The following is a 54693-nucleotide window of genomic DNA, read 5'->3' as shown; positions in this document are numbered from 1 at the left end:
CCATCCCACGTCCCTGCTAAATTGCCTGCTGCCAATTCACCATTGTCAGGGAAGCACCATGGGACACACGCTGAAAATCTTGGGTCGCACTTCGTCCATCAACGTACGAAAAGTCCTGTGGACCTGCCAGGAACTGGACATCACCTACGAGCGTGAGGACTGGGGCATCGGTTTCTCCCCAACCCAGTCGCCCGAATTCCTGGCCCTGAACCCCAATGCCCAGGTCCCGGTGATCCTCGATGAAAACGGCGTGCTGTGGGAGTCCAACACCATCTGCCGCTACCTGGTGGGTCTGCACCAACGCCATGACCTGCTGGCGACCGAACCGGCTGCGCGGGCACGCGTCGAGCAGTGGATGGACTGGCAAGCCACCGAACTCAACCCCTCCTGGGGCTATGCCTTCCACGCCCTGGTGCGCAACAACCCCGACTTCCAGGACCCGCAACGCATCGCCGCCGGTGTACGTGGCTGGAACGACAAGATGGGCTTGTTGGAACAACAGCTGATTCGAACCGGGGCTTACGTGGCCGGTGAAGACTTCACCCTCGCTGACATCCTGATCGGACTATCAGTGCATCGCTGGCGGATGACGCCCATGGCGCGTCCGTTCTACCCTGCTGTCAGCGCTTACTACGAAAAGCTCAGCCAACGCCCTGGCTTCAAGACCTTCGCCCTCGACGGTCACAACTAAGCACAAGGACTACACGATGAAAGGACTCATCGCCTTGTGCATCAACGCCCGGCGCCTTGCCTGTCACCGGCAATGTTTGACCGTCTACAGGACAAACGTTGCCTCAACCACCGTACCCCACCCCGTAAAAACAGGCATTTGCCCCTCGGCACGCTAATTGCTCCACCTGACGCACCGCCCACACTCACAGGTGCCCGATCATGTTGGTCAATACCCAAGCTGCTTCAGTGATTCAGCAATCCAAGCGTTCCGACATGGACCCCGCCAACGCCGCCGCCAGCGCGCTGTACAGCGGTGTCATGCAAAACGTGCAGAACGCCGTCACCGCCACACAGGTACAGGCTACGCAAAAGGCCAAGGACACTACCGCCGACAACGTCGAAGCAGCCTTTGCCAAGACCCGCGTACAACTGCAAACCACGCCAGAGACCACTGCCACGCCAAAAACCGAGGCCAGCACCCAGGCCCGGGCGGACTTCAACGAGTACATGACCAAAACCCCGGCCGAGCGTATTCGCGATCAGATCCTCAAGGAAAAGGGCCTGACCGAAGAGGATGTTAAATCCATGCCGATTGAGCAACAGACCTCAATTGCCAATGAAGTGGCCGACCGCTTGAAGGCACAGACTGCGGAACAGATCGCGGCTAAAACCGCCGACCCGCAAGTGCAGGCAGTGAAAGAGACCCTGGCGGCGATTTGATCGCAGCTGAACATGTGCTGTCTCCCGTAGAGACTCTGTCGGGCCCCAGCGAGGCTGCGCTAGGGGCGCCTCGGTGGGGTCGACAACTTTATTGCAACTGCAACGTCGAGTTGAACTGACTGATGGCATCCACCACATGCCGTGAGCCTTGCTGAATTTCCAGAATCACCTGCCCCGCCTCATTGGCCAATTCCACGCCAAGCCCGGTGCGACTCAAGCTCGACTGCATGCTCGACACCGCGCTCAGCGACAGGTCGTGGTTCTTGCGCACCACATCGACAATCTCCAGGGTCGCCTGACTGGTGCGAGCCGCCAGGCTGCGCACTTCATCTGCCACCACCGCAAAACCCCGGCCATGCTCGCCGGCGCGAGCTGCTTCAATGGCGGCATTGAGTGCCAGCAAGTTGGTTTGATCGGCAATGCCGCGAATGGTCTGGACGATGCTGCCAATGATGTCCGACTGCTTACTCACCGCATCGATGCTCAGCGCCGCCTCGTTGAGGTCGCGGGAAATTTCTTCGATGATCTGCACCGTTTGCTGGACCACTTCCGAGCCTTTTCGGGCGCAGACGTCGTTTTGTACCGAGGTGCTGTGGGCCGACTCGGCGGCGGTACGCAGGGTGGTGACTTGATCGGTAATATCAGTGGCAAACTTCACCACTTTGTACAACCGCCCGCAGGCATCGAAGATCGGGTTATAGGAGGCTTCCAGGAATAACATCTGCCCGTATTTGTCCTTACGTTCAAACCGATGAGAGTGGTATTCGCCGCGATTGAGAGAAGCCCAAAACGCCTTGTATGCCGGCGAATCGGTTTCGCTGCGATGACAGAATATGCTGTGGTGCTGACCGACGATTTCGTTGAGGGAGTACTTCACCGTCTTCAGGAAGTTTTCGTTGGCATTGATGATCTGGCCCTGCGGGGTGAACTCGATCACCGCCATGGAGCGACCGATGGCGTCCATCAGGCTTTGGTTTTCATGTTCGTGATGGGCCCGTGCCGAGATGTCCGACGCCACCTTGATTACGCTCTGCACCTTGTTGTCGGCGCCGATCACCGGCATATAACTGGCTTCCAGCCACACTTCCTGGCCGTTTTTATTCAAGCGCATAAAGGTGCCACTGATCGGTTCGCCTCGGGCGAGGTCTCGCCACAACTTGGCGTAGGCGTCGCTGCGGTAGAACGACTCTTCGCAAAAAATCCGGTGATGCTTGCCACGGAGTTCTTCAGTGCTGTAGCCCATAGCCTTGCAGAAGTTCTCATTGGCATCGAGCACCATGCCGTTGCAATCGAATTCGATCATCGCCATGGATCGGCTAACGGCCGCCAGCTTGGCTTTGGCCTCGGTCAGTGCGCAGGAAAAACGCTCGATCTCCAGCAGGGCGGATTTGTGTTGGCGGTTAAACATGATCGGATCACCTTCAGCGCTGTCTTTGATTGACGGTTAGTTTTTGGATTTGACCCACTACAACTTTCCACAAAACAGGCAAACGCAGTCGTCCAGAGACAGGACAAGTGTCAGGCGATCAATAAGTGATGGTTAATCGGAGAGTCCATAAGGCAACACTCTTATCAAATCATCCTTTTCTTGATAGCGCCCCGTCTGGGGCCTACTTCAACCGACACACGCAAATCCATTTAAACCACCACTCCCTTTTTCCCGGCGCCTTGGCATGCGCACTCGTTTTATTCATATTTTCAATAGTGATGACTAACCACTATTGAAATCCATTCAAAACGCTTGATATGGCAAGCGACATAAATGGTTATGGGTGAGCATAGACAGGGCTTGGCACTATGCAAGGCCATTAATCGGCCAGCATCTGTAATAACGCATTGACTGCGGGCGAAGGCAGACGCGTTCGTGAACTGACCAAGGCAAACTCACGATGCACCGGGACGCTCAGCGACATGATGCGCAAGCCCTGGCGGACCTGGTACCGGCTGCAGGACTGAAGCGGTTACAGGAGTGGTTGAATTTTGTTTCCAGCGAAATTCACGGCGGCCTGGGCGTGTTGTTCAATACCTCGATTCCCGAAGAGGTGAAGCTGCTCTTCAAGGCCACGTTGTTCAAGCGCTTTGCAATCCTGGTGCAGACGTTGGAGCGTCAGGACTACTTGCTTGGCGAGCAGTTTTCGGTGGCCGATGCCTACCTGTTTGTGGTGCTGCGCTGGGCGGCGTTTTTTGATATCGATTTGCAGAAGTGGCCGGCGTTGGCGGCGTTTCAGCAGCGGCTCAGCGAGCGTCCCGCGGTAATTGCCGCTCTGGCCGCTGAAAATCCATGACCTGAAATGCAGTTACACGGGTTGGGTTTCATCGAGGTAATTGGACATCGGCGGGCTCAGGGCAGGCTGGGCCGACGAAAAAGTCGGCTTCATCCTGCTCTGTGCAATGAGACGGGGAGATCTTGCAGATCGTTTGGTGCTTAGCTTAGAAGCAGATGTTGCGGTGACTACCGAGAATCAATGCCCAAACAAACCCGCTTCGGATTTTTTGGTTTTCTTGTCGGCGCGTTTTTCATCGGCGGTTTTTGCCGGTTTTTTCTTCGCGGCTTTCTTTGAATCCATGCCTTTGGCCATGATGCGTGCTCCACTTACAGGGGATGTAACAAGGGGTATAACACCTATTGCCCGACAGAAGGTGCTTTGCCCGACTTATAATCCCCGGCCCACGATCACGGCTGTCAAAAAACCATGCCTGAGTTGCATATTGATCTGCTGGCAGAGCCTTTATGGCCGCTGCTGAACAAGTTTTACCGCAGCCACAATTCGCGGATGAAAGCCGTCAAGGGCGGGCAATTGTGGGTGGCCCGGCACAGCGAGATTGTCGCCGGATTGTGCTTGAGCCCTGTGGTCGGCGGGCAATGGCTGACCGGGCTGTTTGTCGAGCCGTTGTGCCGTAGGCAGGGGCTGGCGGCGCGACTGATTCGTAAGGCCGTTGCGCCGGTCGAAGGCACCGTTTGGCTATTCTGCCATCCGGAGCTTGAAGGGTTTTATCAGGGGATCGGGTTTACTCAGGAAACAGTACTACCGCAGTCTCTGGCGGAACGACTGGCGCGCTACAAACGCAACAAACCAATGATCGCCATGGGTTTAAAGCCGTTGCTGAGGTCGACCGACGATAATGTGTGATCGGCTGTTGTTAGCTGCTGCGACCGATGCGCATAGATATCTACACATCTTGAAGACAGCAACTGACGTAGCGGTTGTCGAGCCCCAGCGAGGCTACGTTGGCCGCACCATGTGAGCCGGATCACTCGTCGGCAGTAGGATCCATATCCGGAAACATCACATCAATAAATCCAAACTTGCTGAAGTCGGTGATCCGCGACGGGTACAACCGACCGATCAGGTGATCGCACTCATGCTGCACCACCCGCGCATGAAAGCCGTCGGCAATGCGCACAATCGGCTCGCCCTTGGGATCAAAGCCTTCGTAGCGAATCTGTTGATAGCGGTCCACCGCGCCGCGCAAGCCAGGCACCGACAGGCAACCTTCATAGTCCTCTTCCAGCTCCGGGCTTAGCGGCGTGATCAGCGGGTTGATCAGAATGGTCTGAGGCACCGCAGGGGCATCCGGGTAGCGTTCGCTGCTCTCGAAACCAAAGATCACCAGTTGCAGGTCTACGCCAATCTGCGGTGCGGCCAGGCCCACGCCGCCAACGTGCTCCATGGTCTGGAACATGTCGTCGATCAACTGCCACAACTCAGGGCTGTCGAACATTTCCAGCGGGACCGGTGGCGCGATACGCAGCAGGCGCTCGTCGCCCATTTTCAGAATTTCACGAATCATGTTCAGGCTTCGTTGGTAGTGGGTGCGAATGGTCCCGGCCAAGGCCCGAGACGTGCTGTTTTTCATCGTGTTCGCCGAAGTCCTTTTCACCAGGAGCCTTGCCTTCGGTGGACATGTGTTCGATCACCGCATTCATCTCTGCGCCGAGCAACAGCACGGCCGCTGAAATGTAGAAGTACAGGAGCAAGACGATGATCGCGCCGATACTGCCATACATGGCGTTGTAGTCGGCAAAGGTTTTGACGTAATAGCCAAAGCCCAGGGAAGCGATGATCCACACCACTACCGCCAGCACGGAACCTGGGGTGATAAAACGGAATTTCTGCTTCACGTCGGGCATCACGTAGTACATCAACGCCACAGCGAACATCAGCAAGATCACGATCAATGGCCAGCGCAGGATGGTCCACAAGGTGACCACGAATTCCTGCATGCCAATCTGCATCGCCAGCCATTCCATCACTTGTGGCCCGAGGACCATCAGCGCGGCTGCGGCCAGCAACATGCCGGCGATGCCCACGGTGTAGAAAATCGACAGGGGGAAACGCTTCCAGATCGGCCGGCCTTCGACCACGTCGTAGGCGGCGTTCATTGCGCTCATCATCAGACGCACGCCCGCAGAGGCCGTCCACAACGCAATGACGATACCCACCGACAGCAAGCCGCCCTTGGATTGCTGCAACTGGTCAATCACCGGATTGACCTGCTCTAGGGCCTGAGGCGGCAACACCAACTCCGACTGCAGGCGCAGCCAGGTAAAGAAGTCCGGCAGGTGCAGGAAACCGATCAGCGCAATGAGGAACAGCAAGAAGGGAAACAGCGAGAACAGCATCTGGTAGGCCAGTGCCGAGGCGTAGGTAGGCATCTCGTCATCGACGAACTCGGTGATGGTGCGCATCAGTACGCGATGCAGCGGCAGGCCTTTTAATACTGGAAAAATCATAGCGTCTCCTTTCGCCGCAAAAGGTTGAGTTCGTGGGCGACTCAGGGGCCGTTTTCTACATCAAAGTAGCCTATTTGGCGACATTGAAACAATTTCGAAACTTTAATACTGCTTGTGACACAAAAACGGCCATCCATAGATGGCCGCCTCGCTGCTCAAGTGCAGTCAACCGGGTCAGGCGTTGTCGATGGTTTTCTTTACCGCATCCTTGACCTTGCCGACGGCTTGCTGAGCTTCACCTTTCTTTTCCTGAACCTTGCCTTCGACCTGCAACTTATCGTTGTCAGTGGCTTTACCGACACCTTGCTTGATGTTGCCGATGGCTTCGTTCGCCAAACCTTTTGCCTTATCCGCTGTGCTGCCCATGGTATTACTCCTGTGAACATTCAAGGGTTTTGGTCATTACGCAAGGGTTGACCCTGGGCCTTTGTGCAGAGTTTCAATTATTTTTACCCAGGCATTTCATCGCCCTGCACAGGTTTGGCTTTATGTTTTGCGGCCAACCCACGAGAATGCCCGGCACATTCAGGCTCAACCGCTGAATAACAGATCCCGTAGGAAGGTTATGAAACTCAATAAAACACAGGCCATCGCCCGCAGAAACCTGGAACTGGGCGGTGCCGTGCTCGGCGTCAACAACTGCCACTTCACCGACCTGGACCGCAAACGCAACATCTGGTGGTTCGACCTGCCGGTGGGCCGCATTGCCGTGGGCCAGTACGAGTGGATTCATTTGTTGATGCACAACGCAGACAGCGACCAGTTGCTGCACTTGAAAGTGCCGACAGCGTTCCTGCGTGAAAAGCTTGAAGGGTTGGTGGTGCGCAATGCTGGCAAGCGCAAGCCGGAGATTACCCTGGAGCTGAGCGCCGACAAGGATTCGTTCCTGAAAGATGTACGCCCGGCAGGTGCCGGTGTGAGCTTTACGCAATTCATGTTCTGACACTGATCGTCCCCACGCAGATCAGAGCGCAGGAACGACCACCCAACAAAAAGCCCCGCATTTGCGGGGCTTTTTGTTGGGTGGCGGGTTACTTCTTCACACCCAGTTTCTTCAGTTCTTCATCGCGCAACTCACGTCGCAGGATCTTGCCAACGTTGGTGGTCGGCAATGCATCGCGGAACTCCACGGCCTTGGGCACCTTGTAGCCGGTGACGTTGGCGCGCATGTGCTCCATCACCTGTTCTTTGGTCAGGGTGGCACCCGGTTTGACCACGATGAATATCTTAATGATCTCTCCGGACTTCTCGTCCGGCACACCGATGGCCGCGCATTGCAGCACGCCCGGCAGGCCGGCCAGTACGTCTTCCAGTTCGTTGGGGTAGACGTTGAAACCAGAGACCAGAATCATGTCTTTCTTGCGGTCGACGATGCGCATGTAGCCGTCTGGCTGGATAATCGCGATGTCACCGGTCTTCAACCAGCCTTCGCTGTCGAGGACTTCGGCAGTAGCGTCCGGGCGCTGCCAGTAGCCTTTCATCACTTGCGGGCCCTTGACGCACAGCTCGCCGATTTCCCCCAGGGCCAACTCCACGCCGTCATCGGTGATGATCTTGCACAAGGTCGATGGCACCGGAATACCGATGGTGCCAATCTGGATGTGCTGGATCGGATTGACGGTGGCCACCGGGCTGGTTTCGGTCATACCGTAGCCTTCGCAGATGGAGCAGCCGGTGACCGCTTTCCAACGCTCGGCCGCCGCCAGTTGCAGGGCCATGCCTCCGGACAGGGTGACTTTCAGCGCAGAGAAGTCCAGCTTGCGGAAACCTTCGTTGTTGCACAGGGCAACAAACAGCGTGTTCAGGCCGACAAAGCCACTGAACTTCCACTTCGACAACTCCTTGACCATCGCCGGCAGGTCGCGCGGGTTGCTGATCAGGATGTTGTGGTTGCCGATCAGCATCATTGCCATGCAATGAAAGGTGAAGGCGTAGATGTGGTACAGCGGCAGCGGCGTGATCAGGATCTCGCAACCTTCGTTAAGGTTGGAACCCATCAGCGCCTTGCACTGCAGCATGTTGGACACCAGGTTGCGGTGCGTCAGCATCGCGCCCTTGGCCACGCCGGTGGTGCCGCCGGTGTATTGCAGCACCGCCACATCGTCGCTGGTGGGGCTGACTTCGGTGACCGGCTGGCCGTACCCCTTGGCCAGCACGTCGTTGAACTTGATCGCCTTGGGCAAGTGATAGGCCGGGACCATTTTCTTCACGTACTTGATGACGCTGTTGATCAGCAGCCGCTTGAGCGGCGGCAACAGGTCAGCCACTTCGGTAACGATCACATGCTTGACGGAGGTCTTGGGCACCACGTTTTCTGCCAAGTGCGCCATATTGGCCAGGCAGACCAGGGCCTTGGCCCCGGAGTCGTTGAACTGGTGTTCCATTTCCCGCGCGGTATACAGCGGGTTGGTATTGACCACGATCAGGCCGGCCCGGATAGCACCAAATACGGCAACCGGGTATTGCAAAACGTTAGGCAGTTGCACGGCGATTCGATCACCGGGCTGCAAGTCGGTATGCTGTTGCAGGTACGCGGCAAACGCTCCGGACAGCTCGTACAACTCACCGTAGGTGATTGTCTTGCCCAGGTTGCTGAAAGCCGGTTTGTTGGCGAAGCGCTGGCAGGACTGTTTCAGTACCGCCTGAATATTTGGATACTCGTCTGGATTGATCTCTGAAGCAATCCCGGCGGGGTACTTATCCTTCCAAAAGTCTTCGTTCATGGAAGCCCACTCCTCAGCGACGCGAATTCATCATCGCATTTGATGCGATTATTATTTGTTTGTATTTTTTAGGGTGAGTCTGGCTGTTTCAAGCAGGCCGAGAGGTCACAAAGCGCGCCGAGAGTAGCAGCTTTGCCAAGGGCCGCCTAGAGCCAAAAGCAGGCTCTACAGTCATAATCATGACTCAAGAATATCTAATAGTCACTTTTAGAGCAAAGATTCTATAATCCGAGAAAAGGCTCTGGAATGGGGGCTTTACCAACCTCAAGAGCTGACGCGGAGCGTCCAAAGCGGCATTCCCACGCAGAACGTGGGAATGATCTGACTTTTATCTAGGCGATATCGCGAAGTTCTCTGCGCAAGATTTTGCCTACTGGTGTCATCGGTAACGACTCACGCAACACAATCTGTTTGGGCACCTTGTAGCCAGTGAAGTTGGCCTTGCAGTAGCTCTTCAGCTCTTCAAGACTGACGCCTTGGGCGCGAGCCACCACAAACAGCTTCACCGCCTCCCCGGTGCGCTCGTCTGGCACCCCGATCACCGCACAACTGGCGACGTTTGGATGGGCCATGACCACGTCTTCGATTTCATTGGGGTAGACGTTAAAGCCCGAAACAATGATCAGGTCCTTCTTGCGATCGACGATGCGCACAAAGCCGTCGGGGTCGATCACTGCAATGTCGCCGGTCTTGAGCCAGCCTTCGGCGTCCAGGGTCTCGGCGGTGGCGGCTGGCTGCTGCCAGTAGCCCTTCATCACTTGCGGACCTTTCACACAGAGTTCTCCGCGCTCTCCTAATGGCAACTCCACGCCTTCATCATCAATGACTTTCATCGCCGTACCCGGCACGGGAATGCCGACCGTACCCAGCCGTGACTTGTTGCCATAGGGGTTGGTACTGGCCACCGGCGAGGTCTCTGTCAGCCCATAACCCTCGCCAATGGCGCAACCGGTGAGTTGCTGCCAACGTTCGGCGGTGGCCTTGACCAATGCGGTGCCGCCAGAGTTGGTGAGCTTGAGATGTGAAAAGTCCACGCTCTTGAAATCAGGGTGATCCATCAGCGCCACAAACAGCGTGTTGAGCCCCAGCAGCCCGGAGAAGCGCCACTTTTTCAGCTCCTTGATAAAGCCGCCAATGTCTCGGGGGTTGGTGATCAGTACGTTGTGGTTGCCGGAAACCATCATGCACATGCAGTTCGCGGTGAAGGCATAGATATGGTACAGCGGCAGCGGCGCGATCATCACCTCCTGCCCCTCCTTGATCAGCGGGTGGCCGTCGTCACCGATTTGCGACATGCAGGCGCGCACCTGCTGCATGTTCGCCACCAGGTTGCCGTGGGTAAGCATCGCGCCCTTGGCCAGGCCGGTGGTACCGCCGGTGTATTGCAGCACGGCGATGTCGTCGAGGGTCACGGGGTGACGGGTGATCGCCAGGCCAGCGCCCATGCGCAGCGCGCGCTTGAACGAGACGGCCTGGGGCAGGCTGTAGGCCGGGACCATTTTCTTCACTTTGTCGACCACGGTGTTGATCAGCCAGCCCTTGGCGGCGGGCATCAGGTCGCCCATTTTTGCTTCGATCAGGTATTCGATCTCGGTATCGGCGGCGACTTCCTGGACCCGCGAGCCGAACAGATTGAGGTAAACCAGGGCGCGAATGCCGGCATCCTTGAACTGATGACGCATTTCCCGTGGTGTGTACAACGGGTTGGTATTAACCACGATCAGACCGGCACGCAGGGCGCCGAACACGGCAATCGGGTATTGCAGGACGTTGGGCATCTGCACCGCAATGCGATCGCCCGGCTTGAGGTCGGTGTGCTGTTGCAGGTAACCGGCGAACGCCGCACTCTGGCGCTCAAGCTCGGCGTAAGTCAGGGTGATGCCCATGTTGCTGAACGCCGGACGATCGGCAAAGGTCTTGCAGGAACGCTCGAAAACTTCGATCACCGACTTGTAGACGCTAAGGTCGATGTCGGTGGGAACGCCCGCCGGGCGTTTGTCATTCCAGAAATCAGGTTGCATTATTCTTGTCCTTTACCTGAGTGTGCCCGACCGCTTACTGCTGATTATGGAAAGCGGAGCTTTGGGGACGTTAGCAGTTATGGCCAAACAGGCAAATACACAAAAGCATGTCATTGATTGTATGAATCTTGTTCCTGAGGCCAGGGTTGATCAAACGCCTGCCCACGGATGAGCTATACACTGCAACGACACCGAGCAAAGGAAGCGCCATGAACCACACCACTTTCTGGCTGACCGCGAATGACCGCAGCCGCCTGTACGTCAACCAGTGGCTCCCGGACGAGCCGCCCAAGGCGTTGATCATGCTGGCCCACGGCATGGCCGAGCACGGTGGTCGCTACACCCGCCTGGCCCAGGAACTGTGTGACGCCGGCTATGGGCTGTACGCCCCCGACCAGCGTGGTCATGGCCGGACCGCCGACGAAGGCACCCTCGGGCTGTTTGCCGAGAAGGATGGCTGGAACAAAGTGGTGGGCGACCTGGCCAGCCTCAACCAACACATCGGCCAGCAAGCGCCTGGGGTGCCGATCATTCTGCTGGGCCACAGCATGGGCAGCTATATCGCCCAAGCCTATCTTTTGCACCACAGCGCCAGCCTGCATGGAGCGATTCTCAGTGGCTCGAATTTCCAGCCAGTGGCGCTGTACCGCGCCGCGCGTGTGATCGCCCGCGCCGAACGCCTGCGCCAAGGCCTGAGGGGCCGTAGCGCACTGATCGAGTTTCTGTCGTTCGGCTCTTTCAACAAGGCTTTCAAGCCCAATCGCACCGCGTTCGACTGGCTCAGCCGCGCCCCGGACGAAGTCGACAAGTACGTCAACGACCCGCTTTGCGGCTTCCGATGCACCAACCAGCTATGGATCGACCTGCTGGGCGGCTTGCAGCAAATCAGCAAAGCGTCCAATCTCGCTCAAATCGATCCGGGCCTGCCGATCCTAGTGATGGGCGGTGAATGTGATCCGGTCAGTGAAGGCAAGCGTCTCAAGAACCTGGCCCACGCCCTGCGTGAAGCCGGCTGCCAGAACCTGCAGCTGAATATTTACCCGCAGGCGCGCCACGAATTATTCAACGAAACCAACCGTGACGCGGTCACAGCCGATGTGCTGGTGTGGCTGACGCAGGCCGTGAACCATCGTCGGCCTGCGCGATGCGAATAACTATTTCGTTTAAAATCAACGTATTAAGATTACTGATTAGCCACAGGATGCACCAATAGATGACCCAGGTTACCAACACTCCGTACGAAGCTCTCGAAGTCGGCCAGACCGCCAGCTACAGCAAAACCGTTGAAGAGCGCGATATCCAGCTGTTCGCGGCGATGTCTGGCGACCACAACCCGGTGCACCTGGACGCCGAATTTGCCAAGGCAACCCTATTCAAGGAGCGTATCGCCCACGGCATGTTCAGCGGTGCTCTGATCAGCGCGGCGGTGGCATGTGAGTTGCCTGGTCCCGGCACTATCTATATCGGGCAGCAAATGACCTTCCAGAAGCCGGTGAAAATCGGCGACACCCTGACCGTGCGTCTGGAAATTCTCGAAAAGCTGCCCAAGTTCCGGGTGCGCATTGCAACCCAGGTGTTTAACCAAAGGGATGAGTTGGTAGTGGATGGCGAAGCGGAGATCCTCGCACCGCGCAAGCAGCAGACGGTGACATTGACTCAGTTGCCGGCAATCAGCATCGGCTGATTATCGCCCACCCATGAAAAACCCCGCATTTGCGGGGTTTTTTTATCACTCAAACACGACTCAAGACTGAGCGCGCGCCTGGTTACGCAGGACTTTTACCTGATCGTGATTGCGTTGCACGCCATGGAACTGCCGTTCAACCAGATCACGAATGCCCAGCAAGTTATGTTTGTTGATTTTCTCGATGGCCTCTTTATAGGCCTTCAGTGCATGGTCTTCACCGCGCTCGGCTTCGTTCAACACGGCCTCTTCATCCTTGCCGGTCACCAGAGACTTCACGTCGACCCAGCCGCGATGCAAGGCACCGCTGACGCTACCGGAGTCTTGCGGATCACCACCCAAGGCACGCACGGCAGTCTGCAATTCAGTAGCCGCGGTAGCGCAATCGCTGGAGCGCGTTACAAACAGCGCCTTGAGTTCTGGATGCTTGATGTCTTCGGCACAGGTCTTGAAGCCTTCCTGGCCGTCTTTGCTGGTTTCGATCAGATCATTGAGAACGGAGATCGATTCTTTGTTGATGTCAGTCATTTTTCAATTCCTTCCCAGGTTAAGAAGCTTGTCTTAATGACTGCAGTGCCCGTGCCAGTTTCTAAAAACAAATTAATCGTTACTTTTCATATGCTTACAGATTATCAAAAAACTGTATCCGCTTTATTTGCATGATCTGTCATTTGGCCTCCATGCAGAATGCCTGTATTTTCCAAGGTATCGACCTGATTGCCTGAAGCCCCATGAATCCCGAAAAACTCGAACTGCTGATCACCCGCCAAATGCCCTTCGGCAAGTACAAGGGCCGAATCATCGCCGACTTGCCTGGCCAATATCTGAATTGGTTCGCCCGTGAAGGTTTCCCTCACGGTGAGCTGGGCGGTTTGCTGGCGCTGATGCAGGAAATCGACCACAACGGCCTGTCCGAATTGCTGGAGCCGCTACGCGCCAAACACGGCAAGCCCGCGCCTCGTCATTAAAGGAGCCCGACCATGCAACGGAACGCAGACAGCACCCGTGACGAACTTCACTGGCAGGCCATCGCTCTGCGCTATGACCTGGAGCCCGGCCCCATCAACCTGGAAAACGGTTACTTCGGGCGCATGAGCCGTGCGGTACTTGACCAGTATCAAGACAATGTTGCCTTCATCAATCGCAGCAATTCGATCTATGTGCGCCAACATTACGAGCAGGGCGAAAACGTCGAGGTTCGTGACCAGTTGGCGCACTTGTTGGGCGCTGATCCCGAAGCCATCGCCCTCACCCGCTGCGCCTCCGATGCGTTGCAATCGCTGATCCGCAATTACAACCGCTTGCAGCCGGGCGACCAGGTGCTGATCAGCGACCTGGAATACGACACCGTCAAAGGCGCCATGCGCTGGCTGGCGCGCCATCGCGGGGGGGAAGTGGTCGAGATTGCCCACGCGCATCCGGCCAGCTTCGATAGCCTGGTGCAGACCTACCGCGATGCCTTTGCACGCTACCCCCGCCTAAAATTGCTGGCCCTAACCTATGTCACCCACCGCACCGGGCTGGTGATGCCGGTCGAAGCGATTGCCACAGCCGCCAGGGAACACGGCGTTGATGTCATCCTCGACGGCGCCCACGCCCTGGGCCAGATCGAATTCAACCTGGCACAGTTGGGCATCGCCTTTGCAGGCTTCAACCTGCACAAATGGATCGGCGCGCCGTTGACCCTGGGTTTTATCTATATCGACCCGCAGCGGTTGGCGGACATTGATCCAGACATGGGCGAGTTTCACTACCCGACCACCGATGTACGCGCCCGCACGCCCTACAGCACGCCGAATATTCCAGCGCTGATGACCTTGCCACTGGTATTCGAAGAGCATCGAGCATTGGGTGGTGCCAAGGCCAAGGGCGCCCGCCTCAACTACCTGCGGGATTTGTGGGTGCGTGAGGTGCGGCCATTGCCGGGGGTTGAGGTGCTGACGCCAGATGATCCACGGCTGTATTGCGGCATCACGGCGTTCAAGTTCACCGGGCAGGTGGATCAGCAGGTGATGGTGGATCGGCTCTTGAATGAGTACAACCTGTTCACCACAACCCGCAGCGGGGCCGCATTTGGCAGTTGTATTCGGGTGACCCCGGGGTTTGTGACTTCGGCAGTGGACATCGGTGTTCTGGTTAAGGCGATTACCGAGTTGAGCCGTTGCCCGTGATTTTCACCAGACAAAAAAAAGCGGCGCACCGACCAAGTGCACCGCAAAAAACCGTAGAACACAGCAACAACGATTCGGTAAATCCAATCAGTCCAGCAGCGCCAGGGCCTCGGCGGTGCATTCCTGAATGCGGGCCCAGTCGCCGTTCTTGATCCACTCGGGGTCAAGCATCCAGCTACCACCCACGCACATCACGTTTTTCAACGCCATGTAGCTCTTGATATTGGCCGGGCCTACGCCGCCAGTCGGGCAAAATCTCACTTCACCGAACGGGCCGCCAAGGGCCTTGATGGCGGCGACGCCACCGCTCACTTCCGCCGGGAACAGCTTGAAGCGGCGATAACCCAGGCCGTAACCTTCCATGATGCCGGAGGCGTTACTGATGCCTGGCAACAGCGGAATCGGGCTGTCGACTGAAGCCTCCAGAAGGTCACGGGTAATGCCGGGGGTAACGATAAACTGCGAACCGGCAGCTTCAGCCGCCGCCAGCATGGAGCGATCCAGCACGGTGCCAGCACCGGTCATCAGCTCCGGGCGCTGCTCGCGCAGCACCTGGATGGCCTTGAGGCCAAACTGCGAACGCAGGGTCACTTCCAATGCGGTCAAGCCACCGGCCGCCAGGGCATCGGCCAACGGCAGAATGTCCTGTTCGCGGGCAATGGTGATCACCGGCAAGATCCGCGCCTTGGCGCAGAGGCTGTCGATCAGGGCAACTTTGTCCGCCATGGAAACGGTGGGTTGAGGGCTTTTCATCGCGGCTGATCCTTGGCTTATGGGCACCAGTAAATCTCTAAAGTAGGTTGCAAAAACGCGCGAACCGGCATGGCAGCGACATCGTCACTGGCCAGCGCTTCGCTCAGGGTGGTCAATTTCGAATTGCCGGAAATCGACAACACGGTGTACTTGGCAGTGGCCAGCAACGCGCGACTCATGGTCAGGCGTTGGTGAGGCACGGTAGGCGCCAGCATCGGCCAGCAACGGCGCGTGCCGTCCACTTTCAATGCTTCGGTCAGGTTCGGGCTGTTGGGGAACAGCGACGCGGTGTGACCGTCATCACCCATGCCCAGCACCAGCACATCAATCCCAGGCAGCTCTGCCAACTGGCGATCAGCCTGCTCGGCGGCGGCCTCCAGGTTAGCCGCGACACTGTATAGGCTCAGAAACTTGGCCTGGGCCGCCGGGCCTTGCAGCAAATATTTCTTCAACAGGCCGGCGTTGCTGTCGGCATGTTCCACCGGCACCCAGCGCTCGTCGGCCAGGGTAATAACCACCTTGGACCAGTCGAGGCCTTGCTTGGCCAGGTTCTGGAAAAACGCCACCGGGCTGCGGCCACCGGAAACCACCAGGGTCGCCTCGCCACGGGCACTGATGGCCGCGCGCAGTTGTTCGGCCACGTCATTGGCCAAGCCCTCAGCAAGCAGCACCGGGCTGCGGTACTCATGGGCGCTAACGCCCTGAGGCAGTTTCAATTCAGATATCGCCATACCACGACCTCCCATCCCGCGTAATCAGTGCAATGGAGCTCATCGGCCCCCAGGAACCCGCCGCATACGGCTTGGGCACGTCACCGGACTTTTTCCAGCCGGCGATCAACTGGTCACACCACTTCCACGCAGCTTCGATTTCATCTTTACGGACAAACAGGTTCTGATTGCCGCGCATCACTTCCAGCAACAACCGCTCGTAGGCATCGGGAATCCGCGCGCTGCGATAGGTGTCGGAAAAATTCAGTTGCAACGGCCCGCTGCGCAGTTGCATGCCCTTGTCCAGGCCCTGCTCTTTAGTCATCACGCGTAAGGAAATCCCTTCGTCCGGTTGCAGGCGGATGATCAACTTGTTGCTGATCTGCAGGCGCTGCTCGGGGGCGAAGATGTAGTGGGACGGTTCCTTGAAGTGGATAACGATCTGCGACAGCTTCTGCGGCATGCGCTTGCCGGTACGCAAGTAGAACGGCACCCCGGCCCAACGCCAGTTACGAATATCGGCACGCAGGGCGACGAAGGTTTCGGTGTCGCTCTGGGTGTTGGAATTCTCTTCTTCCAGATACCCCGGCACCGGCTTGCCGGCGCTGTAGCCGGCGATGTACTGGCCACGCACCACCTGGGTGGTCAGACCATCTGGGCTGATAGGCGCCAGAGCCTTGAGCACTTTGACTTTCTCGTCACGGATGCTGTCGGCGGACAGGTCGGCCGGCGGGTCCATGGCAATCAGGCAGAGCAGTTGCAACAGGTGGTTCTGGATCATGTCCCGCAGTTGCCCGGCCTTGTCGAAATAACCCCAGCGACCTTCGATACCGACCTTCTCGGCCACGGTGATCTCCACGTGGGAGATGTAGTTCTGGTTCCATTGGGTTTCGAACAGGCTGTTGGCAAAGCGCAGGGCAATGAGGTTTTGGACGGTCTCTTTGCCCAGGTAGTGGTCGATACGGTAGGTGCGATTTTCCGGAAAAAACTGCGCGACGGCGTCGTTGACCTTGCGGGACGAATCCAGGTCCGAGCCGATGGGTTTTTCCATCACCACGCGGGTGTTTTCCGAAAGGCCAACCTTGGACAGGTTTTCGCAGATCGCGCCGTACACCGCCGCCGGGGTAGCAAAGTAGGCAATCAGACGCTGCTCGTGACCGGCTTTTTCGGCCAGGGCGACGTAGTCGTCAACCTTCATGAAGTCGACGTGCAGGTAAGTCAGGCGTGCCAGGAAGCGTTGAACGATACTTTCGTCCAGTTCCTGACCCACATATTTACGTAATTCTTTCTCGATGTAGGCTAGGTGCTGTTGCTCGGAACCGGCTTCACGGGCCAAGGCCAGGATGCGAGTATCGTCGTGCAGGAGCCCGGCGCCATCAAGTTGATAGAGGGCAGGAAACAACTTGCGCAGCGCCAGATCACCCAAGGCGCCAAACAGGGCAAAGGTGCAGGGTTCTACGGTTATCGAAGGCATGATGTTTGTTCTTTTATCAAGTTAAGCTACAAATACCTTTTTTTAAGGCATCACTCAAGGAAAAATGTAGTAATAACCACAACATTTTCCCGAATTACTGATTGTAAGTGGTGGTGTTCAACTACCCTCAGTAGGATAGGCCACCGCAAAGGGCCGCTCGTCGATTGGTTGACGACTCTTATTTGCATCGTCGCCCTAAGGAAACACTGAATGGACCGCGTGCGAAATCTCCTGGAACAGATCCAGAAACGCCTCGAAGAATTGAACAAGGCTGAACGTAAAGTCGCCGAGGTCATCCTGCTCAACCCGCAGCAGGCGACCCGCTTCTCTATCGCCGCCCTCGCCCAGGCTGCTTCGGTCAGCGAACCGACGGTCAACCGCTTTTGCCGCTCGTTCGGCGTCAGTGGTTACCCTGAACTTAAATTGCAGCTGGCACAAAGTTTGGCCAGTGGCGCCGCATATGTCAGCCGCGCCGTGGAGCCCGATGATAACCCCGAGGCCTACACCCAGAAGATCTTTGGCAGCGCCATCGCGTCCCTGGACAGCGCCTGCCAGGCCCTGGACCCGAACCTGATAAGCAAAGCCGTGGACCTGCTGATCCAGGCCCGGCAGATTCACTTCTTCGGCCTCGGTGCTTCAGCACCCGTGGCCATGGATGCCCTGCACAAGTTTTTCCGCTTCAACCTGGCGGTGACGGCCCATGCCGATGTGCTGATGCAACGGATGCTCGCCTCGGTGGCCCACACCGGGGAGTTGTTCGTGATCATTTCCTACACCGGCCGCACCCGCGAACTGGTGGAAGTGGCACGCATTGCACGGGAAAACGGCGCTTCGGTGCTGGGCCTGACTGCCGAAAACTCACCACTGGCCAAGGCCAGCACCCTGAGCCTGAACATTCCGCTGCCGGAAGACACCGACATCTATATGCCGATGACTTCGCGGATCATCCAATTGACGGTGCTGGATGTGCTGGCCACCGGCATGACCTTGCGCCGCGGCGTGGATTTCCAGCCGCATTTGCGAAAGATCAAAGAGAGTTTGAATGCCAGCCGGTATCCGGTTGGGGATGAGTTCAACTAGGCCAAATCTTTATCGACAGTACGGGCCGTCATCGCGGGCAAGCCCGCGATGACGGCATCAGCAACACTGCAGATTCTGGACTAGCCCCTCGCCCGCGCCTGCAAACTCAAATGCGCCCTCTCCCCCGGCGCCAGGCTGGCACCGGCCATCGCCGACTCAACGCAGACAAACCCCGCCGCCTCGTTAAAACTCACCCCCAACAACGGACGACTGCCCGGATGCCACACCACCGTGTCGGCGCTGTCGCCGGTATCGATGCACAGTTCCCGCTGCCAGGCATGGTCCTTGAGGTGCAATTCGCCGTCATGCTGGAACACCCGCTGGCAGCCGCCATCGACCCGCAGCTCACCTTCCTGCTGGCACGTCTGGCGGTTTAGTTGATCATAACCCTGCGCGCCATCGAGTCCAGACAGCGCTACCTCACCGACGTTGCCAATCCGCCAATAGGCGTGCAAAGCGTGGCTCAGTTGGCAGGGCAGTTCGTCCTGATGCTCGGTACCCAAACGTAATTCCAGGCTCTCCCCAAGGTGCGCATGCAGGTCGACCTGCCAATCGCACAACTGCAATTGCCAGTGCAAACGCACGCCATCGTCGTCGGTGCTGCTGTCCAGTAGTTTCCAGTCGATCAAGCGTGCCCAGCCATGGCACGGCCAAGCGTTTTCGCTGGGGTGACGGCCATACCACGGCCAACACACCGGCACGCCACCACGGATCGCGCCCACTTGCGGCCACTTGGCCGCGCACCACAGCCAGGGTTTCTGGCCCTTGGGCTGAAAGTGCAGCAATTGTGCGCCCTGGCGACTGAACACCGCTTGGCACAGCGGGTGGTCGATCACCAGCACCTCGCGCATCTGAAAGCGCTCCCACGCAAACACCGGACGTTCGCGCAGGGATGTGAAAAAGCGTTGCAGCGGATGCTCATGCATGTGCCACGGTCCTGAAAATCATCACAACGCGTCCCAAAAAAAACGGATAGCCAAAGCTATCCGCAAAATGCGCACAGAGAGGAGGAGCTTATCGCAACAGCGTTAGAACACCGACTGAATTTTCAGGCCGGCGACCAAGGCGTTGTCGACTTTATCCACGCCACCTGGGTGCACAACGTATTGCAGGTTGGGACGCACGGTCAGCCAATTGGTGACGTGAAAACCGTAGTTGATTTCAGCGTTGTATTCAGTGCTGAGAATCGGCCGGTAGCCCATGTTGTCGTAGTCATCGATACCGTTGACAGCGTTAGCCAACTTGGCGTTCTTCGCAACATCGTCGTTCACGTGGATACGCGCAATACCAATACCCATATCATCCTTCGGACGGGAATCGAACGCGCCTTTGTACACCAGCATCACCGACTGGTAGTTGTCGACAGTGTTGGTGTCCTTGTCATGGAACGTAGCGTTGGCGGCGATGTTCAGGCCGCGCGACGCGTCACCGTTGTGGGTGGTGAGTTGCTGTTGGGCCACGAACCAGTAGCCGTGCTTGCTGCTGTGGGTCGCGTAATCCTTGTTGTTCGGGCTTTGCGGAGCACCGTTGGCGCCTTCATAGACGTCATTGGCCTCGGCGGTGCTCTTGTAGTAACCGACACGGTATTCGCCCGGCAGGTTGTTAACCTTCGGCGACCACACCAGTTCGACCGGGATGATGGTGCCTTTGGTGCCGCTGCCGCTGAGCTTGAAGCCGTTGCCGCTTTCCAGTTGCGATGGGTTCTGGTTGTACGCACCGATTTGCGCGTAGAACTCAGGCGTGAGGTGGTACTTCACGCGGATCGCCGCCTGGCTGACCGGCCAGTTGTACCAGATGCTGCCGACCCAGTTACCCACCTGGGAACCGCAGAACGCCAGGTTCTGGAATTCGCACGGGAAGGTATTGAAGTCTTCGCCTTCGCCGAAGTAACCGGCCTTGACGTCCAGTTTACCGTCGAGGAACTGGTGTTGGACCCACAACTGGGTCAGACGGGTCATCTGCCCACGACCCCAGACTTCCTGGGAAGAACTGAAGGTGCCGGCACGCGGGTCGCCGATACGGTCGTTGGAGATGTTGCGACCGTTACGGTGAGTGACCTGGATCTTGGCCTGGGTGTTATCCCAGCCGACCAGTTTTTCCAGGTCCAACGCCACGCCCAGGCCGTACTGGTCGGAGTAACGTGCAGTCTTGTCGTCGTTGTAGCCGCCCTTGAGGTTGGCACCTACTTCACCGACGTAGTCCATCTTGATGTCGATACCTTGCTCGATCAGCTTGGTCCGCTCACCACCCCAATCGCCCGTCATCCACTTGGAATCAGCGCTAAACGCATCGTCCGCCATCGCATTAGCAGACAAGACCAGTGCTGCCACACCCGACAATTGGCAGATCAGCCGGGCATTGATGTGTTTCTTTTTCATCCGTACATCCTCGTCTTTATTGTTATTAAACTGTTTTTATCTAACGCGGTTTACATTTTTTATCTAAAACAATGAGTTATCTGTCCTTGCGCTGCTCTTAACGTCCCTTGAACTGGGCAACGTTGTCGGCACGATCCTGTGCGGGCAACGACGCGACAGTACCCAGGCGCTCGCCAGTCTTGGCGTCGAACAGCAGCACCTTGGCCGGGTCGAACTGCAAGGTCAGGGTCTCGCCCACCTGTGGCGCCACATCGGGCGCCAGGCGGCAGCAGACCTTGCTGTCATTGAGCGTGACAAAGACCAGCGTGTCCGGACCGGTCGGCTCGGTCACTTGTACCTCGGCACGAATGGTCGGCATGCCCGCCGACTCGCCGGACGCCAGCACGATCTGCTCCGGACGAAGGCCCAGAATGACCTCACGGTCTTCAAGGCCGGTGTCGCTCATGCTCATCGGCAATTCACAACGCGCCTGGCCGCTGTCCAGCAGCGCCATCAGGCGGCCATCCTTGCGTTGCAAACGCAGTGGAATGAAGTTCATGGGCGGCGAACCGATAAAGCTGGCGACGAACAGGTTGGCCGGATCGTTGTAGATCTGTTTCGGCGTGCCGAACTGCTGAATGATGCCGTCCTTCATCACCGCCACTTTGTCGCCCAGGGTCATCGCCTCGATCTGATCGTGGGTGACGTAGACGGTGGTAGTTTTCAGACGCTGGTGCATCAGTTTCATTTCGGTGCGCATCTCGACCCGCAGCTTGGCGTCGAGGTTGGACAGCGGTTCGTCGAACAGGTAGATCTTCGGCCGCCGGGCCAGCGCGCGGCCCATGGCCACACGCTGTTGCTGACCACCGGACAACTGGCCCGGCTTGCGATTGAGCAAGTGCTCGATCTGCAGCAGCTTGGCGACCCGCGCGACTTCCTCGTCGATGGCCGACTGCGGCATCTTGCGAATTTTCAGACCGAATTCGATGTTCTCGCGCACGCTCATGGTCGGGTACAGCGCGTAGGACTGGAACACCATGGCGATGTCGCGATCCTTGGGGCTCATGCCGCTGACGTCCTGATCACCAATCATGATCGCGCCGCCGGTAATATTTTCCAGGCCGGCGATGCAGTTCATCAGCGTCGACTTGCCGCAACCCGAAGGTCCAACAAGAATCAGGAACTCACCTTCCTTGATCGACAGTTCGATGTTCTTCAGGGTGTCGGGCAGGCCGGCGCCGTAAGTCTTGTTTACATTGCGAAGTTCGAGCGTTGCCATGATTACCCCTTGACTGCGCCGGCCGTCAGCCCGCGCACGAAATACTTGCCTGCGATCACATAGACCAACAGGGTCGGCAGCCCGGCGATCATCGCCGCTGCCATATCAACGTTGTATTCCTTGGCCCCAGTACTGGTGTTGACCAGGTTATTGAGCGCCACCGTGATGGGCTGCGAGTCGCCACTGGAGAACACCACGCCGAAGAGAAAGTCGTTCCAGATCTGAGTGAACTGCCAGATCAGGCAGACCATGATGATCGGAGTCGACATCGGCAAAATGATCAGGCGAAAGATCGTGAAAAATCCTGCGCCATCCAAACGTGCCGCCTTCACCAGTACATCGGGAATGCTGACGTAGTAGTTACGGAAGAACAGCGTGGTGAACGCCAGGCCGTAAACCACGTGCACGAACACCAGGCCAGCGGTGGTGTTGGCCAGGCCCATTTTGCCCAGGGTGAACGAGGCCGGCAGCAGTACGGTCTGGAACGGCAGGAAGCAACCGAACAGCAACAGGCCGAAGAACAACTGCGAACCACGAAAACGCCACATCGACAGCACATAGCCGTTCAGTGCACCGATGGCGGTGGAGATCAGCACCGCCGGGACGGTGATCTTGATCGAGTTCCAGAAGTAGCCGTCAACCGTGGCCCAGGCCTTGACCCAGCCGATGCCGCTGACCACCGTCGGCCAGCTCAGCAGGTTGCCGGTGCTGATGTCTTCCGGCGTCTTGAAGCTGGTCAACAGCATGACCACCAGCGGCACCAGATACAGCAGCACGGCGAGGATCAGCACCGCGTAGATCGCGATGCGACTCAGGCTGATGGAGGATTTGTGGGCGAGACTAGTCATTGCGCTTGGTCCTCAGCTCGGAGTACAGGTAAGGCACGATGATTGCGAGAATCGCACCGAGCATCAGAATCGCACTGGCCGAACCCATGCCCATCTGACCGCGACTGAAGGTGAAGGAATACATGAACATGGCGGGCAGGTCGGACGAGTAGCCCGGACCACCGGCAGTCATCGCCGCCACCAGGTCGAAACTCTTGATGGCGATGTGCGCCAGAATCATCACTGCGCTGAAGAACACCGGACGCAGGCTGGGCAGCACCACTTTCCAGTAGATGTGCGGCATGCTCGCGCCATCGATCTGGGCGGCACGAATGATCGATTGATCGACACCGCGCAGGCCAGCCAGGAACATCGCCATGATAAAGCCCGAGGCTTGCCACACTGCGGCAATCACCAGGCAATACACCACACGATCAGGGTCGATCAGCCAGTCCAGGCGAAAGCCTTCCCAGCCCCAGTCACGCAACAGTTTGTCCAGGCCCATGCCTGGGTTGAGCAGCCATTTCCAGGCGGTACCGGTGACGATCATCGAGAGCGCCATCGGGTACAGGTAAATGGTACGGATAAAACCTTCGCGGCGGATGCGCTGGTCGAGGAACACCGCCAGCAGCACGCCGATTACCAGGGTGATGCCGATGAACATCCCTCCGAAAACCGCGAGGTTCTTGCTCGCCACCCACCAGCGGTCGTTGTCGAACAACCGTGCGTATTGCGCCAGGCCTACCCATTTGTAGGACGGCAGGAAAGTCGAGTTAGTGAACGACAGAAGGAACGTCCACAGGATATAGCCATAAAAGCCCACCAGAACGATGAACATGCTGGGCGCCAGCACCAGTTTGGGTAGCCAGCGCTGCAGTGCATCGAACGGCGAGGCTTTGCTGAACACAGCAACAGAACTCATGGGGAAAATCCGCGCAAGGGGAAAATTACAAAGGCATTCCTTGTGGGAGCGGCGGTGCGCCGCTCCCATAGGGGTTTACTTGGCAGACTTGATCGCTGAGCCCAGTTGCTTGGCGGTTTGCGCAGGGTCGGCCTTCGGGTCGTTGATGAAGTTGGTCACCACGTCAAAGAACGCGCCCTGTACGGCCAGCGTGGTCGCCATGTTGTGCGCCATGCTTGGTTGCAGGCCGCCGGACTTGGCATCCACCAGGAAATCCTTGGCCGCGGTCTGGGCGCAGGAGTCAAAACCGTACTTGCCCATGTCGCTCAGCATGTCGTTACGAACCGGGATCGAGCCCTTGTTGATGCTGAAGACTTTCTGGAAGTTCTCACCCAGGACGACCTTGGCGATGTCCTGCTGACCCGCCGCAGTGCCCTTGTCTTTCTGCTTGAACACCGCCAGGGAGTCGATGTTGTAGGTGAAGGCTTTTTCGGTGCCAGGGAAGGCTACGCATTCGTAGTCCTTGCCGGCGACTTTCTTGGCCGCTGTCCACTCGCTCTTGGCCCAGTCACCCATGATCTGCATACCGGCCTTGCCGTTGATGACCTTGGCCGCTTCCAGGTTCCAGTCCTGGCCCTTGCCATCGGCGTCCATGTAGGTCGCGACTTTCTTCAGTTCTGTCAGCGCCTTGACCATTTCAGGACCGGTCAGGGTGGCGTTATCCAGATCGACCAGGGCTTTCTTGTAGCCGTCTACACCCATGACCGAAAGCACTACGGCTTCGAAAACGGTGCTGTCCTGCCAAGGCTGGCCGCCGTGAGCGAGCGCGATGAAACCCGCCGCCTTGAGCTTGTCGCCGGCCGCGTAGAATTCCTGGAGGGTGGTAGGATTTTTTTCGATACCGGCTTTTTTGAAGACTTCAGGGTTGATCCACAGCCAGTTGACGCGGTGAATATTCACCGGCACGGCGACGTATTCACCTTCGTACTTCACGGTATCGGAGACTTTCTTGTCGAGCAGGCTGTCCCACTTCTCTTCCTTGGCAACGTCCTTCAGGACGTCGGTGTCGAGCAGCCCGGTAGACGCCCATTCCTGGATGTCCGGGCCTTTGATCTGGGCAACACCTGGCGGGTTGCCAGCGACCGCACGGCTTTTCAGCACGGTCATGGCTGTGGCACCACCGCCACCTGCGACGGCGCCGTCTTTCCAGGTGAAGCCGTCTTTCTCGACTTGGGCCTTCAGGACATCTACCGCCGCTTTCTCACCGCCGGAGGTCCACCAATGCACAACTTCAACCGTCCCTTTCGAGTCGGCGGCAAGAGCAGTGAGGGGAAACAACGAGGCAATGGAAATAGCGACGGCGAGGCGATTAATCGCGTTCATCTGAGTACCTTTTCTTGTTGTTATGCATGCAAGTCTGGTGCTTGCGCTGCATGGGATTCTAAACAGGGATTTTTGACTTGCAGGTAACAAAGGGACGCTCGAATGTCACCAGCTGGTTACATGGGCAGCCGTGCCCAGAGCGCTGGCCATGCTCGGGGATAAGGGGAGGCCGGGCAGCAGCACCGCTTGCCAGGCATGGTACAGGTCCGGCTTGCCGCCCCAGATCTTGCTGCTCGGCAGGTTTTTCGGGTTCAGTTCATGGTGCCAACTGCCATGAATGCGGTCGATAAAGCGGGTTTCACAGAACTCCCAGAACCGCCGATACCAGGCTTCGTAATGCAGCTCGCCGGTGCGTTTGAGCAAGGCCTGTGCAGCGGCGCTGGCTTCGGCGTGGGTCCAGTGCAAACGCTCGCGCACCACCGGGCGTTGCTCCCAGTCGAGGGTGTAGACGATGCCGGGCGTGCCATCCACGGCCCAGCCGTATTCGCAGGCGCTGGCGAACAAACCCTTGGCGTCGGCCAGCAGCCAGTCGGGTGTAACCAGCCCGGCTTGCTCGCGCGCCGCTTCCAGATGCAGTACCAGCCGCGCCCACTCAAAGCCATGGCCAGGGGTGATGCCGTAGGGACGAAAGCCGTCAGCCGGGTTGTCTTCGTTGTAACCGCGCAACGGTTGCCAGTGGCGGTCGAAGTGTTCGATCACCATAAATTGATTGGCGCCAGCGTGGTTGTGGATAACACGCTCGACGATGCGCAGCGCCCGGTCCAGCCAACGCTTGTCACCCGTGACATCGGCCAGGGCAAGGAAGGCCTCGGTGGCGTGCATGTTGCTGTTGGCACCGCGATAGGCTTCTACGCCGCTCCAGTCCTGCGCGAAGGATTCGAGCATCGCGCCCTCCTCCTCGCTCCAGAAATACTGGTCGATGATATGGATGGCGTCGTTGAGCAAGGTTTGCGCACCGGGTGCGCCGGCTACCACGGCAGAGCTGGCCGCCAGGGCGACAAAGGCATGCAGATAGGCAGCCTTGCCGGTGTTGCCGTCGCTGGCGCCAGGGGTCGCGAACCAGCCGCCATATTCAGCATCCCGCAGCGGGCCGCTGAGGCTTGCGACGCCGTGTTCCACCAGATCGGCGTAACCCGGCAGCCCCATGGCATGGGCCATGGCGAAGCTGTGGGTCATGCGGGCGGTGTTCATGGTTTCGGCGCGGGCATTGGTGGGCAGGCGACCTTGGTCGTCGAGGTTGCCGAAACCGTCCGGGAGTTTGGAGGCCTTGGCGAACGACAGCAGGCGCTGGCCTTCGGCGGAGAGCCAGGCGTGATGGGCAGGTGCGTTCAGCCAACTGCTGGAAGGCAGCGGTTGCATGGTCATGATTGGCCCTTTTTGTTTTTGTGGGATGGCAGGAGTCTAAACAAAGGGTGGGCGGGGGCAAGTAACGAAGGGGGCTGGAAATGTCACTGGCTGGTGACATGAATCGAACAGATCACTTGTGATGAGGGCTTGTTGTGGCAAACCCCCTCGCCACAACAAGCCCACTCATTCAGGAGGTCATTGCCCGAGCGGCGTGACCTTGGCTGGCGCGTTGAGTTGCTGTTGCAGGTTCTGCACCTGGCTCTGCAAGGTGGTGATATTGCGGGTGGTCTGGATGCGGAACACATCGAATTCTTTGTTGGTAGGACCCTCGGAAGCAGCCGGACGGTTGTCCTGCTCGCTCTTGAGTACCAGTAGATCCTGCTCCAGACGGGCGATGGCTACCGTTGGATTGCCCTGTTTCTTCAAGGACGCTACATCGGTGCTCAGCTCCTTGACCTCGGCATTCACCTTGCCCGCTTCAACTTGAGCGGCTTTAAGCGTCGCCAGTTCAGCCGCCAGGGCTTTGGCCTGGGCTTGCAATTGCACATTGGCAGTCGCCAGCTCAGTGGTGCTGGCAGTCATCTGCGCCAGGCGCTTGTCCAGGTCGGTAGCCTGGCCGGCCACGCCTTGTTGCTGCTTGCCCTGCTCCAGCAATTGGCTTTCAAGCTGCTTGATCTGCATCTTCAGCGCTTCGCTGCCGTTATTGACGCTGGCCTCACTGGCCACCACCTTGCCGGAAATGTCCTGCAGGCGCCCTGCCGCCTCTTCGCTAATGCGCGCGAAGCTTTCCTGGGTCGCCACCAACTGCTGCCCCATCAGGGAAATCTGCTGGAAGCTCCACCAGGCAAGACCGGCGAAGGCGAACAACAGCGCGCCAACCAATGCCCACAGCGGGCCGGTGCTCGCACTCTTGACCTTGACCACCGGTGCGGGTCGGGAGCGTACGGAAGTGGCCGGGGTCGGCACAAAATCATCGTCGTCCGCACTGTCGGCGCGAAGGCTCGGCACGTTGTCGAAGTCGTCGTTAGCATCGTTACGCATGAATCAACCTTAAACCCTTGAGGTAGCCACATGGAAAGCCCAGCGGCGGGAGTATAAACCCCTTGCACGTCGCGTTGATCGGCCATGAACCCGAAATTCGGCTCTCGGTGTATTGCCGGTTATTTGAAGGCCGCATCCTGAGCCTTCCACCAACTGCAAAACTCATCGAGAGCGGTCCACAGGCTGACCTTGGGCTGGTAGTCGAGGTAATGCTGGGCGCGGCTGATGTCGAGGGTGAAATCCTTGTTCATCACCTGCATCCCCAACCGTGACAGGGCAGGCTCCGGGCGCCCCGGCCACATCGCGCAAAACGCCTCGTTGAGCGCCGCAACGCTGTAGGACAAACCGTAGGAACGGTAACGGGTGACCTGAGGCAGTTCCATTTGCCGCATAACGTAGTTGACCACATCCCACACCGGCACCGGCGCGCCGTTACTGATGTTGTAAGCCTTGCCCAACGCAGAGCCCGTGGCGAGCAAACTGCTGAGCAGCGCTTCGTTGAGGTTGTGCACACTAGTGAAGTCGACCTTGTTCAGGCCATCACCGACGATCGCCAGACGATTTTTGCGCTGCATTTTCAACAGGCGCGGGAAGATGCTCATATCGCCGGCGCCCGTGACAAAGCGCGGGCGCAGGGCCAGTACTTCGAGGCCGAATTCCTGGGCGCCGAATACCTTTTGCTCAGCCAGGTACTTGGTGGCTGCATAAGGATGCTTGAAGCGTTTGGGCACTTGTTCTTCGGTCAGCCCCAGGTGATCGCGGCCATCAAAATAGATCGACGGCGACGACAAATGCACCAAGCGCCCGACCCGCTGCTTGAGGCAGGCTTCAACAACGTTTTCGGTGACCAGCACGTTGCCCTGGTGAAAGTCCTGGTAACGCCCCCAAAGCCCTACGGCGCCAGCGCAATGGACCACAGCTTCGACATCGTGGCACAGGTCGCGCACCAGGTCCGGATCATTCAAGTCACCCTGGATAAACTCGGCGCCGCGCCTTACCAAGTGCTCGACACCTTCGGCCCGGCGCCCGTTGACCCGCACGTCCAGGCCCTGCTCCAGGGCGAAACGCGCAAAGCGCCCGCCGATGAAGCCGCTTGCGCCGGTGACCAGAATTTTCATGTATTACTCCGCATTCTTTGGTTTTTCCTACCTGTTGCCTTGACGCTGACTGTCACTCCAAGGGCACCAGCAATTGGCCGCCGGCCCGGGCCAGATGCTCGGTCAACAAACCGAGCAATTGCCCGCCACTGCGCCAATGATGCCAGTACAGCGGCACATCAATGGGCTTATCTGGCAATAACTCCACCAGGAGACCGCGCTCAAGCTGGTCGCGCACCTGCAACTCGGGCACCAGGCCCCACCCTAAACCGGCTTCCGTCAGGCGGATAAAACCTTCGGAAGACGGGCACAAGTGATGCTCAAAACCACCGTCGACGCCCAAGGACGCCAGGTAGCGATGCTGCAGGAAATCGTCAGGGCCAAACACCAATGCGGGGGTACGCGCCAGTTGATCGGCACGCACGCCATCGGGAAAGTGCCGGGCGATAAATGCGGGGCTGGCCAGCGCCCGGTAACGCATCGCCCCCAGCAACAAACTGCGGGCACCGGCGACCGGCCGTTCACTGGCGCAAACACAGGCCGCCACTTCACCGGCACGCATGCGTTTGAGGCCAACGGTCTGGTCTTCTACCACAAGGTCCAGCAGCAGGTGCTGTTCGGCGCAGAAATCACCCACCGCTTGCGCCCACCAGGTCGCCAGGCTGTCGGCGTTCAAGGCGATGCGCAGGCGTTCGGGCATGCCCTCTTCGTCCAGCGCCGGGACCTGGCTTTGCAGGTCGCGCTCCAACAGCCGTACTTGCTGCACGTGGTTGAGCAACCTCCGGCCGATTTCCGTAGGCACAGGCGGCGTGGCTCGCACCAGCACAGGCTGGCCGATTCGCGCTTCCAACAGTTTGATGCGCTGGGAGATCGCCGATTGCGAGATGCCCAGCACCTGGGCACCGCGCTCAAAACCGGCTTGTTCCACCACCGCCGCCAGGGCGGAAAGCAATTTATAGTCGAACATCAGTTTCCCTAATGAGCGATCAGCAATATTGGTTTTTCTTATACAGCTTTGGGCCGGAGAATAGCCAGCATCGCTTCTTATCTTCAAGGATTATCCACATGGCTGGCGAAACCGCCCTGGCAACCCTGTTGCGGAGCATGAGCCCGCACCTCAATGACGGTGACTACGTGTTCTGCACCCTGGCCGACAACCGTATCCCGGAAGGTTGCGAGGTGATCGGCAGCTTCCGCGAGCAGGAAGGATTGACGGTAATCGTCGAGCGCCAGCAGGCCGAGCAGACCGGGTTGCCGTTCGAATATGTGGCAGCGTGGATCACCTTGAATGTGCATTCGGCCCTGGAAGCCGTTGGCCTGACCGCGGCATTCGCCAGCGCCTTGGGCAAGGCTGGCATCAGTTGCAACGTGATCGCCGGTTACTACCACGATCACTTGTTTGTCGGCCGCGACGATGCTGAACAGGCAATGACGGTGTTGCGGAAATTGGCGGCGGACGCGGAGTAAACCTTATGTGGCAAAGCTATGTGAACGGACTGCTGGTGGCCCTGGGGTTGATTATGGCCATCGGTACACAAAACGCCTTTGTCCTGGCGCAAAGCCTGCGCCGTGAGCATCACCTGCCGGTGGCGGCACTGTGTGTGGTCTGCGATGCGCTACTGGTGGCCGCCGGGGTGTTTGGGCTGGCGACGGTACTGGCGAGTAATCCATTGCTGCTGGCGATTGCGCGCTGGGGTGGCGCGGCGTTCCTGCTGTGGTACGGCGCCCTCGCCTTGCGTCGGGCCTGTTCGCGGCAGAGCATGGGCCAAGGGGCAAACCAAAAGGTTCGCTCGTTGCGTGCGGTGATGCTCAGCGCTTTGGCCGTGACGCTGCTCAATCCTCACGTGTATCTCGACACCGTATTGTTGATTGGGTCGTTGGGCGCCCAGCAAACCGAACCCGGCGCCTATGTAGCAGGCGCCGCCAGTGCGTCATTCCTGTGGTTTTCCGCCCTGGCCCTGGGTGCGGCGTGGCTGGCACCCTGGCTGGCGCGCCCTGCGACGTGGCGCCTGCTGGACCTGTTGGTGGCGGTAATGATGTTCAGCGTCGCCTATCAATTAATAAGCGCCGTCTGATCTTAATTGAAGAGCATCCAAAAGACTTTGGAACCTCTATCCCACACAGTTGTTGCGTGGTTATGCCGCACCCCCGGTGCTATGATCCTGTCCCTGCGCCGCAAAGAGTACAAACTCCCCGGCGCTTGTTTGGCCGCCCGTGATCGGCCTTGCGCTCACCGCAACTGACCTGATTAGGAGAATCATCATGGCTTTCGAATTGCCGCCGCTGCCCTACGCACACGATGCCCTGCAGCCGCACATCTCCAAGGAAACCTTGGAATTTCACCACGACAAGCACCACAACACCTATGTCGTGAACCTGAACAACCTGGTGCCTGGCACCGAGTTCGAAGGCAAGACCCTGGAAGAGATCGTCAAATCCTCTTCGGGCGGCATCTTCAACAACGCCGCTCAGGTCTGGAACCACACCTTCTACTGGAACTGCCTGGCGCCAAACGCTGGCGGTCAACCTACCGGCCCGCTGGCTGAAGCCATCAACGCTGCGTTCGGTTCGTTCGACAAGTTCAAGGAAGAATTCACCAAGACGTCCGTCGGCACCTTCGGTTCCGGTTGGGGTTGGCTGGTGAAAAAAGCTGACGGTTCCCTGGCCCTGGCCAGCACCATCGGCGCCGGCAACCCGTTGACCAGCGGCGATACCCCGCTGCTGACCTGCGACGTCTGGGAACACGCTTACTACATCGACTACCGCAACGTGCGTCCAAAGTATGTGGAAGCGTTCTGGAACCTGGTCAACTGGAAGTTCGTCGCTGAGCAGTTCGAAGGCAAGACCTTCACTGCTTAAGCAACCCTTGCAGTAGAAAGAGCCCGGCAATTGCCGGGCTTTTTTATGCGTTTTATGCGGTCAATATGGAACCCAATGAGTAGCTGCTGCCACCTAGTCGATGAGGAATAACCCTCTCATCCCTGTCGGAGATTTCACGATGTCTATGTCAGTATTAGCAGCACTCCCCGTGATTGGCGAGCTGGCCAAAGCGGCTGCCGATATAACCAAGTCGATCGCGCCCCTGATCCAACCCTTCGCCGATGTGGTAGCGAAAACATTGGGCGACACACTGAAAAACACAACCGCGGAGCAAAACAAGTCCGTAAATTTCGACGCCACGATAAAAGCTCAGAACAAGACCATCACGTTCAGCTGAGGTTCGAACCTCCAAAGCCACCGTTCCAAACCTGCCCATAAGTTACCCGTCTCCAGCCCCGCTACCGCGCAGGCGGATGTAAATCCGCCGCGCACCATCGCCCAGAAACGAGCCCGCGCGGTGTCAAACCTGCAACTGCTTCATTGTCCCTTTGACTGCCACCACAGGATTGCCAATACTCATGGCATATTGAGGCTACCCGCATGGAACAAGGAATGACCCTTTGAAGCTGGAACTCAAAAACAGCTTGTCGGTGAAGTTGCTACGGGTGGTGCTGCTTTCGGCATTGATAGTGGGCGTGGCGCTGAGCGTGGCGCAGATTGTCTTCGACGCCTACAAGACGCGCCAGGCCGTGGCCGGCGATGCCCAGCGCATCCTCGACATGTTTCGCGACCCCTCGACCCAGGCCGTCTATAGCCTGGATCGCGAAATGGGCATGCAGGTCATCGAAGGCCTGTTTCAGGATGACGCTGTACGCATGGCCTCCATTGGCCACCCCAACGAAGCCATGCTCGCGAAAAAAAGCCGCGATTTGCAGCAATCCCCCAGCCGCTGGCTCACTGACCTGATTCTCGGCCAGGAGCGCACCTTCACCACACCGCTGGTGGGGCGCGGGCCCTACAGCGAGTATTACGGCGACCTGAGCATCACCCTCGACACCGCCACCTACGGCAAAGGCTTTATTGTCAACTCGGTGATCATCTTTATCTCCGGGGTGCTGCGAGCCCTGGCCATGGGCCTGGTGCTGTACCTGGTCTATCACTGGCTACTGACCAAGCCGCTGTCGCGGATCATCGAACACCTGAGCTCGATCAACCCCGACCGCCCCAGCGAGCACAAGATCCCACAGCTCAAGGGCCACGAAAAGAACGAGCTGGGCCTGTGGATCAACACCGCCAACCAGTTGCTCGAGTCCATCGAACGCAACACCCATCTGCGCCACGAGGCGGAAAACAGTCTGCTGCGCATGGCCCAGTACGACTTCCTCACCGGCCTGCCCAATCGCCAGAAACTGCAGGAGCAACTGGACAAGATCCTGATCGACTCCGGACGCCGGCAACGGCGAGTGGCAGTGCTGTGCGTCGGGTTGGATGACTTCAAAAGCGTCAACGAGCAGTTCACCTACCAGGTCGGCGACCAATTGTTGCTGGCCCTGGCCGACCGTCTGCGCGCCCACAGCGGCCGCCTCGGCGCCCTCGCCCGCTTGGGGGGCGACCAGTTCGCCCTGGTCCAGGCCGATATCGAGCAACCCTACGAAGCCGCCGAACTGGCGCAAAGCATCCTCGATGACCTGGAAGCCGAGTTTGCCCTCGACCACGAGCAAATCCGCCTGAGGGCCACCATCGGCATCACCCTGTTCCCGGAAGACGGCGACAGCACCGAGAAGCTGCTGCAAAAAGCCGAACAGACCATGACGTTGGCCAAAAGCCGCTCACGCAATCGCTATCAGTTCTATATCGCCAGCGTCGACAGCGAGATGCGCCGCCGCCGCGAACTGGAGAAAGACCTGCGCGAGGCCTTGGGCCGCAATCAGTTTTACTTGGTGTATCAGCCGCAAATCAGCTACCTCGATCACCGTGTGGTCGGCGTCGAAGCGTTGATTCGCTGGCAACACCCGGAACACGGCTTGGTACCGCCCGATCTGTTCATTCCCCTGGCGGAACAGAACGGCACGATTATTTCCATCGGCGAATGGGTGCTGGACCAGGCTTGTCGGCAACTGCGGGAATGGCATGACCAGGGTTTCACCGAACTGCGCATGGCGGTCAACCTGTCCACGGTGCAGTTGCACCACGCCGAGTTGCCGCGAGTGGTCAATAACCTGCTGCAGATCTACCGCCTGCCGCCCCGCAGCCTGGAGCTGGAAGTCACCGAAACCGGCCTGATGGAAGACATCAGCACCGCCGCCCAGCACCTGCTGAGCCTACGCCGTTCCGGGGCGCTGATCGCCATTGATGACTTCGGCACGGGTTACTCATCCCTCAGCTACCTGAAAAGCCTGCCGCTGGACAAGATCAAGATCGACAAGAGCTTCGTCCAGGACCTGCTGGACGACGACGACGATGCCACCATCGTGCGGGCGATCATTCAATTGGGCAAAAGCCTCGGCATGCAGGTCATCGCCGAAGGAGTGGAGACTGCCGAGCAGGAGGCCTACATCATCTCCGAAGGCTGCCATGAAGGTCAGGGCTATCACTACAGCAAGCCATTACCGGCGCGGGAGTTGGTGGCATACCTGAAACAAGCCGAGCGCAATAACTCCTTGATTCTGTGATGGATTTTTGCTCACTACACGGCATAGCCGCTGTTGAGTAGAACGAGGCAGCGGCTATGCCGATGATGGCACTCCGGGGCGCGGTGCTGGGCCAGTGGCAAATCGATATTAACTATTTACAACGTTAACCCTTTACAGAAAATGCAAATCTTTCGCATTATGTCGTAGTTTTGCGCGCAGCCATGCGCCCCCGATAATCTACCGAAGCAGGATGTTCGCCATGATTCGTATGCCCCTGGCCACCGCCAGTCTGCTGGCCATTGCCATTTCTCTCGCCGGTTGCGGTGAGGGCAAAGACAAGGCTGCTGCTCCTCAAGCACCTGCTGCAGCCGCCAGCACTACCGCACCCGCTGCCGGCACGGCAGGCCAGGTCGACGAGGCCGCCGCCAAGGCAGTGGTCGCGCATTACGCTGACATCGTGTTCGCTGTCTACAGCGACTCCGAGTCCACGGCGAAAACCCTACAAACCACCATCGACGCCTTCCTTGCCAAGCCGAACGACGAAACCCTGAAAGCGGCCCGTACCGCCTGGATCGCCGCACGCGTGCCGTACCTGCAGAGTGAAGTGTTCCGCTTCGGCAACACCATCATTGACGATTGGGAAGGTCAGGTGAACGCCTGGCCATTGGACGAAGGCCTGATCGACTACGTCGACAAAACCTACGAACACGCCCTCGGCAACCCGGGCGCCACCGCCAATATCATCGCCAACACCGAGATCCAGGTCGGCGAAGACAAGATCGACGTCAAGGACATCACTGCAGAAAAACTCGCCAGCCTCAATGAGCTGGGCGGTTCCGAAGCCAACGTCGCCACCGGCTACCACGCCATCGAATTCCTGCTCTGGGGCCAGGACCTGAACGGTACCGGCCCTGGCGCCGGCAACCGTCCGGCCTCGGACTACCTGCAAGGTGAAGGCGCCACTGGTGGCCACAACGAGCGTCGCCGTGCTTACCTGAGCGCTGTGACCCAACTGCTGGTCAGCGACCTGGAAGAAATGGTCGGCAACTGGAAGCCCAACGTCGAAGACAACTACCGCGCCACACTGGAAGCGGAACCTGGCACCAACGGCCTGCGCAAAATGCTGTTCGGCATGGGCAGCCTGTCCCTGGGTGAACTGGCGGGCGAACGCATGAAGGTGTCCCTGGAAGCCAACTCGCCGGAAGACGAGCATGACTGCTTCAGCGATAACACCCACAACTCACAGTTCTACGACGCCAAAGGCATCCGTAACGTCTACCTGGGCGAATACACCCGTGTCGACGGTACCAAGCTGACCGGCGCCAGCCTGTCCTCCCTGGTGGCCAAGACTGACCCAGCCGCCGACGAAGCCCTCAAGGCTGACCTGGCTGCCACTGAAGCGAAAATCCAGGTCATGGTTGACCACGCCAACAAGGGTGAGCACTACGACCAACTGATCGCGGCAGGCAACGAAGCTGGCAACCAGATTGTGCGCGACGCCATCGCCTCCCTGGTCAAGCAAACTGGCTCCATCGAGCAGGCGGCCGGCAAGCTGGGCATCGGCGACCTGAACCCGGACAGTGCCGATCACGCGTTTTGATCGCCAAGGGTTGAGTGAGTGAATGAGGCGGCCTTCGGGTCGCCTTTTTTATGCCCGGTTTACATGGACTGCACCACAGGTAGAATGGCGGCCTTTCCTGTCACCCGAGTGGACCTCATGGCGTTGCCGACCTTACGGATCATCGGTTTCATTATCGGCATCTTCCTGATCACCCTCGCGATCGCCATGGTGGTGCCAATGGCGACCCTGGTGATTTTCGAACGCACCAGCGACCTGCCGTCCTTTCTCTGGGCCAGCCTGATCACCTTTATCGCAGGGTTGGCCCTGGTCATCCCCGGTCGCCCGGAACACGTGCACCTGCGTCCTCGGGACATGTACCTGCTGACAGTCTCCAGTTGGGTGGCCGTCTGCATGTTTGCCGCGCTGCCATTCCTGCTGACCCAACGCATCAGCTACACCGACTCCTTCTTCGAAAGCATGTCCGGCATCACCGCCACCGGTTCCACGGTGCTCAGCGGCCTGGACAACATGTCGCCGGGCATCCTGATGTGGCGCTCGCTACTGCACTGGCTCGGTGGTATCGGCTTTATCGGCATGGCGGTGGCGATCCTGCCACTGCTGCGTATCGGCGGCATGCGCCTGTTCCAGACCGAGTCCTCGGACCGTTCGGAGAAGCTCATGCCCCGCTCGCACATGGTGGCGCGACTGATTGTGGCGGCCTATGTCGGTATCACCATCCTCGGCAGCCTAGCGTTCTGGTGGGCTGGGATGAGCCTGTTCGATGCGATCAACCACGCCATGTCGGCAATTTCCACCGGTGGTTTCTCCACCTCTGACGAGTCCCTGGCCCACTGGAAACAGCCGGCGGTGCACTGGGTAGCAGTGGTGGTGATGATTATGGGCAGCTTGCCGTTCACCTTGTACGTCGCCACCTTGCGCGGCAACCGGCGGGCGCTGCTCAAGGATCAGCAGGTGCAAGGCCTGCTCGGATTGCTGCTGGTGACCTGGCTGGTACTGGGCTCCTGGTACTGGTGGACTACCAATCTGCACTGGCTGGATGCGTTGCGCCACGTGGCACTGAACGTTACCTCCGTGGTGACCACCACCGGTTTCGCCCTTGGGGACTACAGCCTGTGGGGCAACTTCTCACTGATGTTGTTCTTCTACCTGGGCTTTATCGGTGGCTGCTCGGGCTCCACGGCGGGCGGGATCAAGATCTTCCGTTTCCAGGTGGCCTACATCCTGCTCAAGACTAACTTGAACCAGCTGATTCACCCGCGTGCAGTGATCAAGCAGCAGTACAACGGTCACCGTCTGGACGAGGAGATCGTGCGTTCGATCCTGACCTTCTCGTTCTTCTTCGCCATCACTATCTGCGTGATCGCCCTGGCCCTGTCACTGCTGGGCCTGGACTGGATGACCGCGTTGACCGGCGCCGCCAGTACCGTATCCGGCGTAGGCCCTGGGCTGGGAGCAACCATCGGCCCAGCTGGCAACTTCTCCAGCCTGCCGGATGCAGCCAAGTGGATCCTGTCCCTGGGCATGCTGCTGGGACGGCTGGAGATCATTACGGTGTTTGTGCTGTGCATTCCGGCATTCTGGCGTCACTGACGGTCGCGGCACCCTCCAACAACCGCGCCCGGTACTCGCCGGGCGTGGCATCGAACCAACGCCGGAATGCCCGGAAGAAGTTGCTCGGATCGGCAAACCCCAACAAGTAGGCAATTTCCAGCAGGGTCATCGACGGCTGCGCCAGGTATTGCTCGGCCAGTTCGCGACGGGTGTCGTCCAGTAGGGTCTGGAAACTGGTGCCCTCCTCCTGCAAGCGCCGTTGCAGGGTGCGCTGGGACAGGTGCAACGCCTGGGCCACCACCTCGCGCTTGGGTTCCCCTTGGGGCAGCAGCCGGCACAGCATTTGCCGCGCCTTGTGGGTCACCCGACTTTCCGAAAAGCGCGCCAGATACTCGCCGGCGAAGCGATCATGCAGCAACGCCATCGCCTCGTTCGCCGTGGGCAGTGGCGCTTCCATATCCGATCGTTCGAAGATCAGCGCGTCATAAGGGGCGTTGAACACCAGGGGCGCATGGAATGCCTGTTTATAGGGCTCCAGATCCGCCGGCTGATCGCCCTGCACCAGCACCTTGCGCGGTTGCAGGGTTCGTCCGGTCAGCCAACCGCATAATGCCAAGGCACAGGCCAGTGACGCCTCGGCACTTTGCCGGGTGGGTGGTAGATGGTCGCCGTGTACCGTAAGAATCAGCGCATAGCCTTCGGGTAAAAGTCGGAAACTCAGGTCGGCGCTTTCGGCAATGATCCGCTGATAACGCACCAGGCGCATAAAGCCTTCAGCCAGGGTGCGGCTGGACATCAAGGCATAGCCAGCCACATGAAACGACGCCGGGCGCACTACCTTGCCCATGTTCAGGCCAATCGCCGGGTTGCCCGACAACTCCACCGCCCGCTGCCAGAGCCGGGTCATGGAGTCCTGCGGGAAGCGTGCATCAGGATCATCCAGAGCGGCGTAGTCCAGGCCAAGCTGCTTGAACAAGGCGCGGCAATCCAGGCCGTCCATCTCCAGTGCCTTGACTATCCCCATCGCCCAGCTTGCAGAAGTCGTTCGTTCGCTCATGGCGTTTTTTAACACGTTTTCCAATAAAGGTAGGCTGAAACCACAGCCAAGAACCCAAGGATACTAAAGTGGCATCTATTGTCACTGGCCGTTACCACTGATGACTCTAGACTCAAATAAGCTCCCCGCCGAACATCTGTCGAGCAGAACAATAAACAAAGGGCCATCCACCGTGGAAAACGTCAGACAATTCAAAAGCTTCGCCGAGTTTTATCCCTATTACCTGAGTGAACACGGCAACAGCACCTGCCGCCGCCTGCATTTTATTGGCACCAGCCTGGTGATTTTTATTCTGGCCTTTGCCGTGGGCAAAGGCGCCTGGTGGCTGCTGCTCGCGTTGCCGGTGGCCGGCTACAGCTTTGCCTGGATCGGCCACTTTTTCTTCGAAAAGAATCGTCCGGCGACCTTCCAGCATCCGCTTTACAGCTTGTTGGGGGATTTTGTGATGTACCGCGACATGGTTCTGGGCAAGGTACCGTTTTAGTCCACGCCTTAAAAACAATAAGAGAACCGCCGATGAACCAGCAGGCCCGCTTCACCCATATGCAGGACGGCACCCAGGAAGACTGGGCGATCATCGCCAAGGATTTCAGCGCCTATGCCCGGCAATTGCCGACACGGATTGTCGCGCACCTGCGGTTATTGGAGGGCGACTTCGGCGGTTTCCCGGTGGACCGCCTGACCCACTCGCTGCAAACAGCCAGCCGCGCCTGGCACGATGGCCGTGACGAAGAGTACGTGGTGTGCGCACTGCTCCATGACATCGGCGATACCCTGGGTTCCTATAATCACCCGGACATCGCCGCCGCTATCCTCAAGCCCTTCGTCAGCCCCGAAAATTTATGGATGGTGGAAAAGCACGGGGTTTTCCAGGGCTACTACTTTTTCCACCACCTGGGGATGGACCGCCACTTGCGCGAGCAATTTGGTGACCACCCGCAGTACCAGCAAACCATTGAGTTCTGCGCGCAGTACGACGCGGCGGCGTTCGACCCGGCCTACGACACCCTGGCGTTGAGCTTTTTCGAACCGATGCTGGCCCGGGTCTTTGCCCAGCCGAAGAACTCAATCTACAAGGCGGCGATGGAGCGCCAGGGCCAAGTGTGACCTCTTGTCACTTGCGTCTTTGCGATGAAGGTTCGTACATCCGCCGATATAAAAGTCTTTTTGTCATTTACAGTGCTGTATCCTGCCAAGGCTTTCTGAAAGCGCGGAATCACCTGCAATTGAAAAAACAGACCTTGCGAGGAGCGACGACGATGCACGAAATACCTAATCTCCCCTTCCCAAGCCTGCGCGAAACTGAGCAGCCAACCCCGCAACAGGCCGGCAGCGAACAGCCCCAGCCAAAAGAGGCAAAGCCAGTCGACAGCGAAAGCCAGGACTGAGCGCCGTACCCAGACCGTGTGGAAAGCGTGACATTGAGCGCTTTCCACACCGCCTGAACACCGTGAGACACCCGCCATGACCAACACCACCAACACCCCACCCGACAACGCCTTGCTCGACACTGCCTTGCAGATGGTCGATGTCTGGAACCGCCTCAGCGCGCAAAAACAGGCCCTGCTGCTCAAGCGCTTCGGCACCCAGGAAAACGCCCTTGCCGCCCTGGTAACCACGCAATTGCTCAAACCTACCGAGCGCTGACTGGCAGCTGGCATCCCAGGCCTTTGATCCAGGCTTTTTCGTTTTGCCGCCCTGCATCGACCAATGCATCGGTATCATAAGCTGCCTATCTTTTCCTGCTGCGACAGTGGACCTCTCCCCATGCCAGATACCCAGCGCCCCATGGCGGTCACACTGCAAGTTGTTTCCATTGTTCTCTTCACCTTCATCGGCTACCTGAATATCGGCATTCCCCTGGCCGTGCTGCCGGGCTATGTGCACAGCGACCTGGGCTTCGGCGCCGTCATCGCTGGTTTGGTAATCAGCGTGCAATACCTGGCCACCCTGCTGAGCCGACCGTATGCCGGGCGCATCATTGATAACCTGGGCAGCAAGCACGCAGTGATATATGGCCTGGCAGGTTGCGGCCTGAGCGGCGTGTTCATGTTGCTCTCGGCCTGGCTTTCGGACCTGCCGGCGCTGAGCCTGACCAGCCTGTTGATCGGCCGCCTGGTGCTCGGCAGCGCCGAAAGCCTGGTGGGCTCAGGCTCCATCGGCTGGGGCATTGGCCGGGTCGGCGCAGCGAACACCGCCAAGGTCATCTCCTGGAACGGCATCGCCAGCTACGGCGCCCTGGCGGTCGGCGCGCCGCTGGGGGTGCTGCTGGTCCGTCACTTCGGGCTATGGAGCATGGGCGTCAGCATCATCTTGCTCGCAGTGCTGGGCTTGCTGCTGGCCTGGCCGAAAGTGGCGGCGCCCATCGTGGTGGGCGAGCGCTTGCCATTCATGCATGTGCTGGGCCGCGTACTACCCCACGGCTGTGGCCTGGCGTTGGGCTCTATTGGTTTTGGCACCATCGCCACCTTCATCACCCTGTATTACGCCACCCAACAATGGGACAACGCGGTGCTGTGCCTGAGCCTGTTCGGCGCCAGCTTTATCGGCGCGCGGCTGTTGTTCGGCAACCTGATCAACCGTATTGGTGGCTTTCGCGTGGCGATTGTCTGCCTGTCGGTGGAAACCCTGGGCCTGCTGTTGCTGTGGCTGGCACCGGACGCCCATCTGGCCCTCGCCGGGGCGGCGTTAAGCGGGTTTGGCTTTTCCCTGGTGTTCCCGGCATTGGGTGTGGAGGCGGTCAATCTGGTGCCAGCCTCCAGCCGGGGCGCGGCGGTGGGGGCGTATTCGCTGTTTATCGACCTGTCGTTGGGCATCACCGGGCCACTGGCCGGGGCGATTGCTGCGGGGTTCGGCTTTGCGTCAATCTTCCTGTTTGCAGCCATTGCGGCGTTTTGCGGGTTGCTGCTGAGCCTGTACTTGTACCGGCAGGCGCCGAAGCACCGTGAAGAGCGGCAAGCGACCTAGAAGTCGACCTTGCCGCGTCCGGCCTTGATGCTGCCGCGCTTGGTCTTGGATTCCAGGCGACGTTTTTTTGAGCCCAAGGTGGGTTTGGTGGGGCGGCGCTTCTTTTCGACCTTGGTAGCGCTGAGGATCAACTCCACCAGGCGTTCCAGGGCATCGGCGCGATTCTGCTCCTGGGTCCGGTATTGCTGGGCCTTGAGGATCAGCACACCTTCGCTGGTGATGCGACTGTCGCGCAGGGCCAGCAGGCGTTCCTTGTAGAACGCCGGCAGGGACGAGGCAAGGATGTCAAAGCGCAGGTGCACGGCGCTGGAGACCTTGTTGACGTTTTGACCACCGGCGCCTTGGGCGCGGATGGCGGTCAACTCGATCTCGGCGTCGGGCAGGTGCACGTTGTTGGAAATCACCAGCATGGAAAGCAAGGTCCGTGGTTCAAGGGAGTCAAGGATACGCGAAGGCAGGAACGGACAAACCCGGCATATCGCCGGGTTTGCTGTGATGCAGGGGAGTTACTTCAGTTGCGAAACCTGCGCACTCAAATCCTCCCGAGCCTTGCGCTTATTCTTAATGATGTAGCAAACCCACATAAACGCCACCCACACCGGAATCGCATACACCGAAACCTGAATCCCCGGAATCATCAGCATGATGCCCAGGATAAACACCACAAACGCCAGGCAAACGTAGTTGCCGTAGGGATACCACAGCGCCCTGAACAGCGGCACCTGGCCGGTGCGGTTCATGTGTTGGCGGAACTTGAAGTGGGAGAAGCTGATCATCGCCCAGTTGATCACCAGCGTTGCAACCACCAGGGACATCAACAGTTCCAGCGCATGTTGCGGGATCAGGTAGTTCATCAGCACCGCGACAAACGTAATCACCGCCGACGCCAGGATCGAACGCACCGGCACGCCGCGCTTGTCGATCTTCGCCAGAGCCCTGGGCGCGTCACCCTGCTCGGCCATGCCCAGCAGCATACGGCTGTTACAGTAGGTGCCGCTGTTGTACACCGACAGCGCTGCCGTCAGCACTACGAAGTTGAGGATGTGCGCGGCGGTGTTGCTGCCCAGCATCGAGAACACTTGGACGAACGGGCTGCTGCTATAGGCATCGCCGGAGGCATTGAGGGTCACCAGCAAGCTGTCCCACGGCGTAAGTGACAACAGCACGACGAGGGCGCCGATGTAGAAAATCAGAATCCGGTAGATCACCTGGTTGATGGCCTTGGGAATCACGGTCCGTGGCTGGTCCGCTTCAGCAGCAGTGAAACCGAGCATTTCCAGGCCGCCGAAGGAAAACATGATGATCGCCATGGCCATCACCAAGCCACCAACGCCATGGGGAAAGAAGCCGCCGTGTTCCCACAGGTTGGTCACCGAGGCTTGTGGCCCGCCATTGCCGCTGACCAGCAGGTAGCTGCCCAAGGCGATCATGCCGATGATGGCGATCACCTTGATGATCGCAAACCAGAATTCTGCCTCGCCAAAGACTTTGACGTTGGCCAGGTTGATCGCGTTGATCATCACGAAAAATACCGCGGCCGAGGCCCAGGTCGGGACGTCCGGCCACCAGTAATGCACGTATTTGCCGACGGCCGTAAGCTCCGACATGCCCACCAGAATGTAGAGAATCCAGCAGTTCCAGCCCGACAGAAAACCGGCGAATCCGCCCCAATACTTGTGGGCAAAGTGACTGAAGGAACCGGCTACAGGCTCTTCGACGATCATTTCGCCGAGCTGGCGCATGATCATGAAGGCGATAAAGCCGCAGATGGCGTAGCCGAGGATCATCGACGGCCCGGCGGATTTCAGCACGCCGGCCGACCCCAGGAACAGCCCGGTACCAATCGCGCCACCGAGGGCGATCAGTTGAATATGACGATTTTTCAGGCCGCGCTTCAGTTCACCTGAATGCGAGTTGGGTTCACTCATGAAAAAGGCCTCACGCCAGGTTTGATGATGTTCGTTGCACGTTGCTACCCCGGTAACGTAATCAGGAAGCGCCGATCAAAACCCAACACCGTAAAAAATCCGCGCATTGTACACCGCAAAACCCACTCGGACCGAACTCCGCGTTTCACCGACCAGATATCTGCAGGTGTCTGTTCAGCACTCGCTGAGGCAAATTCGTGCGACAACAGGAAATTGGCGAAGGCTCTTTCCTGCTGACAACTCCCAGCTAGACCACTGTTTTCAATTGATAAAAACAAGCACGCAAAAACAGAAAAAATTATCCAAATGGAACCGTGTCAATATATTTTTTGCATTATGAAACACTCTCGCCTAGGTTCTTTCCACTTGCTCAACGAAGCCCGTTGGCATGTCCGTCCTCAAACAACGTCCTCTAGGAGATTCACCATGCAAGCACTGGAAACCGACCTGGAAACCGAACTGCAACTCGACGATTGGTTTGAAGCGCCGACCCATGAGGCCGCCGTTGAAATGATGCAGGCCGATGCCGTTGTGCCATTTGGCACGGCGATGTGGCCTTTCTGACCTGATCAGCCATCCGGGCAGATGCGGTGCGCCACATCTGCCACTCCTACCGAAGGCTTTGAAGGAAGGACGTCATGGACAAGGCCCGCGCTGTTGAACATTTTCTCTACTACCTCGCCCATCACCCGGCCCTGACCGGCGTTCACCACCCCACCGTACTCGTGGGCTACACCGAGCGCTATGAAGCCATCACTCAGGCGATCACCCAAGGCAGTGCCGCCCGATTCAATTTCCAGCTGCAGCGCCTGGAGCTTGCGCCCAGTGAAGCTCTGGCCAAGTCCATCGAAGACTGCGACCTGTACATGTTTCTCTACGATTCCTCGACCCTGCCCAACCCGCGCGCCGAAGGTCCGGACTTTATTCGTGCCCTGCAAGACGTGATGGCCGAGCACTGGAAAAAGTCCCTGCTGCTCAAGGACTATGGCGACTATTTCTACGACACCTTCAGCGTCGCCCCGCAGCGCATTGCCGACCTCAACGCCACGCTCATCCGGCGCATGTCCCAGGCCAGCGTGTTGAGCTTTACCGACGAACATGGCTCGCGCCTTGACGCGCCCATGAGCAGCATCAAGAAGTGGACCAATATCAACGGCGTCGGTAACCACGACCTGGCCCCCGGTGAGATCGCGACCCACAGCGAGGCCATCAACGGCCAAGTCAAGTTTGTTGGTACCTTCCTCAGCACCATTCCCTTCGCCCGCAAATACGGCGTGCTGCAATCACCGCTGGAATTGTGGATTGAGAACTCGACCATCTGTACCGTCGCCACTGATGTGCCGGGGCTGGCGGATGACTTCAACAAATACCTGAATGCCAACCCTTCCAACCGTCGGGTGGAGGAGCTGGGCATTGGTACCAATGAAGGAGTCAAGGATCTGTATGCGCGTAATGCTGGCTTTGAGGAGCGCCACTGCGGGCTGCATTTGGGTCTGGGCGGCGGCCAAAAAGGCAGCCATCACTTGGATTTGATCTTTGCCAGTGGCGTGTTGGCGCTGGATGACAAGCCGGTGTTTGACGGAGCCTTTGTGTTTTAGGACCAGCCGCAAGCAAAAAAAAGCGCCAACTCAAGAGTTGGCGCTTTTTTCTTACAGCTTGAAGCTTAACGCTTGCAGCTGCCCTTAAGGCTTCTTGCGACCAAAACCTGGACGCTGGCCGGAACCGGCCGGTGCACCACGACGCTTGCCCGATGGCGCATCATCCACCAACTTCAGCCCCGGACGCTTTTTCGGCGCGGGCTTGGCTGGGCGCTTGGTGCTGGCGCTGTCGGACGAACGATCCGTCGCAGGCGCACCACGACCAGGCTCGCCACGATTGCCGCGACCGCCAGTTGGCGCGTCACCACGGCCGGCCGGACGCGGCGTGCGTGGAGCACGTTCGCCGTCCTGACGAGCAGGAGCCGAAGGACGACGCTCGCCTTCAATGTGCGGCTCACGGGAGATACGACCGCCAGTCGCCGGTGCATCCAATGCCGGGCGCAAGGCACGAGGAGCAACGCGCTCGGTACGTGCCACAGGACGCGACGACTTGCGCTGCATGCGTTCAAGCTTATCTTTGCTCTTGGCGTTCATCTGCGGCATGGACACAGGCGTCAGGCCCACTTCGGCACTGAGAATGTCGACTTCGTACTGGCTCATTTCGCGCCAGCGGCCCATCGGCAGGTCGGAGTTGAGGAACACCGGACCGAAACGCACGCGCTTCAGGCGGCTGACCACCAGGCCCTGGGACTCCCACAGACGACGTACTTCACGGTTACGACCTTCCATCACCACGCAGTGGTACCAATGGTTGAAACCTTCGCCGCCTGGAGCCTGCTTGATGTCGGTGAACTTGGCCGGGCCATCTTCCAGCACCACGCCAGCTTTCAGGCGCGCGATCATGTCGTCATCGACTTCGCCACGAACACGTACCGCGTATTCGCGGTCCATTTCGTAGGACGGGTGCATCAGGCGGTTGGCCAGTTCACCGTCGGTGGTGAACATCAACAGACCCGTGGTGTTGATGTCGAGACGACCGATGTTGATCCAGCGACCTTCTTTAGGGCGCGGCATCTTGTCGAATACGGTTGGGCGGCCTTCCGGGTCGTCACGGGTGCAGATTTCGCCATCGGGCTTGTTGTACATGATGACGCGGCGCACCGATTCGGCGGCCTCTTCACGCTTGATGACCTTGCCATCGATGCTGATGGCGTCGTGCAGGTCGACCCGCTGACCGAGGGTGGCGTCAACGCCATTGACCTTGATCCGCTTCTGGGTGATCCAGGCTTCAACGTCGCGGCGCGAGCCGACGCCGATACGGGCGAGGACTTTCTGCAGCTTTTCGCCTGCGGGGCCGATTTCCTGGCTGTCTTTCTGGTCTTGGTCACTCATCTTAAGCACCTCCCGGTGTGTCGATTCAGGCTTGGCCTGAAGATAGTAAAAGCTGGGCTTCTGGCGAACGCATCGCCAAAGGGTCGCGAATCATACGCGTAAGGCGCACGTTGCGCATCAAAGACTAGTCGATAAGTCGGGGCTCACGCGGCATTGCGCCGACCAGTGGTGCCTTTATGTAGGAGCGAGCTTGCTCGCGAAAAACCTGAGGGCGCCGTTGGGCATCTGATTTCCCGCGTTATCGTTCACGACCTTCGCGAGCAAGCTCGCTCCTACAGGGCACCGCGCTAGTCTTCGAATTCGCGTCGCTCGTTTTCGATGGCTTCGGCCAGGGCCCGGGCTTCGTCTTCTTCGTCGCTCAGTGGCGGTTGTTCGAGCGCCGCGACGGCAGCCAGGAGTTTCGCACGGGCTTCGGCGACGCCGAGGATGTCTTCTTCAGGCTCCGGCTCCGGCTCCGGCTCCGGCTCCGGCTCACCATCACCCACCGCGCCATCACGCAGCAAATCGTCGAAGTCGGTTTTGATGCCCTGCTCCATATCGTCCAGTTCCAGCAACAGCGTATGGAAACTGGTTTCGTCCTTCGGCTCTTCCGGCTCGGCGCTGGCGTCCGCCAGTTCCTGCAAACTTGCCGGCACCGGTGCGTCGTCGAAGTCCAGGACCGGGTCCGGTTCCATCTCCCGCAGTTCGGCCAACGGCGGCAAATCGTCGAGATTTTTCAGGTTGAAGTGATCGAGAAACACTTTGGTGGTGGCAAACATCGCCGGCTTGCCGGGCACATCGCGGTAACCGACGATCCTGATCCACTCACGTTCCAGCAACGTCTTGACGATATGGCTGTTGACCGCCACGCCACGCACGTCTTCGATCTCGCCCCGGGTGATCGGCTGGCGGTAAGCAATCAGCGCCATGGTCTCCAGCATCGCCCGTGAATAACGTTGCGGGCGCTCTTCCCACAGGCGGCCAACCCACGGCGAAAACTTCTCGCGAATTTGCAGGCGATAACCCGACGCCACTTCCCGCAACTCAAAAGCCCTTCCGTCGCAGGACTTGCGCAAGATCTCCAGGGCCTTCTTGAACACCGGCGGTTCCGGGCGCTCGGCCTCTTCAAACAGTTCGAACAAGCGCTCCAGCGATTGCGGTTTACCCGAGGCCAAGAGAAAGGCTTCCAGCAGCGGGGCCAGTTCGCGGGGTTCTGTCAGATTCATCGATTCAGCTCTTTATTCGGCTCGCGCCCGCACGTGGATAGCCGCAAAAGGCTCATTCTGGACCAGCTCAACCAAGGATTCCTTGACCAGTTCGAGGATCGCCATAAAGGTCACTACCACTCCCAGGCGCCCCTCTTCCTTGGTAAACAGCTCGACAAACGGTACAAAACCGCCGCCCTTGAGACGCTCCAGCACATCACTCATGCGCTCGCGGGTGGATAAGGCTTCGCGGCTGACCTGGTGGCTTTCAAACATGTCGCCCCGGCGCAGCACCTCGGCCATGGACATCAGCAATTCTTCCAGGCTCACGTCCGGCAACAGCTTGCGCGCTCGGGCCTCCGGAGCATCAAGTTTGGGCACCACCACGTCGCGGCCAACGCGGCTCAAGCCGTCGATGCCTTCGGCGGCGGCCTTGAAGCGCTCGTATTCCTGCAGGCGGCGGATCAGTTCGGCGCGAGGGTCATCTTCTTCCGCCTCGATGGTTTCCGAACGAGGCAGCAACATGCGCGACTTGATCTCCGCCAGCATGGCCGCCATCACCAGGTACTCGGCGGCTAATTCCAGGCGTACCGTCTGCATCAACTCGACATAGCCCATGTACTGGCGGGTGATTTCCGCCACCGGGATGTCGAGGATGTTGATGTTCTGCTTGCGGATCAAGTACAGCAGCAAGTCCAGCGGGCCTTCAAAGGCTTCAAGAAAAACTTCCAGGGCATCCGGCGGGATGTACAGGTCCAGCGGCATTTCCATGACCGCCTGGCCGTAGACCATGGCGAATGGCAGCTCCTGCTGGGCGCCGGCCTGGCTGTCGACGGTTTCCACAGCCGACATTCAGGCCTCGACCATGAACGGCGTTGGATCGCCACAACCGACGCGGACCACTTCAGGCTCTCCATCGGCCAGGTTGATCACCGTAGACGCCTTGTTGCCGCCATAGCCGCCGTCGATGATCAGGTCGACGTGCTTTTCCAGCAGCCGGCGCATTTCGTAGGGGTCGTACAACGGCTCGGTTTCGCCGGGCAGGATCAGCGACACGCTCATCAGCGGCTCGCCCAACTCCGCCAGCAGCGCCAGGGCAATCGGATGTTCCGGCACCCGTAGGCCGATGGTGCGTTTCTTGGGATGCAGCAACAGGCGCGGCACTTCCCGCGTGGCGTTGAGAATAAACGTGTAAGGGCCCGGCGTGTGGGCTTTGAGCAGGCGGAAGGTGCCGGTGTCGACCTTGGCGAACAGCCCCAACTGCGACAAGTCACTGCAAATCAGCGCGAAGTTGTGGTTTTTGTCCAGGTCACGCAAGCGTCTTACTCGCTCAACCGCGCTTTTATCGCCGATCTGGCAGCCGATGGCGTAGGACGAATCGGTGGGGTAGATCACCACACCACCGGCACGGATGATCTCCACGGCCTGTTTGATCAGGCGCGCTTGCGGGTTTTCCGGATGAATCTGGAAAAATTGACTCACGTTCTCTACCTGTTCAGACGGTGGCAATAATGGGGTCATGTTTGAAGCGACACCAAAGGGGCGGCAAATCTTCCGGGAGTGGGCGGTATTCGCCAATCTCGGACCAGCCGCCAGGGCCATGGAAATCACTGCCGGCGCTGACCAGCAGACCAAATTCGCGGGCAAGAATCGCCAAACTGCCGACCTGCTCGGCAGGTTGATGCCCGTTGACCACTTCAATGGCGTGGCCGCCCGCTTGAATATAGTCGCCAATCAGCTTGCGGCGCTTGCTGCGGGTGAAATCGTAATGCCAGGGATGTGCCAGGCTGACCCAGGCTCCGGCGGCACGCAGGGTGGCGACGGTGTCTTCGAGGGTCGGCCAGTGTTGCTTGACGTCCCCCAGTTTGCCCGCGCCCAGCCATTTGCGAAACGCCTCGGCGCGATCCTTTACAAAACCTTCACGTACCATCCAGTCGGCAAAGTGCGGACGGGCCGGGGCGTTGCCACTGTCGCCCAATTCCTGCTGAATGGCGCGGGCGCCTTCGAGGCCGTTGGGCATGCCCTTGAGGGCCAGTTTGCGGCTTATTTCTTCAGACCGCAGCCAGCGACCATCGTGCAGTTTGGCGATGGCCTCCACCAAAGGCGGCGCATTTACGTCAAAACCGTAGCCCAATACATGAATGGTTGCGCCGCCCCAGGTGCAGGACAATTCAACACCGTTGACCAGTTGCATCCCCAGGGCATTCGCCGCTGTACGGGCCTCTTCCAGGCCTTCGAGGGTGTCGTGGTCGGTCAATGACAAGACTCGCACGCCTTTTTCAAATGCACGTGCAACCAGTACCGCGGGGGCCAGGGCACCGTCGGAGGCCGTGCTGTGGCAGTGCAAATCAACATTCACGGGAGTGTGTAACCTCAAGTCAGCTGGCGCTTTCGCTACCAAGGATGTTTGTTATTATGCCGCCACATCCAGCTTCTGGCTCTTACTGTGAAACAATTCATCGACTTCATCCCGCTGTTGCTGTTTTTCATCGTTTACAAACTCGACCCTCGGATCATCGATATCGGCGGCCATGAGCTGTCGTTTGGTGGCATCTACAGCGCCACGGCGATGCTGATCATCAGTTCCCTGGTGGTCTACGGTGCGATCTTTATCTCTCAGCGCAAGCTGGAAAAAAGCCAGTGGCTGACCCTGATCGCCTGCCTGGTCTTCGGCAGTCTGACCCTGGCCTTCCACAGCGAAACCTTCCTTAAGTGGAAAGCCCCGGTGGTCAACTGGCTGTTCGCCCTGGCCTTTATTGGCAGCCACTTCATCGGCGATCGCCTGCTGATCAAGCGGATCATGGGCCACGCGCTGAGCTTGCCGGAGCCGATTTGGGTCCGCCTGAACATCGCCTGGGTCGTCTTTTTCCTATTCTGCGGTGCGGCCAACCTGTTTGTCGCCTTTACCTTCCAGAACTACTGGGTCGACTTCAAGGTGTTCGGCAGCCTGGGCATGACCGTGCTGTTCCTGATCGCCCAGGGCATCTACCTGTCCCGTCACCTGCATGACACCGACCCTACCACGCCAAAAACCGAGGACTGACATGCTCTACGCCATCATTGCCACCGACGTTGCCAACTCGCTGGAGAAACGCCTGGCCACTCGCCCAGCCCACGTCGAGCGCCTCAAGCAGCTGCAAGCCGAAGGGCGCGTGGTGCTTGCCGGCCCTCATCCGGCCGTCGACAGCAATGATCCGGGAGATGCCGGGTTCAGCGGCAGCCTGATCGTGGCCGAGTTCCCATCCCAGGCAGATGCACAAGCCTGGGCCGAGGCTGACCCGTATGTGGCGGCGGGCGTGTATGCCAATGTGGTGGTCAAACCGTTCAAGCAAGTCCTGCCTTGATTGCGTTGCGCTGAACCTATTAGGTTCGGCGCACTCCTAATCGCTCATTATTCTCGGCAACCTGCCGACAACGTTCTGAATATTCGTGTGGAATCAGGAGTTCCGATGCGCTTACGTCAGTTGTGTCTGTTGGCAGTGTTAATGATCGGGGCTACGGCCCACGCTGAAGAAACCTCGAACACCGGCAGTTCTACGCCCCTGTCCTTGAGTGCCGGCAGCCAGATCACCGAGTTGCAGCAACGCTTGAAAGAAAGCGAACGGCTGCGTGAAGAACTGAGCAAGCAATTGCAAGGCACTGAATTGAAAGGTGCCGACGCGGCCCGGGAAAGTGCTCAGTTGAGTCGACTGCGCCAGGACAACCAGCGCCTGGCCCAACAGCTCAAGGAAGCACAGTCCGGCGCTCTGCCGCGCTGGCTCACCGAGCAGCAGCAATGGTTCGTTACAGGTGCAGGAGTAGCGCTGATCGCCCTGCTGTGCGGTATCTTCGCCAGTGGCGGGCATCGGCGTCGTCGACAATGGCTAAATTGAGTGAGTCATGAGCGAGCTGTTACTGATAGATGATGACCAGGAGCTCTGTGAGCTGCTGACCAGTTGGTTGAGCCAGGAAGGTTTCCAGGTGCGCGCCTGCCATGACGGTTTGAGCGCACGCAAGGCCTTGGCCCAAGCTGCTCCCGCTGCCGTGGTGCTCGATGTGATGCTGCCAGACGGCAGTGGCCTGGAATTGCTCAAGCAACTGCGCAGTGACCACCCGGAGCTGCCGGTTCTGATGCTGTCGGCCCGTGGCGAACCCCTGGACCGGATTCTTGGCCTGGAACTGGGCGCCGACGATTACCTGGCCAAGCCCTGCGACCCGCGCGAGCTGACCGCGCGCCTGCGCGCCGTGTTGCGCCGCAGTCACCCGACTGCCGTGTCGACGCAGCTGGAGTTGGGCGACCTGTGTTTCAGCCCGGTGCGCGGCGTGGTCACCATCGACGAACAGGAATTCACCCTCACCGTCTCCGAAAGCCGCCTGCTGGAAGCCTTGATGCGCCAGCCCGGCGACCCCCTGGACAAGCAGGAACTGGCGCAAATCGCCTTGGGTCGCAAGCTGACCCTGTACGACCGCAGCCTGGACATGCACGTCAGCAACCTGCGCAAGAAAATCGGCCCGCACCCTGACGGCCGGCCACGGATTGTGGCGCTGCGCAGCCGCGGCTACTACTACAGTATCTAAGCCTGCGGCAGCCTCTGCACAGAGTTTTGTCAGCGCCCACCTAAATCGTCTTTACCCAAGCTTTACCCTCCCCTGACCGCCGCTGACCTTGATCTCCTTAATCTACTCACATCCGGACTCACCGGAATCGAGACAAGGAGAAACACCATGCGCAAGACCCTTATCGCTCTGATGTTCGCTGCAGCCCTGCCTACCGTTGCCCTGGCAGCCATGCCAGAAGGTCCAGGCCCGATGGGCGGTCCTGAAGGCCACACGATGGGCGGCCCGGGCCACGGCGGCGAACACGGTATGCGCGGCAAAGGCGGTCCCTTCAGCCAGCTTGATTTAACCCATGAACAGCGCCAGCAGATCGGCAAATTGATGGGCGAACAGCGTGAAGGTCGCCAGCAACTGGTCAAGAAGTACCTGGACAAACTCCCGGCCGCTGACCAGAAAGCCATGAAAGACGACATGGCTGCCGCCAAGCAGAAAACCCAGACCGACATCCGCGCCGTGCTCAAACCCGATCAACAGAAGACATTCGACGAGATCGTCAAGAAGCAAACCGAGCGCCGCGCCGAGTGGAAGGAATTCCAGGCCTGGAAAGCGCAACAACCGCAAAAAGCGCAATAATGAGTTAGCTCCACCTCCCAGCTCAGTGGCCCGTGCCGCTGGGCTTTTCCTGTTTGAGGGTTTCCTGTGCGTTCATTGTTCTGGCGCATCCTTGCCAGCTTCTGGCTGGCCATCGCCCTGGTTGCCGGGTTGTCGATCCTGCTTGGGCACATGCTCAACCAGGACGCCTGGATTCTCAGCCGTCACCCCGGCCTCAATAATCTGGCCGAAGAGTGGACCCAACTCTACGAATCCCAGGGTGAGAACGCCGCCCAGGACATGCTGCAACAGCGCAAGCGCCAGTACCACATTGACGTGCAAGTGCTTAACGAAAGCGGCGAACCTGTGGTACGCGGCACCTTCCCGCGTCGGGCCGCCGCCTTTGAAGCACGACAGAATGACAGCCAGGAGGGTCACCTGCCCTGGCGCCGCCTGACGGCGGAGTACACCAGTGCGAAAACCGGCGACACCTACTTGCTGATCTACCGCATCCCACACCCGGAACTCGACGCCTGGCACCGCAGCAGCCTGCTCTGGCCCCTGAGCGCATTAGCGATTGCCTTGGTGGTATTGACCCTGTTCAGCCTGCTGGTGACGCTGTCCATTACCCGCCCGCTGAGCCGCCTGCGAGGTGCGGTCCACGACCTGGGCCAGGCCACCTACCAGCAAAACAGCCTGGCGAAATTGGCCAACCGTCGAGATGAATTCGGTGTTCTAGCCACCGACTTCAACCGCATGGGCGCCCGCCTGCAAAGCCTGATCGGCAGCCAACGCCAGTTGCTTCGGGACGTGTCCCATGAACTTCGTTCACCCCTGGCGCGCCTGCGTATCGCCTTGGCTTTGGCTGAGAGGGCCACTCCCGAAGCACGGGAGAAACTCTGGCCGCGACTGACCCGCGAGTGCGACCGTCTCGAAGCCTTGATCAGTGAGATCCTGGTGCTGGCCCGGGTCGATGCCGACAACGCCAGCGCAGAAGACATCGACCTCAACCTGCTGCTCAAGACCCTGCAAAAAGACGCCCAACTGGGAGCTCCCGATCAGCAGGTACAGCTCGACGTTGAAGCAAACCTGCAACTCAAGGGCTGGCCGACCATGATCGAACGGGCGCTGGACAACCTGCTGCGCAATGCCCAGCGCTTCAACCCGGCCGGCCGGCCGATTGAAATGCAGGCCCAACGCCAGGGCGAGCGCATTGTGATCAGTGTGCGCGACCATGGGCCGGGGGTTGAGGCCAAATACCTGAGCCAGTTGGGCGAACCGTTCTACCGTGCGCCAGGGCAAACCGCCCAGGGCCACGGCCTGGGACTTGCCATCGCCCGCCGCGCTGCCGAGCGCCACGGTGGCAACCTGATCCTGGCCAATCATCCCGAGGGCGGTTTTATCGCCAACCTGGATTTGCCGCTGGTGCCGGGGGTTGCCGTACAGCCCTAGGGGGCTACCACATTTTGACCGAGCACGTCTGGACAGCTCGGTCGAATGTGGGAGCCGTGCTTGCCCGCGATAAGGCCCTCACAGCCCCCGCTCAACGAGACCCACAAATGCTGCGCCGCATATGCCTGAGCGGCCGCCAGGCCCGGGCCAATAAGCCAACTACACCTTCACAGCGACAACACCCCGCTGTACAGCCCATACGCGGCCAGGCTCGCCCCGGCAATCACACAGACGAAAATGCCTTTTTCCACATGGGTAAACAAGGGCTCACCCTGCTCTCGCTTGGCCTGGGCGAACAAAATCACCCCCGGCGCATACAGCAGCGCCGACAACAGCAAGTACTTCAAGCCGCCGGCGTAGAGCAGCCACACCGCATAGCCTAGGGCGATCATGCCGATCAGCAGGTCCTTGACCCGCTCGCCCTGGGCACCTTCGTAGGTTTCGCCACGAGTACTGAGCAGCACCGAATAGGCTGCCGACCACAAAT

57 protein-coding genes and 4 pseudogenes (1 of these 61 running past the window's edge) are annotated in these 54693 nt (G+C 58.9%); 30 read left to right on the top strand and 31 right to left on the bottom strand.

Annotated features, from left to right (window positions below):
- Positions 1 to 58: 58 nt before the first annotated feature.
- Both ACZRKZ_RS12410 and ACZRKZ_RS12405 read left to right on the top strand, forming a co-directional pair.
- Complete coding sequence (locus ACZRKZ_RS12410) at positions 59 to 691, top strand: glutathione S-transferase family protein (RefSeq protein ID WP_463981714.1); 633 nt, start codon at positions 59 to 61, stop codon at positions 689 to 691.
- Positions 692 to 891: 200 nt separating this feature from the next.
- The gene (locus tag ACZRKZ_RS12405; protein ID WP_149413808.1) at positions 892 to 1392 is read left to right on the top strand and encodes a hypothetical protein; all 501 of its coding nucleotides are present in this window, start codon (positions 892 to 894) and stop codon (positions 1390 to 1392) included.
- Between the two features lie 88 nt (positions 1393 to 1480).
- Here the strand turns inward: ACZRKZ_RS12405 and ACZRKZ_RS12400 are convergent.
- A pseudogene (locus ACZRKZ_RS12400) lies at positions 1481 to 1900 on the bottom strand (methyl-accepting chemotaxis protein); the annotation flags it as partial.
- A gap of 123 nt (positions 1901 to 2023) precedes the next feature.
- Positions 2024 to 2695 (bottom strand): annotated as a pseudogene (locus tag ACZRKZ_RS12395) (PAS domain-containing protein); the annotation flags it as partial.
- Positions 2696 to 3311: 616 nt separating this feature from the next.
- Here ACZRKZ_RS12395 and ACZRKZ_RS12390 point away from each other — a divergent pair.
- Both ACZRKZ_RS12390 and ACZRKZ_RS12385 read left to right on the top strand, forming a co-directional pair.
- Positions 3312 to 3677 (top strand): annotated as a pseudogene (locus ACZRKZ_RS12390) (glutathione binding-like protein); the annotation flags it as partial.
- Positions 3678 to 4085: 408 nt separating this feature from the next.
- The gene (locus ACZRKZ_RS12385) at positions 4086 to 4523 is read left to right on the top strand and encodes a GNAT family N-acetyltransferase (RefSeq protein WP_463981713.1); all 438 of its coding nucleotides are present in this window, start codon (positions 4086 to 4088) and stop codon (positions 4521 to 4523) included.
- 121 nt (positions 4524 to 4644) lie between these two features.
- Here ACZRKZ_RS12385 and def read toward each other — a convergent pair whose 3' ends face one another.
- The 3 genes from def to ACZRKZ_RS12370 all read right to left on the bottom strand — a co-directional run bounded on the left by def (position 4645) and on the right by ACZRKZ_RS12370 (position 6493).
- Positions 4645 to 5184, bottom strand: a complete 540-nt coding sequence (def, locus tag ACZRKZ_RS12380; protein ID WP_463966858.1) for a peptide deformylase — start codon at positions 5182 to 5184, stop codon at positions 4645 to 4647.
- Positions 5174 to 6127: a YihY/virulence factor BrkB family protein gene (locus tag ACZRKZ_RS12375; protein ID WP_463966859.1), complete on the bottom strand. Its 954-nt coding sequence runs from the start codon at positions 6125 to 6127 to the stop codon at positions 5174 to 5176. Before ACZRKZ_RS12375 ends, def begins: the two co-directional genes overlap by 11 nt.
- 174 nt (positions 6128 to 6301) lie before the next feature.
- Complete coding sequence (locus ACZRKZ_RS12370; RefSeq protein WP_463966860.1) at positions 6302 to 6493, bottom strand: CsbD family protein; 192 nt, start codon at positions 6491 to 6493, stop codon at positions 6302 to 6304.
- A 199-nt stretch (positions 6494 to 6692) separates the two neighbouring features.
- Here ACZRKZ_RS12370 and ACZRKZ_RS12365 point away from each other — a divergent pair, with 199 nt between their 5' ends.
- Entirely contained in the window at positions 6693 to 7070 is a 378-nt protein-coding gene (locus ACZRKZ_RS12365; protein WP_149413794.1) for a hypothetical protein, read from the top strand.
- Between the two features lie 88 nt (positions 7071 to 7158).
- Here the strand turns inward: ACZRKZ_RS12365 and fadD1 are convergent, their stop codons facing one another.
- The gene (gene fadD1 / locus ACZRKZ_RS12360; protein ID WP_463981712.1) at positions 7159 to 8850 is read right to left on the bottom strand and encodes a long-chain-fatty-acid--CoA ligase FadD1; all 1692 of its coding nucleotides are present in this window, start codon (positions 8848 to 8850) and stop codon (positions 7159 to 7161) included.
- A gap of 332 nt (positions 8851 to 9182) precedes the next feature.
- Positions 9183 to 10871 (bottom strand): long-chain-fatty-acid--CoA ligase FadD2, encoded by a 1689-nt coding sequence (gene fadD2, locus ACZRKZ_RS12355; RefSeq protein ID WP_463966862.1) that lies wholly within the window; start codon positions 10869 to 10871, stop codon positions 9183 to 9185.
- Positions 10872 to 11080: 209 nt separating this feature from the next.
- On the opposite strand from fadD2, the gene ACZRKZ_RS12350 reads away from it, so the two are divergent.
- Positions 11081 to 12025, top strand: coding sequence for an alpha/beta hydrolase (locus ACZRKZ_RS12350; RefSeq protein WP_463981711.1), 945 nt, complete (start codon positions 11081 to 11083; stop codon positions 12023 to 12025).
- Between the two features lie 59 nt (positions 12026 to 12084).
- On the top strand, positions 12085 to 12555 hold the full coding sequence (locus ACZRKZ_RS12345; RefSeq protein ID WP_463966864.1) for a MaoC family dehydratase: 471 nt from the start codon (positions 12085 to 12087) through the stop codon (positions 12553 to 12555).
- A gap of 60 nt (positions 12556 to 12615) precedes the next feature.
- Here the strand turns inward: ACZRKZ_RS12345 and ACZRKZ_RS12340 are convergent, their stop codons facing one another.
- Positions 12616 to 13083 (bottom strand): ferritin-like domain-containing protein, encoded by a 468-nt coding sequence (locus ACZRKZ_RS12340; RefSeq protein WP_463966865.1) that lies wholly within the window; start codon positions 13081 to 13083, stop codon positions 12616 to 12618.
- A 203-nt stretch (positions 13084 to 13286) separates the two neighbouring features.
- Between ACZRKZ_RS12340 and ACZRKZ_RS12335 the strand changes: the two genes are divergently transcribed.
- Both ACZRKZ_RS12335 and ACZRKZ_RS12330 read left to right on the top strand, forming a co-directional pair.
- On the top strand, positions 13287 to 13523 hold the full coding sequence (locus ACZRKZ_RS12335) for a DUF3820 family protein (RefSeq protein WP_017340422.1): 237 nt from the start codon (positions 13287 to 13289) through the stop codon (positions 13521 to 13523).
- A gap of 12 nt (positions 13524 to 13535) precedes the next feature.
- Positions 13536 to 14726 (top strand): aminotransferase class V-fold PLP-dependent enzyme, encoded by a 1191-nt coding sequence (locus ACZRKZ_RS12330; protein ID WP_463981710.1) that lies wholly within the window; start codon positions 13536 to 13538, stop codon positions 14724 to 14726.
- A gap of 87 nt (positions 14727 to 14813) precedes the next feature.
- On the opposite strand, the gene ACZRKZ_RS12325 is transcribed toward ACZRKZ_RS12330, so the two are convergent.
- Genes ACZRKZ_RS12325 through zwf form a run of 3 tightly spaced genes read right to left on the bottom strand, consistent with a single transcriptional unit; the run spans position 14814 to position 17663 of the window.
- Positions 14814 to 15479, bottom strand: a complete 666-nt coding sequence (locus ACZRKZ_RS12325; protein ID WP_463981709.1) for a bifunctional 4-hydroxy-2-oxoglutarate aldolase/2-dehydro-3-deoxy-phosphogluconate aldolase — start codon at positions 15477 to 15479, stop codon at positions 14814 to 14816.
- A 17-nt stretch (positions 15480 to 15496) separates the two neighbouring features.
- A complete protein-coding gene (gene pgl, locus ACZRKZ_RS12320; RefSeq protein ID WP_463966868.1) occupies positions 15497 to 16210 on the bottom strand; it encodes a 6-phosphogluconolactonase in 714 nt (237 codons plus the stop codon).
- Positions 16197 to 17663, bottom strand: a complete 1467-nt coding sequence (gene zwf / locus ACZRKZ_RS12315) for a glucose-6-phosphate dehydrogenase (RefSeq protein WP_463981708.1) — start codon at positions 17661 to 17663, stop codon at positions 16197 to 16199. Before zwf ends, pgl begins: the two co-directional genes overlap by 14 nt.
- A gap of 219 nt (positions 17664 to 17882) precedes the next feature.
- Here zwf and ACZRKZ_RS12310 point away from each other — a divergent pair, with 219 nt between their 5' ends.
- Complete coding sequence (locus ACZRKZ_RS12310; protein WP_178114508.1) at positions 17883 to 18743, top strand: MurR/RpiR family transcriptional regulator; 861 nt, start codon at positions 17883 to 17885, stop codon at positions 18741 to 18743.
- Between the two features lie 80 nt (positions 18744 to 18823).
- On the opposite strand, the gene ACZRKZ_RS12305 is transcribed toward ACZRKZ_RS12310, so the two are convergent.
- The 10 genes from ACZRKZ_RS12305 to ACZRKZ_RS12260 form a co-directional block, all read right to left on the bottom strand.
- On the bottom strand, positions 18824 to 19669 hold the full coding sequence (locus ACZRKZ_RS12305; RefSeq protein WP_463981707.1) for a D-hexose-6-phosphate mutarotase: 846 nt from the start codon (positions 19667 to 19669) through the stop codon (positions 18824 to 18826).
- Positions 19670 to 19771: 102 nt separating this feature from the next.
- Positions 19772 to 21121, bottom strand: a complete 1350-nt coding sequence (locus ACZRKZ_RS12300) for a carbohydrate porin (RefSeq protein ID WP_463966871.1) — start codon at positions 21119 to 21121, stop codon at positions 19772 to 19774.
- 97 nt (positions 21122 to 21218) lie between these two features.
- Positions 21219 to 22379, bottom strand: a complete 1161-nt coding sequence (locus ACZRKZ_RS12295) for an ABC transporter ATP-binding protein (RefSeq protein WP_463981706.1) — start codon at positions 22377 to 22379, stop codon at positions 21219 to 21221.
- 2 nt (positions 22380 to 22381) lie between these two features.
- The gene (locus ACZRKZ_RS12290) at positions 22382 to 23227 is read right to left on the bottom strand and encodes a carbohydrate ABC transporter permease (protein ID WP_133099513.1); all 846 of its coding nucleotides are present in this window, start codon (positions 23225 to 23227) and stop codon (positions 22382 to 22384) included.
- Complete coding sequence (locus ACZRKZ_RS12285; protein ID WP_463966873.1) at positions 23220 to 24128, bottom strand: carbohydrate ABC transporter permease; 909 nt, start codon at positions 24126 to 24128, stop codon at positions 23220 to 23222. Before ACZRKZ_RS12285 ends, ACZRKZ_RS12290 begins: the two co-directional genes overlap by 8 nt.
- Before the next feature lie 75 nt (positions 24129 to 24203).
- A complete protein-coding gene (locus ACZRKZ_RS12280; RefSeq protein WP_149413781.1) occupies positions 24204 to 25490 on the bottom strand; it encodes an ABC transporter substrate-binding protein in 1287 nt (428 codons plus the stop codon).
- Positions 25491 to 25595: 105 nt separating this feature from the next.
- Positions 25596 to 26855: a D-mannose isomerase gene (locus tag ACZRKZ_RS12275; RefSeq protein ID WP_463981705.1), complete on the bottom strand. Its 1260-nt coding sequence runs from the start codon at positions 26853 to 26855 to the stop codon at positions 25596 to 25598.
- Positions 26856 to 27032: 177 nt separating this feature from the next.
- On the bottom strand, positions 27033 to 27878 hold the full coding sequence (locus tag ACZRKZ_RS12270; protein WP_463981704.1) for an ATPase: 846 nt from the start codon (positions 27876 to 27878) through the stop codon (positions 27033 to 27035).
- A gap of 119 nt (positions 27879 to 27997) precedes the next feature.
- On the bottom strand, positions 27998 to 28996 hold the full coding sequence (locus ACZRKZ_RS12265) for an NAD-dependent epimerase/dehydratase family protein (RefSeq protein WP_133099518.1): 999 nt from the start codon (positions 28994 to 28996) through the stop codon (positions 27998 to 28000).
- Positions 28997 to 29048: 52 nt separating this feature from the next.
- Entirely contained in the window at positions 29049 to 29942 is an 894-nt protein-coding gene (locus ACZRKZ_RS12260) for a LysR family transcriptional regulator ArgP (RefSeq protein WP_463966876.1), read from the bottom strand.
- A gap of 98 nt (positions 29943 to 30040) precedes the next feature.
- Between ACZRKZ_RS12260 and ACZRKZ_RS12255 the strand changes: the two genes are divergently transcribed.
- From ACZRKZ_RS12255 to ACZRKZ_RS12225, 7 genes are all read left to right on the top strand, one after another.
- A complete protein-coding gene (locus ACZRKZ_RS12255; protein WP_463981703.1) occupies positions 30041 to 30442 on the top strand; it encodes an ACT domain-containing protein in 402 nt (133 codons plus the stop codon).
- A 5-nt stretch (positions 30443 to 30447) separates the two neighbouring features.
- Entirely contained in the window at positions 30448 to 31050 is a 603-nt protein-coding gene (locus ACZRKZ_RS12250) for a LysE/ArgO family amino acid transporter (protein ID WP_463966878.1), read from the top strand.
- A gap of 187 nt (positions 31051 to 31237) precedes the next feature.
- Positions 31238 to 31834, top strand: a complete 597-nt coding sequence (locus ACZRKZ_RS12245) for a superoxide dismutase (protein ID WP_463966879.1) — start codon at positions 31238 to 31240, stop codon at positions 31832 to 31834.
- Between the two features lie 139 nt (positions 31835 to 31973).
- Entirely contained in the window at positions 31974 to 32192 is a 219-nt protein-coding gene (locus ACZRKZ_RS12240; protein ID WP_133099522.1) for a hypothetical protein, read from the top strand.
- A gap of 223 nt (positions 32193 to 32415) precedes the next feature.
- The gene (locus tag ACZRKZ_RS12235; RefSeq protein ID WP_463981702.1) at positions 32416 to 34467 is read left to right on the top strand and encodes a putative bifunctional diguanylate cyclase/phosphodiesterase; all 2052 of its coding nucleotides are present in this window, start codon (positions 32416 to 32418) and stop codon (positions 34465 to 34467) included.
- 220 nt (positions 34468 to 34687) lie between these two features.
- Entirely contained in the window at positions 34688 to 36028 is a 1341-nt protein-coding gene (locus ACZRKZ_RS12230; protein WP_463981701.1) for an imelysin family protein, read from the top strand.
- A 117-nt stretch (positions 36029 to 36145) separates the two neighbouring features.
- Positions 36146 to 37600 carry a TrkH family potassium uptake protein gene (locus ACZRKZ_RS12225; RefSeq protein ID WP_463966882.1) on the top strand — a complete coding sequence of 485 codons (1455 nt, stop codon included), beginning with the start codon at positions 36146 to 36148 and terminating at the stop codon, positions 37598 to 37600.
- Here the strand turns inward: ACZRKZ_RS12225 and ACZRKZ_RS12220 are convergent.
- Complete coding sequence (locus ACZRKZ_RS12220) at positions 37557 to 38618, bottom strand: AraC family transcriptional regulator (protein WP_463981700.1); 1062 nt, start codon at positions 38616 to 38618, stop codon at positions 37557 to 37559. The genes ACZRKZ_RS12225 and ACZRKZ_RS12220 overlap by 44 nt on opposite strands.
- 172 nt (positions 38619 to 38790) lie before the next feature.
- On the opposite strand from ACZRKZ_RS12220, the gene ACZRKZ_RS12215 reads away from it, so the two are divergent.
- The 5 genes from ACZRKZ_RS12215 to ACZRKZ_RS12195 all read left to right on the top strand — a co-directional run bounded on the left by ACZRKZ_RS12215 (position 38791) and on the right by ACZRKZ_RS12195 (position 41585).
- Positions 38791 to 39102 carry an Mpo1-like protein gene (locus ACZRKZ_RS12215; RefSeq protein WP_149413769.1) on the top strand — a complete coding sequence of 104 codons (312 nt, stop codon included), beginning with the start codon at positions 38791 to 38793 and terminating at the stop codon, positions 39100 to 39102.
- A 32-nt stretch (positions 39103 to 39134) separates the two neighbouring features.
- Positions 39135 to 39725 (top strand): HD domain-containing protein, encoded by a 591-nt coding sequence (locus ACZRKZ_RS12210; protein ID WP_463966884.1) that lies wholly within the window; start codon positions 39135 to 39137, stop codon positions 39723 to 39725.
- Between the two features lie 152 nt (positions 39726 to 39877).
- Complete coding sequence (locus ACZRKZ_RS12205) at positions 39878 to 40006, top strand: hypothetical protein (protein WP_256666316.1); 129 nt, start codon at positions 39878 to 39880, stop codon at positions 40004 to 40006.
- Between the two features lie 76 nt (positions 40007 to 40082).
- On the top strand, positions 40083 to 40265 hold the full coding sequence (locus tag ACZRKZ_RS12200) for a hypothetical protein (protein ID WP_463966885.1): 183 nt from the start codon (positions 40083 to 40085) through the stop codon (positions 40263 to 40265).
- Positions 40266 to 40385: 120 nt separating this feature from the next.
- The gene (locus ACZRKZ_RS12195; protein WP_463966886.1) at positions 40386 to 41585 is read left to right on the top strand and encodes an MFS transporter; all 1200 of its coding nucleotides are present in this window, start codon (positions 40386 to 40388) and stop codon (positions 41583 to 41585) included.
- On the opposite strand, the gene arfB is transcribed toward ACZRKZ_RS12195, so the two are convergent.
- Positions 41582 to 41995, bottom strand: a complete 414-nt coding sequence (gene arfB, locus ACZRKZ_RS12190; RefSeq protein WP_133099531.1) for an alternative ribosome rescue aminoacyl-tRNA hydrolase ArfB — start codon at positions 41993 to 41995, stop codon at positions 41582 to 41584. The two genes, ACZRKZ_RS12195 and arfB, sit on opposite strands and share 4 nt — an antisense overlap.
- Positions 41996 to 42091: 96 nt before the next feature.
- Positions 42092 to 43513 carry an amino acid permease gene (locus ACZRKZ_RS12185; protein ID WP_463966887.1) on the bottom strand — a complete coding sequence of 474 codons (1422 nt, stop codon included), beginning with the start codon at positions 43511 to 43513 and terminating at the stop codon, positions 42092 to 42094.
- Between the two features lie 426 nt (positions 43514 to 43939).
- On the opposite strand from ACZRKZ_RS12185, the gene ACZRKZ_RS12180 reads away from it, so the two are divergent.
- Positions 43940 to 44077 (top strand): hypothetical protein, encoded by a 138-nt coding sequence (locus ACZRKZ_RS12180; protein ID WP_178114440.1) that lies wholly within the window; start codon positions 43940 to 43942, stop codon positions 44075 to 44077.
- A gap of 74 nt (positions 44078 to 44151) precedes the next feature.
- Positions 44152 to 45111, top strand: coding sequence for a M29 family metallopeptidase (locus tag ACZRKZ_RS12175; protein ID WP_463966888.1), 960 nt, complete (start codon positions 44152 to 44154; stop codon positions 45109 to 45111).
- Between the two features lie 84 nt (positions 45112 to 45195).
- On the opposite strand, the gene rluB is transcribed toward ACZRKZ_RS12175, so the two are convergent.
- The 6 genes and pseudogenes from rluB to ACZRKZ_RS12145 form a co-directional block, all read right to left on the bottom strand.
- Complete coding sequence (gene rluB, locus ACZRKZ_RS12170; RefSeq protein WP_463966889.1) at positions 45196 to 46443, bottom strand: 23S rRNA pseudouridine(2605) synthase RluB; 1248 nt, start codon at positions 46441 to 46443, stop codon at positions 45196 to 45198.
- Between the two features lie 177 nt (positions 46444 to 46620).
- Positions 46621 to 46743 (bottom strand): annotated as a pseudogene (locus ACZRKZ_RS12165) (outer membrane lipoprotein carrier protein LolA); the annotation flags it as partial.
- Positions 46731 to 47648: an SMC-Scp complex subunit ScpB gene (gene scpB, locus ACZRKZ_RS12160; protein ID WP_463981699.1), complete on the bottom strand. Its 918-nt coding sequence runs from the start codon at positions 47646 to 47648 to the stop codon at positions 46731 to 46733. The gene scpB and the pseudogene ACZRKZ_RS12165, both read right to left, overlap by 13 nt.
- Before the next feature lie 12 nt (positions 47649 to 47660).
- Entirely contained in the window at positions 47661 to 48359 is a 699-nt protein-coding gene (locus tag ACZRKZ_RS12155; RefSeq protein ID WP_177410104.1) for a segregation and condensation protein A, read from the bottom strand.
- Positions 48360 to 48479: 120 nt separating this feature from the next.
- Complete coding sequence (locus ACZRKZ_RS12150) at positions 48480 to 49109, bottom strand: L-threonylcarbamoyladenylate synthase (protein ID WP_053257721.1); 630 nt, start codon at positions 49107 to 49109, stop codon at positions 48480 to 48482.
- Positions 49110 to 49122: 13 nt separating this feature from the next.
- A complete protein-coding gene (locus ACZRKZ_RS12145) occupies positions 49123 to 49986 on the bottom strand; it encodes a PHP domain-containing protein (protein ID WP_149412004.1) in 864 nt (287 codons plus the stop codon).
- Positions 49987 to 50073: 87 nt separating this feature from the next.
- Between ACZRKZ_RS12145 and ACZRKZ_RS12140 the strand changes: the two genes are divergently transcribed.
- The 6 genes from ACZRKZ_RS12140 to ACZRKZ_RS12115 all read left to right on the top strand — a co-directional run bounded on the left by ACZRKZ_RS12140 (position 50074) and on the right by ACZRKZ_RS12115 (position 54206).
- A complete protein-coding gene (locus tag ACZRKZ_RS12140) occupies positions 50074 to 50670 on the top strand; it encodes a septation protein A (RefSeq protein ID WP_463981698.1) in 597 nt (198 codons plus the stop codon).
- A gap of 1 nt (position 50671) precedes the next feature.
- A complete protein-coding gene (locus ACZRKZ_RS12135; RefSeq protein ID WP_133099539.1) occupies positions 50672 to 50971 on the top strand; it encodes a YciI family protein in 300 nt (99 codons plus the stop codon).
- A 105-nt stretch (positions 50972 to 51076) separates the two neighbouring features.
- Positions 51077 to 51499 (top strand): SH3 domain-containing protein, encoded by a 423-nt coding sequence (locus ACZRKZ_RS12130; protein WP_463966892.1) that lies wholly within the window; start codon positions 51077 to 51079, stop codon positions 51497 to 51499.
- Between the two features lie 7 nt (positions 51500 to 51506).
- On the top strand, positions 51507 to 52184 hold the full coding sequence (locus ACZRKZ_RS12125) for a response regulator transcription factor (protein ID WP_463981697.1): 678 nt from the start codon (positions 51507 to 51509) through the stop codon (positions 52182 to 52184).
- Positions 52185 to 52331: 147 nt separating this feature from the next.
- The gene (locus tag ACZRKZ_RS12120) at positions 52332 to 52796 is read left to right on the top strand and encodes an LTXXQ domain protein (protein WP_463981696.1); all 465 of its coding nucleotides are present in this window, start codon (positions 52332 to 52334) and stop codon (positions 52794 to 52796) included.
- Between the two features lie 66 nt (positions 52797 to 52862).
- A complete protein-coding gene (locus tag ACZRKZ_RS12115; RefSeq protein ID WP_463981695.1) occupies positions 52863 to 54206 on the top strand; it encodes a sensor histidine kinase in 1344 nt (447 codons plus the stop codon).
- Positions 54207 to 54373: 167 nt separating this feature from the next.
- On the opposite strand, the gene arcD is transcribed toward ACZRKZ_RS12115, so the two are convergent.
- On the bottom strand, positions 54374 to 54693 hold the end of the coding sequence (gene arcD / locus ACZRKZ_RS12110) for an arginine-ornithine antiporter (protein WP_463981694.1). Its footprint extends 1108 nt past the window's final position; the window shows 320 of its 1428 coding nt (coding positions 1109-1428); the start codon falls outside the window, past its right edge; the stop codon is at positions 54374 to 54376.

Source organism: Pseudomonas sp. c313 (assembly GCF_055407145.1).
This window is presented reverse-complemented; position numbering and strand designations above follow the sequence as displayed.

Excerpts from the sequence above, each read along its gene's own strand:
- scpB (WP_463981699.1), bottom strand. The coding sequence starts at position 47,648 with ATGAATCTGACAGAACCCCGCGAACTGGCCCCGCTGCTGGAAGCCTTT.
- ACZRKZ_RS12295 (WP_463981706.1), bottom strand. The coding sequence starts at position 22,379 with ATGGCAACGCTCGAACTTCGCAATGTAAACAAGACTTACGGCGCCGGC.
- ACZRKZ_RS12180 (WP_178114440.1), top strand. The coding sequence starts at position 43,940 with ATGCAAGCACTGGAAACCGACCTGGAAACCGAACTGCAACTCGACGAT.
- ACZRKZ_RS12410 (WP_463981714.1), top strand. The coding sequence starts at position 59 with ATGGGACACACGCTGAAAATCTTGGGTCGCACTTCGTCCATCAACGTA.
- ACZRKZ_RS12300 (WP_463966871.1), bottom strand. The coding sequence starts at position 21,121 with ATGAAAAAGAAACACATCAATGCCCGGCTGATCTGCCAATTGTCGGGT.
- pgl (WP_463966868.1), bottom strand. The coding sequence starts at position 16,210 with ATGGCGATATCTGAATTGAAACTGCCTCAGGGCGTTAGCGCCCATGAG.
- ACZRKZ_RS12280 (WP_149413781.1), bottom strand. The coding sequence starts at position 25,490 with ATGAACGCGATTAATCGCCTCGCCGTCGCTATTTCCATTGCCTCGTTG.
- ACZRKZ_RS12265 (WP_133099518.1), bottom strand. The coding sequence starts at position 28,996 with ATGAAAATTCTGGTCACCGGCGCAAGCGGCTTCATCGGCGGGCGCTTT.
- ACZRKZ_RS12210 (WP_463966884.1), top strand. The coding sequence starts at position 39,135 with ATGAACCAGCAGGCCCGCTTCACCCATATGCAGGACGGCACCCAGGAA.
- ACZRKZ_RS12270 (WP_463981704.1), bottom strand. The coding sequence starts at position 27,878 with ATGCGTAACGATGCTAACGACGACTTCGACAACGTGCCGAGCCTTCGC.
- ACZRKZ_RS12185 (WP_463966887.1), bottom strand. The coding sequence starts at position 43,513 with ATGAGTGAACCCAACTCGCATTCAGGTGAACTGAAGCGCGGCCTGAAA.
- ACZRKZ_RS12195 (WP_463966886.1), top strand. The coding sequence starts at position 40,386 with ATGCCAGATACCCAGCGCCCCATGGCGGTCACACTGCAAGTTGTTTCC.
- ACZRKZ_RS12325 (WP_463981709.1), bottom strand. The coding sequence starts at position 15,479 with ATGAAAAGCCCTCAACCCACCGTTTCCATGGCGGACAAAGTTGCCCTG.
- ACZRKZ_RS12260 (WP_463966876.1), bottom strand. The coding sequence starts at position 29,942 with ATGTTCGACTATAAATTGCTTTCCGCCCTGGCGGCGGTGGTGGAACAA.
- ACZRKZ_RS12335 (WP_017340422.1), top strand. The coding sequence starts at position 13,287 with ATGAATCCCGAAAAACTCGAACTGCTGATCACCCGCCAAATGCCCTTC.
- fadD2 (WP_463966862.1), bottom strand. The coding sequence starts at position 10,871 with ATGCAACCTGATTTCTGGAATGACAAACGCCCGGCGGGCGTTCCCACC.
- ACZRKZ_RS12240 (WP_133099522.1), top strand. The coding sequence starts at position 31,974 with ATGTCTATGTCAGTATTAGCAGCACTCCCCGTGATTGGCGAGCTGGCC.
- ACZRKZ_RS12345 (WP_463966864.1), top strand. The coding sequence starts at position 12,085 with ATGACCCAGGTTACCAACACTCCGTACGAAGCTCTCGAAGTCGGCCAG.
- ACZRKZ_RS12120 (WP_463981696.1), top strand. The coding sequence starts at position 52,332 with ATGCGCAAGACCCTTATCGCTCTGATGTTCGCTGCAGCCCTGCCTACC.
- ACZRKZ_RS12350 (WP_463981711.1), top strand. The coding sequence starts at position 11,081 with ATGAACCACACCACTTTCTGGCTGACCGCGAATGACCGCAGCCGCCTG.
- ACZRKZ_RS12135 (WP_133099539.1), top strand. The coding sequence starts at position 50,672 with ATGCTCTACGCCATCATTGCCACCGACGTTGCCAACTCGCTGGAGAAA.
- ACZRKZ_RS12340 (WP_463966865.1), bottom strand. The coding sequence starts at position 13,083 with ATGACTGACATCAACAAAGAATCGATCTCCGTTCTCAATGATCTGATC.
- ACZRKZ_RS12130 (WP_463966892.1), top strand. The coding sequence starts at position 51,077 with ATGCGCTTACGTCAGTTGTGTCTGTTGGCAGTGTTAATGATCGGGGCT.
- ACZRKZ_RS12330 (WP_463981710.1), top strand. The coding sequence starts at position 13,536 with ATGCAACGGAACGCAGACAGCACCCGTGACGAACTTCACTGGCAGGCC.
- zwf (WP_463981708.1), bottom strand. The coding sequence starts at position 17,663 with ATGCCTTCGATAACCGTAGAACCCTGCACCTTTGCCCTGTTTGGCGCC.
- ACZRKZ_RS12365 (WP_149413794.1), top strand. The coding sequence starts at position 6,693 with ATGAAACTCAATAAAACACAGGCCATCGCCCGCAGAAACCTGGAACTG.
- ACZRKZ_RS12285 (WP_463966873.1), bottom strand. The coding sequence starts at position 24,128 with ATGAGTTCTGTTGCTGTGTTCAGCAAAGCCTCGCCGTTCGATGCACTG.
- ACZRKZ_RS12290 (WP_133099513.1), bottom strand. The coding sequence starts at position 23,227 with ATGACTAGTCTCGCCCACAAATCCTCCATCAGCCTGAGTCGCATCGCG.
- arfB (WP_133099531.1), bottom strand. The coding sequence starts at position 41,995 with ATGCTGGTGATTTCCAACAACGTGCACCTGCCCGACGCCGAGATCGAG.
- ACZRKZ_RS12385 (WP_463981713.1), top strand. The coding sequence starts at position 4,086 with ATGCCTGAGTTGCATATTGATCTGCTGGCAGAGCCTTTATGGCCGCTG.
- ACZRKZ_RS12250 (WP_463966878.1), top strand. The coding sequence starts at position 30,448 with ATGTGGCAAAGCTATGTGAACGGACTGCTGGTGGCCCTGGGGTTGATT.
- ACZRKZ_RS12370 (WP_463966860.1), bottom strand. The coding sequence starts at position 6,493 with ATGGGCAGCACAGCGGATAAGGCAAAAGGTTTGGCGAACGAAGCCATC.
- ACZRKZ_RS12175 (WP_463966888.1), top strand. The coding sequence starts at position 44,152 with ATGGACAAGGCCCGCGCTGTTGAACATTTTCTCTACTACCTCGCCCAT.
- ACZRKZ_RS12225 (WP_463966882.1), top strand. The coding sequence starts at position 36,146 with ATGGCGTTGCCGACCTTACGGATCATCGGTTTCATTATCGGCATCTTC.
- ACZRKZ_RS12275 (WP_463981705.1), bottom strand. The coding sequence starts at position 26,855 with ATGACCATGCAACCGCTGCCTTCCAGCAGTTGGCTGAACGCACCTGCC.
- ACZRKZ_RS12405 (WP_149413808.1), top strand. The coding sequence starts at position 892 with ATGTTGGTCAATACCCAAGCTGCTTCAGTGATTCAGCAATCCAAGCGT.
- ACZRKZ_RS12245 (WP_463966879.1), top strand. The coding sequence starts at position 31,238 with ATGGCTTTCGAATTGCCGCCGCTGCCCTACGCACACGATGCCCTGCAG.
- ACZRKZ_RS12205 (WP_256666316.1), top strand. The coding sequence starts at position 39,878 with ATGCACGAAATACCTAATCTCCCCTTCCCAAGCCTGCGCGAAACTGAG.
- ACZRKZ_RS12305 (WP_463981707.1), bottom strand. The coding sequence starts at position 19,669 with ATGCATGAGCATCCGCTGCAACGCTTTTTCACATCCCTGCGCGAACGT.
- ACZRKZ_RS12125 (WP_463981697.1), top strand. The coding sequence starts at position 51,507 with ATGAGCGAGCTGTTACTGATAGATGATGACCAGGAGCTCTGTGAGCTG.
- rluB (WP_463966889.1), bottom strand. The coding sequence starts at position 46,443 with ATGAGTGACCAAGACCAGAAAGACAGCCAGGAAATCGGCCCCGCAGGC.
- def (WP_463966858.1), bottom strand. The coding sequence starts at position 5,184 with ATGATTCGTGAAATTCTGAAAATGGGCGACGAGCGCCTGCTGCGTATC.
- ACZRKZ_RS12200 (WP_463966885.1), top strand. The coding sequence starts at position 40,083 with ATGACCAACACCACCAACACCCCACCCGACAACGCCTTGCTCGACACT.
- ACZRKZ_RS12255 (WP_463981703.1), top strand. The coding sequence starts at position 30,041 with ATGGCTGGCGAAACCGCCCTGGCAACCCTGTTGCGGAGCATGAGCCCG.
- ACZRKZ_RS12220 (WP_463981700.1), bottom strand. The coding sequence starts at position 38,618 with ATGAGCGAACGAACGACTTCTGCAAGCTGGGCGATGGGGATAGTCAAG.
- fadD1 (WP_463981712.1), bottom strand. The coding sequence starts at position 8,850 with ATGAACGAAGACTTTTGGAAGGATAAGTACCCCGCCGGGATTGCTTCA.
- ACZRKZ_RS12230 (WP_463981701.1), top strand. The coding sequence starts at position 34,688 with ATGATTCGTATGCCCCTGGCCACCGCCAGTCTGCTGGCCATTGCCATT.
- ACZRKZ_RS12375 (WP_463966859.1), bottom strand. The coding sequence starts at position 6,127 with ATGATTTTTCCAGTATTAAAAGGCCTGCCGCTGCATCGCGTACTGATG.